At 52.0% G+C, this 57671-nt stretch carries 42 protein-coding genes (2 of these 42 cut by a window edge); 32 read left to right on the top strand and 10 right to left on the bottom strand.

The features are described from left to right. From G445_RS0106230 to G445_RS11520, 5 genes are all read right to left on the bottom strand, one after another. Positions 1–308, bottom strand: partial view of an exonuclease domain-containing protein gene (locus G445_RS0106230; protein ID WP_022866688.1) — the 5' portion only. The gene continues 403 nt to the left of window position 1, outside the view; the window shows 308 of its 711 coding nt (coding positions 1–308); the start codon lies at positions 306–308; its stop codon lies off the left edge, out of view. Between the two features lie 130 nt (positions 309–438). After that, a complete protein-coding gene (locus tag G445_RS10920; RefSeq protein ID WP_022866687.1) occupies positions 439–1332 on the bottom strand; it encodes a polysaccharide deacetylase family protein in 894 nt (297 codons plus the stop codon). 34 nt (positions 1333–1366) lie between these two features. Further along, positions 1367–1795, bottom strand: coding sequence for a GNAT family N-acetyltransferase (locus G445_RS0106220; RefSeq protein ID WP_022866686.1), 429 nt, complete (start codon positions 1793–1795; stop codon positions 1367–1369). Between the two features lie 65 nt (positions 1796–1860). Next, positions 1861–4068 (bottom strand): NAD(+) synthase, encoded by a 2208-nt coding sequence (locus G445_RS0106215; protein ID WP_022866685.1) that lies wholly within the window; start codon positions 4066–4068, stop codon positions 1861–1863. A gap of 4 nt (positions 4069–4072) precedes the next feature. Then, on the bottom strand, positions 4073–4261 hold the full coding sequence (locus G445_RS11520) for a hypothetical protein (RefSeq protein ID WP_211210512.1): 189 nt from the start codon (positions 4259–4261) through the stop codon (positions 4073–4075). A 131-nt stretch (positions 4262–4392) separates the two neighbouring features. Between G445_RS11520 and G445_RS0106205 the strand changes: the two genes are divergently transcribed. From G445_RS0106205 to G445_RS0106165, 9 genes are all read left to right on the top strand, one after another. Continuing rightward, complete coding sequence (locus G445_RS0106205; RefSeq protein ID WP_022866683.1) at positions 4393–5412, top strand: Gfo/Idh/MocA family protein; 1020 nt, start codon at positions 4393–4395, stop codon at positions 5410–5412. Positions 5413–5414: 2 nt separating this feature from the next. Then, a complete protein-coding gene (locus G445_RS0106200; RefSeq protein ID WP_022866682.1) occupies positions 5415–7115 on the top strand; it encodes a sodium:solute symporter family protein in 1701 nt (566 codons plus the stop codon). Positions 7116–7164: 49 nt separating this feature from the next. Further along, entirely contained in the window at positions 7165–7638 is a 474-nt protein-coding gene (locus tag G445_RS10915; RefSeq protein ID WP_022866681.1) for a hypothetical protein, read from the top strand. A 5-nt stretch (positions 7639–7643) separates the two neighbouring features. Next, on the top strand, positions 7644–9380 hold the full coding sequence (locus G445_RS10910) for an FAD-binding protein (RefSeq protein WP_022866680.1): 1737 nt from the start codon (positions 7644–7646) through the stop codon (positions 9378–9380). Positions 9381–9594: 214 nt separating this feature from the next. Continuing rightward, on the top strand, positions 9595–10875 hold the full coding sequence (locus G445_RS0106185) for an NRAMP family divalent metal transporter (RefSeq protein ID WP_040430785.1): 1281 nt from the start codon (positions 9595–9597) through the stop codon (positions 10873–10875). Between the two features lie 103 nt (positions 10876–10978). Beyond that, on the top strand, positions 10979–11743 hold the full coding sequence (locus G445_RS0106180) for a LamB/YcsF family protein (RefSeq protein WP_022866678.1): 765 nt from the start codon (positions 10979–10981) through the stop codon (positions 11741–11743). Positions 11744–11877: 134 nt separating this feature from the next. Continuing rightward, positions 11878–12768 carry a putative hydro-lyase gene (locus G445_RS0106175; RefSeq protein WP_245855164.1) on the top strand — a complete coding sequence of 297 codons (891 nt, stop codon included), beginning with the start codon at positions 11878–11880 and terminating at the stop codon, positions 12766–12768. A 3-nt stretch (positions 12769–12771) separates the two neighbouring features. Then, positions 12772–14631 carry a 5-oxoprolinase subunit B/C family protein gene (locus G445_RS0106170; RefSeq protein ID WP_022866676.1) on the top strand — a complete coding sequence of 620 codons (1860 nt, stop codon included), beginning with the start codon at positions 12772–12774 and terminating at the stop codon, positions 14629–14631. A gap of 29 nt (positions 14632–14660) precedes the next feature. Continuing rightward, a complete protein-coding gene (locus G445_RS0106165; protein ID WP_022866675.1) occupies positions 14661–16379 on the top strand; it encodes an acetyl/propionyl/methylcrotonyl-CoA carboxylase subunit alpha in 1719 nt (572 codons plus the stop codon). A gap of 96 nt (positions 16380–16475) precedes the next feature. Here G445_RS0106165 and G445_RS0106160 read toward each other — a convergent pair whose 3' ends face one another. Both G445_RS0106160 and pta read right to left on the bottom strand, forming a co-directional pair. Further along, on the bottom strand, positions 16476–17657 hold the full coding sequence (locus G445_RS0106160; RefSeq protein ID WP_022866674.1) for an acetate/propionate family kinase: 1182 nt from the start codon (positions 17655–17657) through the stop codon (positions 16476–16478). Between the two features lie 58 nt (positions 17658–17715). Beyond that, on the bottom strand, positions 17716–19341 hold the full coding sequence (gene pta / locus G445_RS0106155; RefSeq protein ID WP_022866673.1) for a phosphate acetyltransferase: 1626 nt from the start codon (positions 19339–19341) through the stop codon (positions 17716–17718). Positions 19342–19634: 293 nt separating this feature from the next. Between pta and guaA the strand changes: the two genes are divergently transcribed. The 4 genes from guaA to pflA all read left to right on the top strand — a co-directional run bounded on the left by guaA (position 19635) and on the right by pflA (position 24936). Beyond that, positions 19635–21224: a glutamine-hydrolyzing GMP synthase gene (gene guaA, locus G445_RS0106150; RefSeq protein ID WP_022866672.1), complete on the top strand. Its 1590-nt coding sequence runs from the start codon at positions 19635–19637 to the stop codon at positions 21222–21224. Between the two features lie 386 nt (positions 21225–21610). Beyond that, a complete protein-coding gene (locus G445_RS0106145; protein WP_022866671.1) occupies positions 21611–23716 on the top strand; it encodes a pyruvate formate lyase family protein in 2106 nt (701 codons plus the stop codon). Positions 23717–23799: 83 nt separating this feature from the next. Then, positions 23800–24051, top strand: a complete 252-nt coding sequence (gene grcA2 / locus G445_RS0106140; RefSeq protein WP_022866670.1) for an autonomous glycyl radical cofactor GrcA2 — start codon at positions 23800–23802, stop codon at positions 24049–24051. A gap of 33 nt (positions 24052–24084) precedes the next feature. Next, positions 24085–24936, top strand: coding sequence for a pyruvate formate-lyase-activating protein (pflA, locus tag G445_RS0106135; protein WP_022866669.1), 852 nt, complete (start codon positions 24085–24087; stop codon positions 24934–24936). A gap of 355 nt (positions 24937–25291) precedes the next feature. Here the strand turns inward: pflA and G445_RS0106130 are convergent, their stop codons facing one another. Beyond that, positions 25292–26194: a DUF4862 family protein gene (locus G445_RS0106130; protein WP_022866668.1), complete on the bottom strand. Its 903-nt coding sequence runs from the start codon at positions 26192–26194 to the stop codon at positions 25292–25294. 188 nt (positions 26195–26382) lie between these two features. Further along, a complete protein-coding gene (locus G445_RS0106125) occupies positions 26383–28026 on the bottom strand; it encodes a leucyl aminopeptidase family protein (protein WP_022866667.1) in 1644 nt (547 codons plus the stop codon). A gap of 241 nt (positions 28027–28267) precedes the next feature. Here G445_RS0106125 and G445_RS10050 point away from each other — a divergent pair, with 241 nt between their 5' ends. The 10 genes from G445_RS10050 to G445_RS0106070 all read left to right on the top strand — a co-directional run bounded on the left by G445_RS10050 (position 28268) and on the right by G445_RS0106070 (position 40574). Continuing rightward, positions 28268–31108 carry an ATP-dependent helicase gene (locus G445_RS10050; protein WP_022866666.1) on the top strand — a complete coding sequence of 947 codons (2841 nt, stop codon included), beginning with the start codon at positions 28268–28270 and terminating at the stop codon, positions 31106–31108. Positions 31109–31320: 212 nt separating this feature from the next. After that, the gene (locus tag G445_RS10905) at positions 31321–32466 is read left to right on the top strand and encodes a pseudouridine synthase (protein WP_084676508.1); all 1146 of its coding nucleotides are present in this window, start codon (positions 31321–31323) and stop codon (positions 32464–32466) included. A 327-nt stretch (positions 32467–32793) separates the two neighbouring features. Continuing rightward, the gene (locus G445_RS11515) at positions 32794–32997 is read left to right on the top strand and encodes a hypothetical protein (protein ID WP_156825563.1); all 204 of its coding nucleotides are present in this window, start codon (positions 32794–32796) and stop codon (positions 32995–32997) included. 54 nt (positions 32998–33051) lie between these two features. Next, entirely contained in the window at positions 33052–34071 is a 1020-nt protein-coding gene (gene trpD, locus G445_RS0106100; protein ID WP_022866662.1) for an anthranilate phosphoribosyltransferase, read from the top strand. After that, entirely contained in the window at positions 34068–34853 is a 786-nt protein-coding gene (trpC, locus tag G445_RS0106095; RefSeq protein WP_022866661.1) for an indole-3-glycerol phosphate synthase TrpC, read from the top strand. Before trpD ends, trpC begins: the two co-directional genes overlap by 4 nt. Before the next feature lie 217 nt (positions 34854–35070). After that, positions 35071–36279 carry a tryptophan synthase subunit beta gene (gene trpB, locus G445_RS0106090; protein WP_022866660.1) on the top strand — a complete coding sequence of 403 codons (1209 nt, stop codon included), beginning with the start codon at positions 35071–35073 and terminating at the stop codon, positions 36277–36279. Beyond that, positions 36272–37087, top strand: coding sequence for a tryptophan synthase subunit alpha (gene trpA, locus G445_RS0106085; protein WP_022866659.1), 816 nt, complete (start codon positions 36272–36274; stop codon positions 37085–37087). Before trpB ends, trpA begins: the two co-directional genes overlap by 8 nt. A gap of 5 nt (positions 37088–37092) precedes the next feature. After that, the gene (locus tag G445_RS0106080; protein ID WP_040430747.1) at positions 37093–38811 is read left to right on the top strand and encodes a cell division protein PerM; all 1719 of its coding nucleotides are present in this window, start codon (positions 37093–37095) and stop codon (positions 38809–38811) included. A 14-nt stretch (positions 38812–38825) separates the two neighbouring features. Further along, positions 38826–40160, top strand: a complete 1335-nt coding sequence (locus tag G445_RS0106075; protein ID WP_022866657.1) for an alpha/beta hydrolase — start codon at positions 38826–38828, stop codon at positions 40158–40160. A 9-nt stretch (positions 40161–40169) separates the two neighbouring features. Further along, on the top strand, positions 40170–40574 hold the full coding sequence (locus G445_RS0106070) for a DUF3017 domain-containing protein (protein ID WP_022866656.1): 405 nt from the start codon (positions 40170–40172) through the stop codon (positions 40572–40574). A 19-nt stretch (positions 40575–40593) separates the two neighbouring features. Here the strand turns inward: G445_RS0106070 and G445_RS0106065 are convergent, their stop codons facing one another. Continuing rightward, entirely contained in the window at positions 40594–42849 is a 2256-nt protein-coding gene (locus tag G445_RS0106065; protein ID WP_022866655.1) for a 6-phosphofructokinase, read from the bottom strand. 91 nt (positions 42850–42940) lie between these two features. Between G445_RS0106065 and pgi the strand changes: the two genes are divergently transcribed. From pgi to G445_RS0106020, 9 genes are all read left to right on the top strand, one after another. Beyond that, a complete protein-coding gene (pgi, locus tag G445_RS0106060; RefSeq protein WP_022866654.1) occupies positions 42941–44596 on the top strand; it encodes a glucose-6-phosphate isomerase in 1656 nt (551 codons plus the stop codon). Positions 44597–44698: 102 nt separating this feature from the next. Beyond that, positions 44699–45889: a FecCD family ABC transporter permease gene (locus G445_RS0106055; RefSeq protein ID WP_022866653.1), complete on the top strand. Its 1191-nt coding sequence runs from the start codon at positions 44699–44701 to the stop codon at positions 45887–45889. Continuing rightward, complete coding sequence (locus G445_RS0106050; RefSeq protein WP_022866652.1) at positions 45889–46692, top strand: ABC transporter ATP-binding protein; 804 nt, start codon at positions 45889–45891, stop codon at positions 46690–46692. Before G445_RS0106055 ends, G445_RS0106050 begins: the two co-directional genes overlap by 1 nt. Further along, positions 46689–47681: an ABC transporter substrate-binding protein gene (locus tag G445_RS0106045; protein ID WP_022866651.1), complete on the top strand. Its 993-nt coding sequence runs from the start codon at positions 46689–46691 to the stop codon at positions 47679–47681. The genes G445_RS0106050 and G445_RS0106045 overlap by 4 nt, the downstream gene beginning before the upstream one ends. A 26-nt stretch (positions 47682–47707) precedes the next feature. After that, on the top strand, positions 47708–48463 hold the full coding sequence (locus tag G445_RS0106040; RefSeq protein ID WP_022866650.1) for a class I SAM-dependent methyltransferase: 756 nt from the start codon (positions 47708–47710) through the stop codon (positions 48461–48463). Between the two features lie 164 nt (positions 48464–48627). Then, positions 48628–49452: a biotin--[acetyl-CoA-carboxylase] ligase gene (locus G445_RS10900; protein WP_022866649.1), complete on the top strand. Its 825-nt coding sequence runs from the start codon at positions 48628–48630 to the stop codon at positions 49450–49452. 188 nt (positions 49453–49640) lie between these two features. After that, the gene (locus G445_RS0106030; RefSeq protein WP_022866648.1) at positions 49641–51398 is read left to right on the top strand and encodes an ATP-binding protein; all 1758 of its coding nucleotides are present in this window, start codon (positions 49641–49643) and stop codon (positions 51396–51398) included. Positions 51399–51512: 114 nt separating this feature from the next. After that, a complete protein-coding gene (locus G445_RS0106025; protein ID WP_022866647.1) occupies positions 51513–53117 on the top strand; it encodes an acyl-CoA carboxylase subunit beta in 1605 nt (534 codons plus the stop codon). Positions 53118–53318: 201 nt separating this feature from the next. Further along, positions 53319–57671, top strand: the start of a protein-coding gene (locus G445_RS0106020) for a type I polyketide synthase (RefSeq protein ID WP_022866646.1). Its footprint extends 4653 nt past the window's final position; only the first 4353 of its 9006 coding nucleotides appear in the window; its start codon is at positions 53319–53321; its stop codon lies beyond the right edge, outside the window.

Genomic DNA, 57671 nt, shown 5'->3' with positions numbered 1-57671 from the left:
TACGACGCATTAAAAGCAACCGCAGGGAAGCCCTGAGCCATATGTTCTGCAAGAAGTGAGGCAATTTCTTCAAGAGCCTGAGGGGCAGGACGCCCCTCAGCTTGAACCATGTCCGTCGTAATATGGTGAATCCGGGAGGCCTGTTCAGGAATCGGAACCCCGGGATTAATTAACCAATACTTTTTCGTCATACTACCGTCGGGTTGTAGCAAAATAAGCGAACATGTGACAATGCGGTCACGGGTCGTATCTACACCCGTCGTTTCGGTATCAAACCCCAAAACAGGGCTATCTGTCCAATCCGTCATCTTTTGTCCTAACTGTAAAATGTTGAAACGTATTCAACAATGAAAACGTCACCTAACCTTGTTGAATCTGTGGCTCACTCCTGCGAATTATTTTTAACACACCGCAGAAAACAGTGACGAAACAACTGTATTAGGGGCGAATAATATCTCTGGAAATAATCGTTGCCCCAGGAGGAATATTTTTCCCCTCAAGAAGCTGATCTAGCGAGACAAGAATATATCCCTTACTTCGTAACCCATTAATAATTCCGGGAACAGCGTCCTTCGTAGATGGGTGAATGGAGTGCATAAGGATAATGGATCCCGGTTGAGCTTCCAAAGCCAAACGTGTTGTTTCCTCAACATTTCTGTTTTTCCAATCCAAAGTGTCGATATCCCACAACACAGAGTAGAGTTGACGTTCACGCAGAGCGCCAAGAACAACAGAATTTTGTGCACCATACGGCGGGCGGAACCACGGGGAAGAATATCCAGCGTTTTGTGTAATGAGTTGCATCACGCCGTCAATCTGGTGATGTAGCTCCGGCAGAGCAAGTTTTGTTAGCTGCGGATGATTCCACGAATGCCCAGCGAGAGATACACCAACCTTTTTTGCGGCAGCGGCAACCTCCGGGTGTGCGGAAAGATAACGTCCGAGGTAAAAGAAAGTTGCCGGAGTATTTGTGTTCGCAAGGGTCGTGAAAATATCGTGTTCAAATTTGCCCGGGCCATCATCAAAAGTAATAGCAACACACGGATCTTTTGCGCAATCAACACCTTTTACCCAGCGAATACCATTCTTTCCACGCATTGTTTGAGGGGTTCCCTCCACCTGAATGAAACCCGTTCGAATAATGTCTGTGACCGAAGGTGGGAAAGAAATAGTGATGGTGGGTTGTTTCTTTTTGCGATCTTTATCTTTATGGTGAGGAGCGGATGCTGAATCCTTATCGTGGGGAGGAGGCTCAGGGTGAGCGGTTGATATTTGAATAATAATAAAGACGCCAATAAGGAGAATGGTGATGAGGAACACCAAAAAATCCATGTAGTCACGTTTTCTTTTCATGAGAATCAAAGATTTAACCGTTGTAGCGATAAATATTTGTTTCTCGTTGCGCAAATCCGGCACTTTGGTACAAACGGTTTGCGGCAACGCGAGTGGGGCGTGAAGTTAAATCGATGGATTTCATTCCCAGTTTCTGAGCGTGAGCAACAGCTGCATCCACAAGTTGACGGCCAGCTCCTTCACCGCGGGTCTGTTCATCAACAACAACGTCTTCAATCCATGCGCGTTTTCCAGTTGGAATCGTAAATGTTACGAGGGTGAGCATCCCTAAAATGGGTCCGTTTTCTTCACGACGGTAAACGAACTGATAGACGTCTTCCTGCCCAAGATAATCTTCCGCAGCCTCCCAACTCATCCCCTTTGTGGAGGAGGAAAGTTGGGGGAGAAGCCGAGAGCAAGCGTCCACAAACTCATCAGTTACCTGGCTGTAAATTTCAATCATTATCCCATCCTTTACCTGATTAAAAATAACATATACGACAGTTGAAAAGAAAGAATCCTAAGTCCTTACCAGTCCCTATCGGTGGGTATTGTGTCCACTGCCTCAAGCCACACACTCCCGGATACATCCGAGGGCATACGCCAATCCACGCTGGGAGATAGAGAACCACCGGCAAGAAGGCGCGGGCCGTTCGGCGATGTGGAACGCTTGTATTGGCTGGTGAAGAAACGCTTGAGGAACACTTTCAGCCAGTATGTAATCTCTGCAAGAGTATATTCTCGTCGAACATCTTCCGGAATATATCGAGGCCAAGTTCCAACTTCCTTATTGCGCCACGTATGCCATGCCAAATACGCGATTTTCTCCGGCGCGTAACCCTTCAGCAGGTAGAACAGGAAGAAATCGTGCAAATCGTAAGGGCCAATTGTGTCCTGAGTGGACTGCGCCTTTCCATCCTCATCGGCAGGAATAAGCTCGGGAGAAATTTCGGTATTCACGATATTAGTGAGAACTTCACTGGTATTTTGGCCAAAATAATTACTCTCGGCAGCCCAACGGATACACTGTTGCATCGCCGTTTTCGGCAAATCAGCATTCGTATCATAATGGCTCATATGGTCACCAACACCGAAAGTACACCAGCCGAGCGCAGATTCCGATAAATCGCCGGTACCCAGCACGATTCCGCCTTCATGCCCCGCGATACGGAAGAGATAATCCGTGCGCAACCCAGCCTGCACATTTTCAAAGGTCACATCATAGACGGGCTGACCTTGCCCAAAGGGATGCCCCATATCTTCAAGCATTTGAGTTGCCGACGGACGAATATCTAACTCCCGTAGCTCAACCCCAAGTGCCTTACACAAGGCGTAAGCATTAGATTTTGTGGTATCCGTCGTACCAAAACCGGGCATAGTGTAGGCGATAATGTCGCTGTAGGGCCTCCCGCTCATGCGTAGCGCTTCAACGGATGTGAGTAGCGCTTGGGTAGAATCCAAACCGCCCGAGACGCCAAGAACAATTTTCGGGTTCCCAATGGCTTGTAAGCGTTGAAGTAGGGCGCGAGCCTGAAGCCGAAGAACCTCTTTGCACCGAGCGTCCGCATCCTCGCCCGGTCCGAAGAAAGGGTATCGAGAAAATGTACGACGAAGAACGTGTGTGGCGGGCACAGTTGCGTGTGCGGTTGCGTCGGTATAGTGCGCGGGTGAGGCGTCCTCTGATTTTTCTTCCCAATGTAAAGAGGTTGCCTGTGAATCTGCCGGAAGTTGCAGGCTAATCGTCTTGGTTTCGCACACGCTGTCGTAAACATTGGAAGAAAGCGCTTGCTGGCCTGCGGAAAGTAATCGGTCACCGAAGGCAACACTATCCTTCAATATGGACTGTTTGGTGCGATAATGTGCCAGACCCGAAATATCAATATCGCAGTAGGTTGCACTCGTAACATTGCCGTCGTTCTTAATAAGAAGCTCCCCATTCTCATAGAAGCGCGTAGAGGGGCTCCATGTGGCTGCGGTGGAAGATTCACCGGCATTTCCGTTCGTTTGAAGAATGGCGATTCCCATGGTGGCTGACAATCCCGAAATAGCGGTGCTGTGCAGGTGTGTGCCGCCGACTTCGGAAGCGAGAGCGGAAATATTAATAATCGCGTCCACATCTTTAACGGCAGCGAGCTGAGCGGGCCCAATCGGCGCGTGAATATCTTCCCCAAGTGCAACAATCCATCGCATATTCGTGACGTGTTCGGTTGTGAAAATAGTGTAGGGGGACAAGGAAGCGAGATAGGGGAAAGCTCCACCTTCCCGCATAAGAGATTCGGGTGTGTTATCGAGATCAACATATGCGTATATTTCTGCCCCAGAGGTGAAGATGCGTTTTTCGGCAACCGGCCCATATTCGGGGATATACACTTTGGGAACGCAGGCCTCAATACCACCGTCATGCATGACGACGGCACAATTGAAAAGTTGTGTTTCGTAACGTATAGGGGCGCCAACAATAACAATGCACGGAAGATCGGCTGTTTTCTTGCAAATGTACTTCACAGCCTCGTTGCTTGCATGAATAAGAGAATCCTGGAAGAACAAATCTCCAAGGCTGGCTCCTGTAACGCACAGCTCAGGAAAAACGATAATTGAGGCTCCTGCATCAGCGCATTCGCGAGCCATATCAACAATTCGTTTCGCGTTTTTTTGGGGGCGGGCTAAATCAATTTCTGGCGTACATGAAGCAATGCGGAGAAAACCATGGGTGTAAAGGGAGTAAAAATCAGCCATAGGTCTATTCTGCCACGTTGAATCCCTGGCTGAGGAGTATTTCTACAGCTTGCGAGACGTGTGGGAAGTTAGCAAGGATGTGAATCGCTGCTCGCTTTGTCCACAAGCTACTGTTGTCCTGTATCTTTCCCCAGTTTCTTTCCCGCGCGGGGTTATCCACAGCTTTACACACGTCTTTCATTGCCCTAGTCACACCCCTTATAATGACATTTCCAGCTATTACCCAGTTTTCTCTTATAGGTTGGCACCAATACAAGCCATGATAAGGTGGAAAAGTGTAGCCGAATCACATGTTTTGCTTGTGTAGCGCGGGAAGGAAAAATAGTGAAAGTTGGTCTCCTAGGAGCTGGCCGTGCGGGAAGAATGCATGCACGTATCCTTGCATCGCGCGTAGAAGAACTTGTGATAGCTGATCCGAATGATGCTCGTCGTACCCAAGTGTGTGAAGAACTGCGAAACTTTCCAGAAGGCGTGAGCACGATTGAAGCGGAATCCGTCGAAAATCTTATAAAAAATACATCCCTGGATGCGCTCGTTATTGTTAGCCCCACCGATCAACACGCCGAACAACTTGTAGAAGGCTCCCGCCTCGGAATACCCATGTTTACAGAAAAACCTGTCTCGACGTCCCTGGAGAACACCCTGAATGTTCGAGACGCCCTTCGCAAAGCTGGCGCTCGCGTCCAGGTCGGTTTCCAACGCCGTTTTGATGAGGCCTACACGCGTGCTCGCCAGGGGATAGCCTCCGGAGATATTGGCGAGTTACGGCGCGTATCCATGGGAACAATGGATCAGGCGCCCGCCGCGCGCGAATTCCTCGCGGCAAGTGGAGGCATCTATATCGACTGCCTCATTCACGATTTCGATATTTTGCGCTGGGTAACCGGGCGCGAGGTTACCGAAGTGTACGCCATGGGAACGGCGCTCGGACTTCCCGATTTCACAGATTTTGACGACGTATGTGAAACCGTGCTCAGCATGCGCATGGAGGGGGATGTTCTTGTTAACGCCCAATCCTCGCGGTTTAACGGGCAGGGATATGATGTGCGCATGGAATTACACGGCACGCAACACACCTACGCCGTCGGTTTTGACGAAAAACTTCCCATAACCTCGATGGAAACAGATGTAACGTACCCGAGTGGGGAGCCGTGGGTAGATTTTATCGCCCGTTTTGCTTCCTGTTACGAACGCGAAATGGACGCCTTCCTCGCCGCTGTGCGCGGGGAAGTGGAGATCGCGCCTACGGTGGAGGACGCCGTGGAATCCTTGCGTGTTGCCGAGGCCGCCAAGTTGTCCCTATGTGAAAATCGGCCCGTATCCCTGTCAGAGATAGCGGGCTAATAATGGATTTACGCCTGGGCGCTCACCTGTTCGATTACAGTTTCGTTGTTCTGTATCTTTTGCTCGTCCTCTGCATAGGTATGGTGACGCGTCGGAAGGTTAAAACATCCGAGGACTTTTTCCTCTCCGGGCGCTCTCTGCCCGCGTGGATTTGCGCCTTGGCGTTCCTCTCCGCAAATATTGGCGCCGTGGAGCTAATCGGTATGGCCGCCTCGGGCTCGCAATACGGTTTGCCCACGGTTCACTACTATTGGGTGGGCGCGGTGCCGGCAATGGTGTTCCTCGGCCTTGTCATGATGCCGTTCTATTACGGTTCGCGGGTAAGGAGCGTTCCCGAATATTTGCGTTTGCGTTTCGACCGACCCACGCATTTATATCAGTCCGTCATTTTTTCCATTGCGACGATACTCGTGGCAGGCATTAACCTTTTCGCGCTCGCGCTCCTCATTAATGTTTTGATTGGCCTACCACTGTGGATGAGCATTATTATTGCCGCCGGCGTTGTGTTGATTTATACGGTTGCGGGTGGTTTAACCGCGACGATGTACAACGAAGTTTTGCAGTTTTTGCTCATTGTTGCCGTGTTGGCGCCGTTAACGATTGGCGGGCTTGCACGCGTGGGTGGCGTGACAGGTTTAATAAATACGTTGAATGAAAGCCAGGTTTTGGGGCCGAACGGCTTGTCGGTGTGGGGCGGAACAGGATTGTCGAATACGACGAATCCCTACGGCAACTGGATTGCCTTGCTCCTCGGCATGGGTTTTGTGAATTCCTTCGGCTATTGGACGACGAATTTTACAGAGGTGCAGCGCGCACTGTCCGCAAAGGATATGCGTAATGCCCGCCTGACTCCGATTTTGGCGGCGATTCCTAAAATGTTGTTGCCCATTATTATTATCGTTCCGGGACTTATTGCGGCTGTTCTTGTTCCCGAGTTGCATACTGGCGAGCTGTCCCACAATGAAGCATTCCCTGCGCTCATGGCGTCCGTGTTGCCTCACGGGCTTTTAGGTTTGGCGCTTGCCGGGTTAATTGCGGCTTTTATGGCGGGTATGGCCGCGAATGTCTCTGCCTTTAATACTGTTGTTACCTACGATATTTGGGAAACGTATGTGCGTCCGAATCAAAAGGACACGTATTACATAAAAATTGGGCGTCGGCTCACTATTATTGGCGTGTTGATTGCCGTGGGAACGGCGTTCATTGCTGCACGGTTCAATAATTTGCAGGATTATACGCAGATGTTGCAGTCAATTTTCAACGCACCACTATTTGCGACGTTTATCCTTGGCATGTTCTGGAAACGTATGAGTCCTCAGGCGGGGCTATGGGGACTCATAGCGGGATCTGCCGGTGCCGGATATATTCAAATTGGCTATTCCATGGGGCATTTGAGTTTTAACTCCTCACAGGCTGCAAGTTTTACGGCATCTGGGATAGCATTTATTGCAGATGTACTTGTTTCCGTCCTTGTAACGTATATGGGTAAAGCAAAACCTCTGGAAGAACTAGATGGGCTTGTGTGGGGGCGCGTGAATATGGATATTCAAGGAGCACGCCCCGCCCCTGATTTACTTGAAGGACGTTTGAAAGAAGAACGTGAACGGTTGGTTACGGGCGAGAAGCTGTCGTGGTGGGAAAATCCACTCGTTCTTGGAATGGGCGTGCTATTTGTCTGTACGTTATTTAACATTGTTTTATAGGGAAAAAGTCCTTGTGTTGAAGTCGAGATAAAATGTTTGGAGGTGGCACATGGCAGGAAGAAGCACGGTGAGGCATGCGGATGATACCGTGCAACAACTCCCACCCTTCTCAATTTTCGACCTTCGCACCTGGATAGCTGTAATGTTCGGGGTATTCGGCGCATTGCTTGCCACCTATGGACTTTTTTGGGTAACGGACGAAGATCTTGCTAAAGCTGCGGGACTTAATTTAAATTTGTGGACGGGATTAGCGTGTCTCGTCGTCGCGCTATTCTTTGCATTCCGAACCTATATGGCTCCACAAATTATTACGGAAAGTGTAGAATGTCGTACTCTCGCACATCACCCGGAAGCAGGGCGAACTGAACGCGGAGAGGGAAACAGACGTTGCACAGGAACTGAAAAAGTTCAGAACAATCAGCAAAAAACGTCCCGCGATGACGGCAAACCACAAGGTGGAAGGTCACATAACCAGGGAGCCAATACGGCACAGGGCAACCAACGAAACGGCGAAGGTGTGTAGACATTATGGCAGTAGCTGTAGCGTATAAAATAACCGGCGATCCTCGCTTTGCACGTTTCACTCTGGAAGGAAAAATTGAGTGGTCCAATTCCCGAATGCTTATCGGGGACGACGATGTGGTTGCGCTACAAGCTGGTCGAAATCTTGCAGATAAATTACAAACCTCGCTAATAGGGCTGAATGTTGGCACCCTACGAACTTCCACCCCAGCATTGCGCAAAAATGCTTTGTCCAAAGGTCCCGATAGTTTGATGGTGTTAGCTGACGAGGAAGCCGGAGAATGGAACGGCGTGTCCACAGCGCAGGCTTTGGCCCGCATGATTCGCAGGAACGGCGAGATTAACATCGTCCTTACCGGCTCAGGCTCCAATGATGAAGGAAGCCGAATTATTCCATCCTTGGTAGGCGGGCATCTTGGATGGCCCGTTTTCCAGGAGGTATCTGATATTGATTGCGATGGGGAGGATCTCCTTCTTACTCAACATATTGAGCGAGAAACACGAGTTATTCGTATGCGTCCGCCCGTCGTGGTAGCTGTTACGTCAGATGCGGCCGCCGTGAGAATTCCTCGCATGAATGACGTCCTTTCGGCAGCGAAAAAACCCGTGGATATGCTGACGGTTTCGGATATGGAAGATTTTCATCCGTCCATTATTCGCCCGAAACGTACCCAGCGAATCCTTGAAAAACCGCGTGAACACAAGATATATGAGGGGATTTTCGGGGTTGCCCCGCTTGTCGACTATTTAGATGCTCAGGGTGTGTTGCCACGCCAAAATACCGAGGACATGCAAGAAGTATGTTTCGAGCGAGAGCCGGAAAATGGCTCGACAACGTGGTTTGTTTGTATGCGCCCTCCGTCTGTGAAAATCTTGAATCATTTACGTCGTCGCGGAAAAGTTGTGGTTATAATGTACGACGAGGGTGAAGTAAAAGGTGCCGATGAAGTTATTCGTCTGCATCTTCCCGAGAATTGCCCAGCAGAATCTTCTGCGGACACCCTCAACGATGTTATTCGTCCAGAACCAGGAGATATTGTACTGTTTAGTGCTCACCCCACAATGCGAGCCTTAGCGGGGGCGGTGGCTACTCGGCAGTCTCGGCCTATATTCTGCGATGTGCGCCAAATTAAAAAAAATACGCTGAGTGTGGGACGTTTTGGTGGGCGTCTGTACGAAACCTATAGTCTTGATGGGGTTGTCGTTGGGGTTCAAGGAAACATGGCGGAGCATATGATGCCGCCATTAACCGAGCCTTATGTGGGTGATGTGGCATCGGTTCTGGAGAGGGATGTTGATGTCCATTCACCTTACGTTATGCACATTGAGAAACGTAAACCTCTAAAGGAAACTGATTTAGTGTTACGACGAGCCTCGCGGGTTGTGGCTGCGGGGCGAGGTTGCTTGGCTGAAGGTAAAATGGAGCTTTTTAATGAGCTGGCTCACGTATTGAAAGCCGTTCGTGGAATTACTCGGCCTTTGTCCGAAGGTGAACATTCCATGCCTCGTAGCATGAGTATTGGTTTATCGGCGGCGATTATTTCCCCAGATTTGTACATTGCCGTCGGCATTTCGGGAGACTACTATCACGTTGCGGGTATTCGTGACTCTCGAATTATCGTTGCCATTAACAGCGACCCAAACGCAGATATTTTTGATGTGTGCGACGTGGGGATTGTAGGGGATGTAAGCGAGATTCTTCCCGTGTTGACTCAATCTTTACGAAATCGTTTATCTGCGTAGAGTTTGTATCGTAGCTGCAATCGTCGTTATTTTTAATGTTTTTTACGACGGATGCCTTCCGAATCTTGAAAAAATCGTAAATATTTGGTGAGTTCAGTCATAAAACTGCCATTATTTGACATAGACATTGGCAATGTAGGTAAAAATCCTTTACCATATCTTTACCAAGTAAATGGGCGTTCGTGAAGAACGCACCGTCACAGGAAGGCTGATCATGAGTACAGACGTTAGAGTCGATACTGAATCCAGCACAGCAGATAAACCAGTTAATGCAAAAGTCTTCGTTAAGAAGCGTCGTGGCCCTATTTTGGGCGCAATTTTCTTGATGGCAACAAGTGCCATTGGCCCAGGCTTTATTACACAGACAGCAACATTTACCGCACAATTCCAGGCGGCTTTCGGTTTTGCTATTCTCGTCTCGATTGTTATTGATTTCGCCGTCCAGATGAATGTGTGGCGCATTATTGTCGTCTCTGGAAAACGTGCAGGCGAACTCGCCAACTCGGCATTCCCAGGATCCGGTTATGTTCTCGCAGTTCTCATTATTATAGGTGGGCTGGCGTTCAATATTGGAAATATCGCGGGCGGTGGCCTCGGTATTAACGCCATGCTCGGTATTGATGCCAAAATAGGTGGGGCTGTTACAGGGCTTATTGCTATCGGTATTTTCCTCTGGAAGAAAGCCGGTCCGATTATGGACGCTTTCCTTGTTTTCCTCGGCGTCCTCATGATTGGTCTCATGATTTACGTGGCATTTGCCTCCCAGCCTCCGCTCGGTGAGGCGCTGAAGCAGACCGTTCTTCCTGACACAATCAGCTGGGCAACCATTACAACCATTGTTGGCGGAACTGTTGGTGGCTACATTACCTACTCGGGCGCACACCGCTTCCTCGATTCAGGTGAAGCAGGCCCGGACAACGTGAAATCCGTTCACCGCGCATCCGCAAACGGGATTTTTGTGACCGGCATTATGCGTTACGTTCTCTTCCTTGCCATTCTCGGTGTTGCCGCTTCCGGCTTTGTTATTGACACAACGAGCAAGACGGCTAACCCCGCAGCCCAGGCATTCTATCACGTTCTCGGATTCGCCGGTTTGCGTATCTTCGGTGTTATTCTGTGGGCCGCTGCGATTTCCTCGGTTATCGGCGCTGCGTACACCTCCTCGTCCTTCCTCTCCGTGTTCAGCCAGAAACTCAAGAGCGGTACGAACCTGCGCATCGCCACAGTTATCTTTATCGTGATATCCCTCGCATGCTTCCTCGTATGGGGTGCGGCGCCGGCAAGTATCCTGGTGTTCGTCGGTGGTTTGAATGGCCTTATTCTCCCCATCGGGTTAACAATCTTTATGTATATCGGCTGGTTCCGTAGCCACGATTTGCTCCACGGATACAAGTATCCGATCTGGTTGCTCATCTTCGGTACGGCCGCAACAGTGTTGACCTGGTATATGGCAATTGTTTCCATTAAACCGATTTTCGGCTTCATTGCAGGCTAAATATATGTGAGATCTGAGCTCGTCGTCCTATATTAGGACGGCGAGCTTCAGGCATAATAGAGGTTCAGGCATAATATAACGAAAGAGTAAAGAAGAGTGGACAATGTTCATTGATCTCAATTCCGACCTTGGAGAAAACAGTCCCGGGCGCATTGTTTCCGACGACGAAGCAATGCTGAGTATTGTTACGAGCGCAAATGTTGCATGTGGTTTCCATGCGGGATATGCAGAAGGCATTAAAGACACCCTGATGAAAGCCGCGAAGGCGAATGTCACAGTTGGTGCACATCCCGGATATAAGGATTTTGAAGGGTTTGGACGCCGTCCACTCGATATTCCCTCAAAACAACTCCAGGCGGATGTGGAATACCAGCTTGCTACTCTCAGCGGTTTGGCTACCCTTGCGGGAACACAACTTAGCTATGTTAAACCCCACGGCGCCCTCTACAACCAACTCGCACAGGATGAAAAGATTGCCGGTGTTGTGGCTTGCGCAATCAAAGCAATCAACCCCAACCTCGTATTCCTTGGGCTTGCCGGAACCCTAGGGTTGAACGTTGCAGAAAAAACAGGATTGACCGTTGCGGCGGAAGCCTTTGCCGATCGTGCCTATATGAGCGACGGAAGCCTGGTTCCACGAAGCCAGGAAGGCGCTGTGCTTCACGATCCACAGCTCGTCGGTCAGCGAATGTTAGATCTTGTCAACACCGGGAAACTCACGGCAATTGACGGAAGCACAGTGAACATTAATGCGGATTCCATATGCGTTCACGGCGATAGTGCAGGTGCCATTGATATGGCACGAAGCGTGCGCGCCAAGCTGGAGCACGTTGGCGTTACCATCCGGCCTTTTGTAAAGAAAGCGTAAACATATCGCCCACTAAAAGGCGGAATATTCAGGTTTTCCCCATGTTCTTTTCATAGGATGGTGTTCGCATCTCCTCGATGTTGAACTTGTGCGAGGATACGCTCCTCAAGCGCACAATATGTCTAAAGGTACACATGGCGTTACCTGATGCACTTACGCGGGTATCTACGGACAACGACGAACAACTACATAACGTTATAGAAACGCAAGAAAAGAGAAAATACATGCTACTGTACGCCACAGGAGATTTGCTGAAAGCAGGTCAACAAGCACGAGAAAATGCACGAACCGGAATAGTCAGTACCAACACGTCAGGTGTTGCAGAAGGCCTTGTCCAAGCAAACATGATTTGTGTTCCCCGCGAATGGGCATATGATGTTCTTCTCTACGCCCAGCGTAACCCCAAACCCGTTCCGCTTCTCGACGTTATTGAAGACGGCGGCTATGAATCAATTCTTGCCAAGGGAAGTGATGTGCGCACAGATATCCCCAAATACCGCGTGTGGAAAAACGGGGAACTCGTGGATGAACCAACCGATGTTCTTAACGCCTGGCGAGATGACATGGTGACTTTCCTTATCGGTTGCTCCTTCACCTTTGAAGCGGGACTAACCGCAGCACAAATTGAAATCCGCCACCAAACCGCGGGCAGGAACGTGCCCATGTACCGCACAAATATTCAATGTGCGCCAGCAGGTCGCCTTAAGGGCGAAATGGTTGTGTCCATGCGTCCCATTCCGGCAGCGCGCGTAGCCGATGCCGTAGAAATTTCCGGACGCTACCCCGCAGTTCACGGCGCGCCCGTACATATTGGGGACCCGGCAGCCCTCGGGATCAAAGATATATACGCGCCTGATTATGGGGATGCGCCCGTACAGATTCGCGACGGCGAAATTCCCGTCTTTTGGGCGTGTGGCGTTACGCCGCAGGCCGCCGTCGTCGCATCTCAACTTCCTTATGCGATTACGCACGCACCCGGATGCATGTTCGTCTCCGATGTCCTCAACGAAAGCTATGCGGTGTAATAGATGGCGATACCTGAAAATATGATAGACCCGCGAGAATTGCGGATTTTGCCGGCGGCAGATGATGTTCTTCTCGTGGAATACGCGAATCTCGACGGGGTTGTGTCCCACTTCCCAGCATTGGCAAAAGCGAATATTTGGGGGATTAAAGAACTAGTTCCGGCCGCGTCTACCATTATGGTTCACTTTGAACCCGGTTTAATTAGTCCGGAGCGTTTAGCTTCCACAATCCGTAGCATTACACCGGAAACGGAACGTAACGATAACGCCAAAACCGTGAATATCGACGTTCTCTATAATGGTGAAGATTTCGACGACGTTTGTGCGATGCTCAACTTGAGCGCAGAAGAACTTATTGCCAGGCACACCGCCAACGATTGGCAGGTCGCTTTTGTTGGATTTGCGCCGGGATTTGCCTACTGTGTGGGCAAAGATCCTATTTTTAATGTTGCACGCAGGCCAAGTCCGCGAACCCGAATTCCGGCAGGCTCTGTGGGGCTGGCAGGAGAGTTTGCGGCAGTATATCCGGGGGCTTCCCCGGGTGGCTGGCAGCTCATTGGAGTAACCGACGCGCCCATGTGGGATTTGAATCGTGAACAGCCCGGGCTTTTAGCCCCCGGCGATCATGTGAAATACCATCACGTGCGTGAGCTTCTGCACCTGAACCACGGCGTAGGAAATGACGAGGAATCTGCGGGCGAAACGCCCGGAGTCGAAACCGTCGTCCAAGAAGAAACACAATCCGGAACAGCCCCGGGGCACTCTTCCGAAGAAAATAGCACGCAAACCGATGTGGAAACCAGTGGTGAAACCAGTGCGCAAACTGGTAGCGAAACCAGTAGCGAAACCAGCAACACACCGGCAGGTGCTACAACAGGTGAAAAAACATTCGCGAAAAGCGTCCAAGAAGCCCTCGCGAAAACCGCATCCATCCTGCCTCCCTCCGAGCAGGTGCCCTCACCGTACGGATACCTGGAAGTTGTCAGTGTTGGCGGGCAACTGCTCTACCAGGATCACGGAAGGCCGGGGTTACTTGATATGGGTGTGGCAGCGTCCGGCGCGGCAGATCCGCTCTCTATGCACACCGCAAACTACAATGTGGGAAACCCAGATAAGCGAGCGGTCCTTGAAATCGCCGGTGGTGGTGTAGAGCTAAAAAGCCATATGACGGGCGTGCTGGCAATTTCCGGAGCTAAAGGGGAAGTGACCGTTACACAAGAGGACGGCTTGTATTTCTATCCGGAACACGGACATGCCTTCGCGGTTGATCCAGGGGACACCATCTCGATTGGTTGGTTTGAGCAGGGGATGCGTGCATATGTTGCCATCCGTGGCGGCATTGCGGCGAAAAGAATCCTTGGCTCACTCGCGACCGACACCCTGGCAAATGTTGGACCGGCTCCTTTAACGGTCGGAGATAAAATCTATGCCGATAACCCCTCCCTTGCAGGGGCAGTAGCCGACGCACCGCGAACCGGGACGCTTATTGAACCGGATACCGTCGTGAAACTAAGAATTACCTTGGGGCCACGTACAGATTGGTTTACCGACGAGGCAATCGCTACCCTCACCGAGCAAATCTGGACAGTATCCAATCAATCAGACCGCGTGGGGATTCGCCTTGAGGGTGAGAAATCTTTAGAGCGTTGCGTTACACGCGAGCTTCCCAGCGAAGGCGCAGTAACCGGGGCGATTCAGGTTCCCTCTAATGGGCAGCCCGTCATTTTCCTTCCGGACCATCCGCTTACGGGTGGATACCCCGTTATTGGCGCGCTTATTCGTGAAGATCTTGACGTTTCGGGGCAGTTAACGCCTGGGACGCGCATACAATTCCTTGTGGATGAGCCATTTACCGAACTATAAAATTGACCGTTTCGCACAGAAAGATACTCGTGAAAAGAATACTTATTGCTAACCGCGGCGAAATTGCGGTCCGACTTATTCGCACATGCCTCGATTCCGGTTTCACGCCGATCGCGGTGTACGCCGATCAGGATGCGGGGTCCATGCACGTGCGCCTCGCGGATGAAGCCTATGGGCTTGACGGGAACACTCCCGCAACAAGCTACCTCGATATTGACACCATTATTAACGTTGCGAAGCGGGCGAAAGCCGATGCTATCCACCCCGGTTACGGGTTCCTTTCCGAGAACGCGGCGTTTGCTCGTGCCGTTGAGGAAGCGGGAATGATTTTCATTGGTCCGACCCCCGAACAGATTGAACAGCTTGGGGATAAGGTGACGGCGCGCGCATTGGCGGCTTCCGTTGGCGCTCCGCTCGCCCCCGGTATTGATAGGCCGCTCAACAACGCGGAAGAAGCGGTGGCTATTGCCCATGAAATCGGGCTTCCTGTTGCCATTAAAGCCAGTTTTGGTGGAGGTGGGCGAGGGCTGAAAATCGTTCACAATATCGACGATGTAGCAGACGCCTTCGATGCCGCAACACATGAGGCAGATATTGCTTTCGGGCGCAGCGAAGTCTTTATTGAAAAATTCTTGGAACGTCCGCGCCACGTTGAAGTTCAAATCATTGGCGACGGCGAAGGAAACGTGCTGGTTGTGGGGGATCGCGATTGTTCCCTTCAGCGGCGTAACCAAAAACTTGTGGAAGAAGCTCCAGCGCCGAATGTTCCCGATGATGTGCGCGCAAAGATCCACCAGGCGGCGCATGATATTTGCTCGGCCGTGAAGTACCGAAATGCAGGTACCGTGGAATTCCTCTATGCCCAAGATGGGACGGTTGCGTTCTTGGAGGTGAATACGCGCCTTCAGGTGGAGCATCCCATTACGGAAGAAACAACAGGTATGGATCTTGTGATGGAACAGTTCCGTGTGGCGCAAGGCTTGGGGCTTTCCCGCCTCGATACGCCGAAGCCTACTGGGCATGCTATTGAGTTCCGCGTGAATGCGGAAGATCCAGGGCGTGGATTCCTGCCGTCCCCAGGGCATATTTCACGTATTCGCCAGCCGGGCGGTCCGTGTGTTCGCTGGGAAAACGGCGTCCAGGCCGGGGATGACGTCCAGGCTGCTTTCGACTCCATGGTTGCCAAACTTATTGTGTGGGCAGATACTCGCGAAGAGGCAGTGGCTCGTGCGGCACGCGCGATTAAAGAAACCAGTGTGGATGGTATCGCGACGGTTCTTCCCTTCATGCGTGAAGTGATTAAGCATGATGATTTCATTGGGGATGAACTGAAGGTGGATACGGGCTGGATTGAGCGTGAACTCATGCCGATTCTTGAATCCCAGCCACGTGCAAAGCTACGCAGGCGCGTTGATTTCCAACGCTTCCCGATTGAGGTGGACGGCAAGATCCTCATGTTTGGTTTGCCCGACGGTGTTGCTCTCTTCGGCGCCGGTGGCGCTGCGGCTGCGCAGAAACCGGCAGAAGATCAGACCGAACTAGAATCGCCCATTACCGGTACGCTCTATCGCCGGCTTGTTGAGGATAACTCGGTGGTTGAAGCGGGCGTTACCGTGGGTATTGGTGAAACCATGAAGATGGAAACCAATATTATTGCCCACCGCAGTGGTGTCATCCACTGGGAAGTCCAGGAAGGCGGCGCTATTACCGCCGGACGTCCTGTGGCACGCATTGTTCCTCAGAGGTAAATGGTTCCTTCAACGTTGTGGGGGTTGCTAGCACTCAGTGCCAGCAACCCCCACAACTATATAACTCAGTCTAATTAGCTATATAAACCAGTCTAATTAGCCTTCAACCAGCTCCGTTACCTGGCGTGCGATAGCAAGTTCTTCATTCGTCGGGATAATGAGAATGCGAATCTTGGAATCTTCGGTAGCAATATCGCGAGCTTCCTTAGAACGTGTGTTGTTCTTTTCTTCGTCGTACTTGACTCCGAAGGAGGCGAGACGGTTAAGAACTTCAGCGCGCATAATATTGTCGTTTTCACCAACGCCTGCGGTGAAGGTGATGCAGTCGAGGCCACCCATAGTGGCGGTGTAGGCCCCGATGTACTTGACGATACGATGTGCATACACGTCCACGGCTTCTTTGGCTTCCTTATTGCCTTCCCTGACCATTGCGTGAACATCACGAAGATCAGAGGAGCCACACAGACCCATCATTCCGGACTTGCGGTTGAAGAGGTTATCAATCTCATCAATGCTCATGCCTGCAACGCGGTAGAGATGGAATACGGCAGCGGGGTCGATATCGCCGGTGCGTCCGCCCATCACAAGGCCTTCAAGCGGGGTAAGACCCATGGAAGTTTCCACAGCGTGGCCGTTAACAACAGCGGATACTGAAGCGCCGTTACCAATGTGGAGAACAATCTGCTTGAGGTCATCGCGTCCAAGGAAAGCGGAAGCTGCCTGGGAGACGAACATGTGGGAGGTGCCGTGCGCACCATAACGGCGGATTTCGTACTTATCCGCAATCTCGCGGTTGAGGCCGTAACGTGCGGCTTCTTCCGGAAGGCTCTGGAAGAATGCTGTATCGAAAACGGCCACGTGGGGAACGTCCGGAAGGAGGCGCTTAGCAACGTTGATTCCTTCGAGAGCCGGCGGGTTGTGGAGGGGGCCGAGAGGAGCAAGCTCATCAATCCTGTTGATGGTTGCTTCGTCGAGAAGGGCTGCTTTGTTGAAGTACTTACCGCCCTGAACGACTCGGTGCCCAACGGCTTTAATGGAACCGTCGTGAAGGGACGGACCGGCGGCGTCGAAGAATTCGAGAACCTTTTCCATACCTACTTCGTGGTTGGGGATAGGGCCTTCCCATTCACGAACGTCTTCACCGTGTTCATGCTTAACATGCCCGGAGGGAAGTCCGATCTGTTCAACAAGTCCCGAAGCGAGGGATTCGCCGGAAACGGGATCGACAACCTGATATTTAATTGAGGATGAGCCGGAATTAATGACGAGAACTGCCACGAAAATACTCCTTGCTAGTGGTAGCTAATTGGTAATTGTTGAATTGTTGGGGTGAAATTTATTGTGCCTGGATAGCTGTAATAGCTACGGTGTTCACAATATCTTCCACCAAAGCACCGCGGGAAAGATCATTCACCGGCTTGTTCAAGCCCTGAAGAACTGGCCCAACCGCAACGGCTCCGGAGGAGCGCTGAACCGCTTTATATCCGATATTACCTGCATTAAGGTTCGGGAACACAAATACGGTTGCGCGTCCTGCAACTTCGGAGTTCGGCGCCTTCTTTGCCGCAACGGCTTTATCGACCGAAGCGTCATACTGAAGTGGCCCGTCGATCTTCAATCCTTCAGGAGCTTGTTCCTGTGCGATACGTGTTGCTTCGCGTACCAAATCAACATCGGGGCCTTTACCGGATTCCCCGGTTGAGTAGGAGAGCATGGCAACACGTGGTTCCACACCGAACTGCTTGGCGGTACGTGCCGAATCAATGGCAATTCCGGCAAGCTCTTCGGGTGTTGGGTTGAGGTTAACCGCGCAGTCCGCGTAGACGTAGACGCGATCGTCCATCAACATAAGGAAAGCGCCGGATACTGTTTTGGTTCCGGGCTTCATCTTAATTGTTTGGAACGACGGAACAATGGTGTTTGCCGTCGTATTATTGGCGCCGGAAACCATACCGTCCGCATCTCCCATGTACACCATCATCGTGCCGAAGTAGGAGGGATCTTGCATCTTGGCAACGGCCTGTTCGTAGGTGACGCCCTTCTTTGCGCGCAATTCTGCGAACTTTTCCGCGTATTTCTTGACGCGCTCCGGATCGTTAATGGATACGATTTCCGCCCCATCAACGTTGACGCCCAAACCGGCAGCTTGCGCCTTCACCGTTTCTTCTTCGCCGACGAGGGTAATGTCCGCAACGCCACGGGCAAGAAGCTGTGCGGTTGCGAGCAAAATACGATCATCTTCCGCTTCCGGCATGACAATACGCTTCTTATTGGAGCGGGCGCGAACAATGAGGTTTGCCTGGAAAAGCAGTGGCGTAACAACATCGGATCCCTTTTCCATAGCGCTGATCATAATATCTGCATCTTCTCCAGCGAAGACGCGGGCTTTGTTATCGGGAAGGTAAACCGTGGGGATACCTTCGTGGCGGAATTTATCGGGAAGATCATCGGCGGCATCTACAACAACAATGGCGCTGGTGTCAGCATAATTTGCCGTAAATTCTTCGACCGTTAAATCGGCAACGACTTCCACCTGGGATGCGCTTCGCATTGCACCAGATACGACGACGATGGCCGAGGTTCCAAGGTTGGCAATCGCGCGAGCCGTGCGGGTAGTCATGGCGGGGTTGAGTGGGTCACCATCGAGCAGGCCGAGAATGAGGACTGCATCAAATTCATGGGCGTAGTCGATATAGCGGTTAACTACATCATTCGTGGCCTCTTCTTCATTGGCCACGTAAGCGTTACGGGTTGTTCCCCACGCGCGGTCCTTATCGTCCATGCGGCCCACTTCGTCGAGGAGCTGGAGGTAAGGCATATCATTTTCTACCGGGTCGGTGGTAACGGCACGGAAAATACCAACTTTATCGTATGTTTTCTTTAACAGTTTGACGTAGGCACTGGCAACTGCCTGTGTGCCAGTATTTCCCTCAGCCGCGGTGAAATAAACGCTATATGTCACGGTGTAAACCTTTCCGAATCTTCATAAATCTTTGGCGCTGCACACGCATCACAGACATTTTTCATTTTCTCACAAATACGTGAAAAATGTGCGACGGGCTACATTTTAAATCCCATTCATTTACGTTGTGTGTTATGTGTACGACGAATAATTCACCCTATTCGCAAGTATTTCTTAGGTTTCTTGGTTTTACGGAAAAAAGTTGTCACTTATTGTGAGGAAATGTGGTTTCCTGTGGTTTCTTTGTGTTCTTCGCACGCGGTTCGTCGTGAAATTCTTGGACGGAAAGCGAGATGCCTAGTAAACTTGAAGGCGTGAAGAATCCTGAAGAAAACCCAGTTCTTGTTGTAGATTTTGGTGCTCAATACGCCCAACTTATTGCTCGCCGTGTTCGCGAAGCAGGTATCTACTCCGAAATTGTTCCCCACACCATGCACGCAAAGGATATGTTGGCGAAACATCCTTCCGCGATTATCCTTTCCGGAGGTCCGGCTTCCGTATATGCGCAAAATGCTCCCGGAATTGAAACAGAGATTTTCACATCCGGTGTTCCCATTCTCGGCATTTGCTACGGTTTCCAGGTGATGGCTCAAGGCCTTGGCGGGGTCGTCGGGGAAACGGGAACCAGTGAATACGGGCATACTCCGACGCAAACGCACTGCGATGCCTGCCTGTTCGATGGTGTTCCAGAAGATCAGGTCGTGTGGATGAGCCACGGAGATGCCGTGTCCAAGGCTCCTGAAGGATTCACGGTTACCGCATCTACCGCGGAAACTCCAGTGGCTGCTTTTGAAAACAGGGAACGCAAGCTTTTCGGTGTCCAGTGGCATCCGGAGGTTCGCCACTCGCAGTACGGGCAGAAGGTTTTGGAAAACTTCCTCTATGAAGGTGCCGGGCTGGAACCGAACTGGAATTCAACGTCAATTATTGAAGATCAGGTTGCCAAGATTCGTGAGCAGGTTGGGGATAGCCAGGTTATTTGTGCATTGTCTGGAGGAGTGGATTCCTCGGTTGCGGCAGCGCTCGTTCACGAAGCCGTCGGCGATCAACTCACGTGCTTCTTCATTGACCACGGTTTGTTGCGTGCGGGCGAACGCGAACAGGTTGAACAAGATTATGCGACGACGATGGGCATTAAGGTTTTCACGGTTGATGAATCCGAACGTTTCCTTGATGCGCTTGAAGGCGTGACGGAACCTGAAGAAAAACGTAAGATCATTGGACGTGAGTTTATTCGTAGTTTTGAAAGCGCACAGAGAGCGTTGATTGAACAGCTTGGAGGCAAGGACGATGTAAAATTCCTTGTCCAGGGAACCCTGTATCCGGACGTCGTCGAATCCGGTGGGGGAGAAGGCGCTTCGAATATTAAATCTCACCATAATGTTGGCGGTTTGCCCGACGATATGGAATTCGAACTTGTTGAGCCCCTGCGCACGCTCTTTAAGGACGAAGTTCGCGCTATTGGGCGTGAACTGGGCGTTCCGGAAAAGATTGTGGCACGCCAACCATTCCCGGGGCCGGGGCTTGGGATTCGTATTGTTGGTGAAGTGAGCCGTGAGAATTTGCGTGTTTTGCGTGCGGCGGATGCTGTTGTTCGTGAGGAGATGACGGCAGCGGGCTTAGACAACATTATTTGGCAGTGCCCGGTTGTTCTGCTGGCTGATGTTCGTAGTGTTGGTGTGCAGGGCGATCATCGTACATATGGGCATCCGATTGTGATTCGTCCGGTTACCTCTGAAGATGCGATGACGGCGGATTGGGGACGGATTCCCTATGATGTTCTTGCACGTATTTCAAACCATATTACGAATACTGTTCCTGAGGTGAATCGCGTGGTACTGGATGTGACGTCCAAGCCACCTGCAACGATTGAATGGGAATAAAATTTCTCACTCATGCATATTTTTCTTTTTATGCGAATATGTAGCTGAATAACAGCTGAATTAGGAACTAGGACACAGTATAAAATCATGCTGTCATGTTCCCTTTATCAAAATAAGGGGTAAAATTATGGGAGATGTTGGGCTATGTCGGAATACCTACCGCGCGTCCAGCGTTACATAATATAAGAAGGAAACTTCAACAAGTTTTGAGGTGTCGATATGGGGTTATGTAACAGAGCTTTATCGTCACGATAGGGCAGATGCAGAACCGTATGGAAGCATCGCAAGGGTGGTGAAAACTACCCACAGAAATAAAAGGAAGCCGTCTTTTTATCAAAGGGATTGCTTCACAACAACTCACATATCAAGGAGAGTTAGGCATATATATGGAGTCCACATCTACCGATAACGTAGTGGCCCAGGCCTGGACAGGTTTTACGCCGGGTCACTGGCAGGATGCAATCGATGTTCGCGATTTCATCCAGAAGAATTACACACCCTACGAAGGTGATGCATCCTTCCTTGAGGGTCCCACACAGAAAACATTGGATCTTTGGGATACCCTGGAAGAGAATTACCTCTCCAAGGAACGCAAGGTTCGTATTCTCGATGTAGATACACACACACCTGCTGATATTGATGCATTCCCTGCAGGATATATTTCCGACGAAGATGATGTCGTCGTCGGGTTGCAGACGGATTCACCGCTCAAGCGCGCTATGATGCCAAATGGTGGCTGGCGTATGGTTGAAACAGCAATTAAGGAAGCCGGCAAGGAAGTCGATCCTGAAGTAAAGAAGATCTTTACTCGCTACCGCAAGACGCATAACGATGCTGTGTTCGATATTTACACACCGCGTATTCGCGCCGCACGTTCTTCCCACATCATTACCGGTCTCCCGGATGCATATGGCCGTGGCCGTATTATTGGCGATTATCGTCGCGTTGCCCTTTATGGTGTCGATAAGCTTATCGAAGATAAGCAGAAGATGAAGGATTCTGTAGCAACCGAACACTTCAGCGAACACTGGGCACGTTACCGTGAAGAACACTCAGAACAGATTAAGGCTTTGAAGAAGCTGAAGCACCTGGGTGAAATCTACGGTTTTGATATTTCTGGTCCTGCAAAGAACTCCAAGGAAGCAGTCCAGTGGCTCTACTTCGGCTATCTTGCTTCCGTGAAAAGCCAGGATGGCGCCGCCATGTCTATTGGCCGCCTGTCCGGTTTCTTGGATATTTACTTTGAACGTGATTTCAAGAACGGTACCCTCACAGAATCTGAAGCTCAGGAACTGATCGATAACCTCGTGATGAAGCTACGTATCGTTCGCTTCCTCCGCACCATCGATTATGATCAGATCTTCTCCGGTGATCCCTACTGGGCAACCTGGTCTGATGCCGGTTTCGGTGATGATGGCCGTACCCTCGTCACCAAAACATCCTTCCGTCTGCTTCAAACCCTGCGTAACCTCGGACCTGCTCCGGAACCCAACATCACTATTTTCTGGGATCCTGAACTTCCTGAAGGCTACAAGGATTTCTGTGCAGCAATCTCTATTGAAACATCCTCCATCCAGTACGAAGCTGACAAGCAGATTCGTGGTATGTGGGGCGATGATGCCGCTATTGCTTGCTGCGTATCCCCAATGCAAATTGGTAAACAGATGCAGTTCTTCGGCGCACGTGTGAACGCTGCTAAGTCACTTCTTTACGCCATCAACGGTGGCCGTGATGAAATGACAGGCAAGCAGGTGACAGAAAAGGGTCTTTTCCATCCTGTTGAAGGCGATGGCCCCCTCGATTTCGACGAAGTATGGCAAAAGTACGAAGAAATGCTTGATTGGGTTGTCGGCACCTACGTTGAAGCCCTCAACATTATTCACTACTGCCATGATCGTTACGCATACGAATCCATTGAAATGGCACTCCACGATTCAGAAATCATTCGCACCATGGGTTGCGGTATTGCTGGTTTGTCCATCGTTGCTGATTCCCTTTCTGCAATCAAGTACGCCAAGGTATACCCAGTTCGTGATGAAACTGGTCTCGTCGTTGATTATCGTACAGAAGGTACCTTCCCGATTTACGGTAATGATGATGATCGTGCCGATGATATTGCCGCAACAGTCGTTCACACGATTATGAGCAAGATCAAGGCGATTCCGATGTATCGTGACGCTATCCCGACTCAGTCGGTTCTCACGATTACCTCGAATGTTGTTTACGGTAAGGCAACGGGTTCATTCCCGTCCGGTCACCAGAAGGGAACCCCCTTCTCCCCGGGAGCTAACCCCGAAAACGGTATGGATTCGCACGGCATGGTTGCCTCCATGCTCTCCGTAGGTAAGTTGAACTACAAGGATGCCCTCGATGGTATCTCCTTGACCAACACCATTACCCCGCAGGGTCTTGGCCGCAACAAGGACGAACAGGTGAAGAACCTGGTCGGCATTATGGATGCTGGCTTTATGGCCGAAAACGAAGACATCTAAATAAGCGCACCCGCGTTTGTGAAGATTCTTTACATAGTTTTAATAATTTTTTGATAACAACCAAACAAAAGTTAGGATAAAAAATGGATGCAAAGACCTATGAAGATCGCCTCGCATCAATGAAGGAAGCTCGCGAAGCAGATGGTGGCGTTCAGGGGCTCTACCACGCAAACATCAACGTTCTCGATCGCTCCACTCTTGAAGATGCAATCGATCATCCCGAAAAGTACCCGAACCTCACAGTTCGCGTTTCCGGTTACGCAGTGAACTTTGTCAAGCTCACCAAGGAACAGCAACTTGATGTTCTTTCCCGTACCTTCCATCACTCAGCCTAAGTTCATTTGGCAAGTGAATTACGACTAGCATCCGTGGGGGTTCAGGATTTCGAAGCCCCCACGGGTCGGTTGCACGGAGCCGGTCTTAGCGGTATCGAGGTAATAGACGATCTCGAACGCCGTGACCGGCTCCGCAAAATGCGAGAAGGAAAACTTGGTTCACTCCACTCCTGGGAACTTGTGACAGCAGTGGATGGGCCAGGAACACGACTCACGGTCTTTTTAGCTGGTTGCCCTCTTAGGTGCCAGTACTGCCATAACCCTGACACTTTCATTATGAAAGATGGTCAGCCGGTAACATCGGACGAATTAATTCGCCGAATAAAGCGGTATAGGAGAATGTTTAAAGCAACAGGTGGTGGAATCACACTTTCCGGTGGGGAAGCGATGATGCAACCGGCTTTTGTGAAACGTATTTTCCGAGGCGCTAAAGAATTGGGTGTGCATACCTGCCTCGATACCTCAGGGTTTTTAGGTAAAAATGTGGACGACGAGCTGATGGACGATATCGACCTTGTCCTTCTTGATGTTAAATCGGGAAGCGAAGAAAAATACAAGGAAGTCACGGGTCGTGAGCTCCAACCGACCATAGATTTTGGTGATCGACTGGCTGAAGCTGGCAAAGAAATCTGGGTACGCTTCGTACTCGTGCCCGGCCTCACTGACGATCCAGACAACGTTGAACGCGTTGCGCAAATCGTTAACCGCTGGAAGAATGTGGTAACCCGAGTTGAAGTTTTACCCTTCCATCAGATGGGTAAAGATAAGTGGCATTCTTTGGGATACACCTATCAACTCGAAGACGTTGTGCCTCCGTCTTTTGAGGACACAGAGAAAGCTCGAAATGTGTTCCGAAAATACGGATTAAACGCACCGACTTTCTAATTCATATCATTGTTGGAATGTGGGCTCCCTTGTGGAGTCCACATTTTTGTATAGGCAAAGGGCTATAGGACAAAATCTGGGCTATAGGACAAATCTGGAGGATTTTAGCGCGACTTTTCGTTGGTGTGGTGCGGGAAAGTTAGGTTAGCTGTTGGTTTGGGCGAATGGCTGGGTTGGGCAAAAATAGGTGGCTTTTAATGCGGCATTTTGGGTTAAGTGTCAAAATGTGTGGCATTTTCGGTGTGTCGTGTTTGTTGATTTTTTGCGAAAACGTCGGGTGTGTTGCGAGAGCAATACACCCGACGTGACGTCAAGCATGCATGTTGATATGTCAATGATTGTTGTGCTCAAAGACTTATCGTGTAGCTACTGCATAGATGGTGTGCAACATGCCGATGCGTTCTTCAATAGATGCATCCTGCGGAACACAAATTTTTGCGCCAATGTAGGATGCAGAGAATTCTCGGGCGAGATGTGCGCAACGGTTAATTTCAGTGTCGGTGAGCAAAGACGTAGGTTCGTCCTCCTTGGCAGGTAAGTGGCCGTCAATCCAAGAATAGCCGTATTGAGTTTCATCAGGCCCGGCGCCGGAGAACAAAAGACCGGCAAGTACGCCGTCTGTTCCGGCTTTTTCAATATGCGAATACGGCGCATCAACACTGCGTTCTTCAAGGCAGGAACGACCCCAATTAATGTGAATACCCAGCCCGAGTTGTTGAGCGATTGCTATTTCGTCGTCAATTTCGAGGAAGCCTTTTTCCGGTTGCTGGTTTTCACGCGGAGCGTCGCAATGTTCAATAACGATTTTGGCACCGCACCAATCCTGTGCGCTCAGTTCCGTGAGGGATGTTTTGAAAGCCTGCGCTTCGGCTACATTGCGTGGTCCGGAATGAACCTGGATGTGACGAATCACGGGGCTACCTTTAATATCCGCTAGTTTATGTACCGTGAGTCGAACATTTTCGAGGAACGCGAGGGCTGTGTGGCGTCCTTCTTCGACGGGGCTTGCCAGTCCGAAAGCGGGATTTTTCCCCATGTTTTGCATGGTGCCTGGAATGAGGGTGATAGTGTTGGCGTCCCAATGGGCGGGAAGCTGGGCTGCGAGCCACTCGGCATCCTGGGCAAGATCGCCAGGAAAAGGAATTTCAATGCCGTTAATCCACGGGGTTGCCGCGAGAGCTGTGTAATATTTTTCTTGTGCGGGTTTACCTTCCGGGAGAGAAGCATATGCGCCGACGACAAATGGTGTATCTACCATAATTTCTCCGTAACGTTGTGCTGTGTGTAAAATTTTATTCTTCGACGAAGGTATGCGCTACTTTTATCTACGAAAGTCTTGGAAAAAATACGTGCATATATGCGTGAAGAAATATGTCCACAACGGTTTTCGAGACAAGTGTTGTCCGTTTGAGTGTTGTGTGAGTGCTTGTGGTTGAGTGCTTGTGGCTAGGCTGTTTCGGCAAGCGTAAGAAGGGTGCGCAGGCCGAAGCCAGTTCCTCCCTTGCCCGTATAGCCGTGCGCTTTGCCTTCGTTAAATGACGGGCCGGCAACATCAATGTGCGCCCAGGGAGTGTCTCCTGTAAATTCCTTGAGGAATAGGCCGGCAACCAGCATTCCACCCTCGCGCGAACCCGAGTTGCGCATATCGGCTACCGGGGAATCGAGTGAGGAACGTAAATGCTGGGGAAGAGGGGCAAGAGCCATGGGCTCCCCGGCGTCTTTGGCGGCTTCAATAACGCTTGCAACTGTTGCTTCGCTCCCCATAACTGCGGCGGTACGCGAACCAAAAGCCATGATTTGCGCTCCTGTTAACGTGGCAATATCAATCACCATGTCCGGGTTCTCTTTCGTCGCGAAAACTAATCCGTCGGCGAGAACAAGGCGACCTTCCGCGTCAGTATTATTCACCTCAACTGTGGTTCCGTCGGAAATCGTGAGAATATCGTCAACGCGGGTCGCTTTTCCAGACAGCATATTTTCCGCAATACACATCCAGGCCGTGACTCGGGTGGGTAGATTAAGACGCGACGCGGCGACAACCGTCGCTAAAACTGTGGCGCTACCTGCCATATCGGATTTCATATTCACCATATTGCCGTGGACTTTAAGGCTCAGTCCGCCGGTGTCGAATGTAATGCCTTTTCCCACGAGAGCGATGTGTTTGGGCTGGGCCGCGTTGTTGGTGCCGGTATTTTCCGGGTGTGTGTGGTTTGAGGAGGTGTCTTTTGCGCCCGAATTTTCGCCGTGGGTGTGCTTTGTGCCGTCCGTTTCAATGCTGGTGTTTCCTCCGTCGGTGTTTTCGACGCCTTCCCACTCGATGCGAACAAGATACGGCGGGTGCTCGCTACCCTTACCAACCCCCAAAATTCCGCCGCAACCGACTTCTTCCAAAGCCTCCCGGTTCCACATCTGTATGCGCAAACCATATTTTTTCGCGCATTCCTCGGCAATATTCTTCAAGTCCTCGGGAACCATGTCGCCACCCGGAGTGTTCACAAGATCGCGAACCATAATTTGCGCATCGGCAAGCACTGTAGCGCGGTGCAGTGAGGCGAGCGCATCCGGGGCGCACATGCTTACATTGTGTGCGTCAGGGCTTCCCAGCGTATCGTCATGTTCCGTATTTTTATTGTGAAGCGCGGACGCAATCTTTATATGTTCGACGGTTTTCACTTCCTTGTAGCGAGTAAAACGGTATGCACCAAGAAGCGCGCCTTCCGCAAGAGCTTCAAGCTCGACCGGCGAAGTGACAGGAATATCGAGCGTAACGCTTTCACCGTGAGTGCAGGAACGAAGGACGATGCCCGCAACTTCACGAAGTTCAGCCGTGGAAAGATTTTCCGAAAGACCCACGGCAAGAACAATAGTTGAGGTTTCGGGAAGAATAATGCGGTTGAGCGCGCCCTTTTTGCCGGCGTCAGGAAGAAGTCGCAGAGCATCTACAACGAATGAACGATTATGCCCTTGAAGCACCGCGGAAAGGAGCGTTGCGTTATCGCCACAGGCTCCCACAATCAGAAGTGAGGTTGGCGGCTCGGAAGGAGACACGAGTGAAATTGATGTTGAGGAGGTGAGGGAAAAATGAGTCATGTAAGTAGGGTAGCGGATAAGTTGCGGTATATCGCGGAACTCAGCCTTGAGGGAAAGATATTTTTTTGACGAAAGACCTGCTGGAAGTGTGGGTGGCGGGTTTGGAAGTGTGGCGTAGATGTGCGTTGCTGGAAGTATTGCTGGAACTCTTGCCGAAAGTCTTGATGAAAGTGTGGTGCCGTCGTTCTTGTAGCGAACGGCGCAAAATTATGGGGGAGGGTTAGCGTAGGCTAGAGGTACTATGGCAGACAATTCACAGAACTCTTTTGAAGATGCACTTGCGCGACTCAAAAAACGCATGGAGAAAGCGCAACTTCCCAATACGCAGGTCGGATTTGGCAGTGGCGCTACACCACCTGCATCTCATTATGGTCGACGGGGGCACAGTGATGAGAACAATTGGAAGAGTAAAATCCCGTCGCACATAACCGGTGATAAAACTGGTCACAAAACTGGCGATAAAACGGGTGAAACAACTGGTAACAAAACTGGTAACAAAACTGGTGAAAATAGCTCATACCAGAGTGCACAGCCCGTGTCGCACAACGATGGTGCTCAAGTTTCGGTCGGCAAACAGCACGGGGTTGACCACGTTGCGGCAGTCCACATCCTTGAGGGACTCAACGATCAACAGCGCGAAGCGGTCATGCACGGCGAAGAGCCGCTCCTCGTCGTCGCGGGGGCGGGATCTGGGAAAACGCGAGTTCTCACATCCAGAATCGCGTACCTTATCGCAACCGGACGCGCACGTCCGCATGAAATTCTCGCTATCACCTTCACCAACAAAGCTGCGCGTGAAATGCGAGAACGCTTGTGGAGTATGCTCGGAGGCCTCGCAAAAAATATGAGGATTGCGACTTTCCACTCCGCATGCGTGCGAATCTTGCGCGAAGAACACAAAAGTGCGGGGCTGCGCTCCTCCTTCACCATTTACGATGCACAAGATGCCCAGCGTCTCATGAATATGGTGTGCCGTGAAGAAAACATTGATATTCGTAGCTACCCGGCGAAAACTCTCTACCATAAAGTATCCAACCTGAAAGACGAGCTCATTACGCCCTCAGAGCAGTCACAGCGCGCAAAGAACCAGGAAGAACAGGTGCTCGCGCAGGCATATAGCGCCTACCAAGATCGCTTGAATGCCGCGAATGCCGTCGATTTTGACGATTTGATTATGCGAACCGTACAAATGTTCCAAAATAACCCAGAACTCGCGGACTCCTACAGGATGCGATACAAATTCATCCTCGTCGACGAATATCAGGACACCAACCACGCACAATACGTTCTCGTTAAAACACTCACCGGGGACGCCTCAACCTCACATCGAGCCCAACTCACCGTGGTCGGGGATGCGGACCAATCAATTTACGCATTCCGCGGGGCGACGATACGAAATATTGAAGATTTCGAACACGATTTTACGGACGCTCGGACAGTGATGCTGGAACAAAACTACCGTTCCACACAAAATATTCTTAGCGCGGCGAACGCCGTTATTGCCAATAATTACGGGCGGCGAGCTAAAAAACTCTGGACAGATTCGGGGTCTGGCGCCAAAATCGTCGGATATGTGGCAGATGCGGAAAGTGACGAAGCGCGGTTCGTCGTCGAAGAAATAGACAATTTACGGGACGCACACGGTTACGCATATAAAGATTTTGCCGTTTTTTACCGGACCAACGCGCAATCGCGAGCCCTGGAGGACATGTTTGTCCGCACAGGAATACCGTATCGTATCATTGGTGGCACACGATTCTATGAACGGAAGGAAATTAAGGACGCCCTCGCGTATCTCCAGGCTGCAATGAACCCCGACGATACAGTGTCTATCCGCCGTGTCCTCAACGAACCCAAGCGTGGGCTGGGCGCAAAAGCAGAGGAACACGTGGCAAACCACGCCGTTAAATGGGAAATTTCCTTCGGGGCGGCACTGCAGGACGTCGCACATCCGGCAGAGCGCGGGGAAGTTACAGGGCTAACCCCTAGGGCACGCACCTCCATGTCTGCTTTTGCTACAGTGCTTGAGGAAACGCGGGCGCTCGCGGAAACCGGGGCGAGCCCGGCAGACGTTCTCGATAAGGCACTCGACGATTCCGGTTACGTCGAGGCGCTCCAAAAATCTTCGGACCCGCAAGATATGTCACGCCTGGAAAATTTGGCGGAACTCCATTCGGTTGCCATCGAATTCGGGGCGCAAAATCCCGAAGCTGATATTACGGATTGGCTTGATCAACTCAGCCTCGTCTCCGACACGGACAAATTAGAGGACACCGGGGAACAGGAGGGGGAGGTTACACTCATGACAGTCCACACCGCCAAAGGTTTGGAATTCCCGGTTGTGTTTGTGACGGGGCTTGAGGACGGCACCTTCCCGCATATCCGCAGTTTGGGTGACGAAGACGAACTCGCGGAAGAACGCCGCCTTGCCTACGTTGCGTTAACGCGCGCCCGCCAGCGACTCTACCTTTCCCGCGCAGCTACACGCTCCAGCTGGGGAGCGCCCCAAGAATTCCCGCCCTCGCGATTCCTTCAAGAAATCCCCGGGGAACTTATGGAGTGGCGTCGTGAAGAATCATCGCAAGACATATTGCGGCGATCAGCCGGTTACGGTGGGTACGATGATGGTGATGACTACGGTGAAATGTACGGGAGCTATGGTGGCTGGGGGAGCCGCGGGACACGGCGAGGATTCTCCTCAGGCTATGATTCGCAAAGCTACGGCGACAATTCGCAGAGAAGTTCACGAATGCGAGGTGGCCTGAGCGGTGAGTATTCCGAACGTGGTTCTCGATATAGGGACGACGATAACGAAGATTTTGAAATCGTTATTGGGAGTGGGCGCCGGAAAATGGTGGGGGCAAAGAAAGTCAATGCCTCGCCCGGCAATACTTCTGAGCAGGACGCCGACGGCCGGAAAGGGCTAAAGGTGGGAGATAAAGTTACCCATAAATCCTTTGGTACAGGAAAAATTGTGAGTTTCGACGGAAGTGGTAAAGGGACGGTTGCGAAAGTCGCCTTTTCTGGTGGAGCCACAAAACGGCTCATGCTACGTTTTGCCCCGTTGAAAAAAGTGGAGTAGTGGAGGCTCTCGCGAGATACGCCAGATTGGCGTGTGGTTTAACGGGTTGCGATAAAGCGACGTTGTGCTTTTTAACAGGTCACGAGAATGTAATGGTGTGCTGAAAAATTGGGTGATGGATGTGGGGATGTGGCTTGTGAAATGCACCTTGTTGCGCAAAGAGAACGAAGAGCGCACGGTTAAGTAGTGTTGATAGAACTGGACGGTAAGAAATGAAAAATGAGACGCGTCACCCAATGCGTGCGGGGATTAACGCCGTCCCGTTCACGGTGTCTGCCTGGGAGGAGGAGCTTTTCGGCCTGCCCGAAGCGCTCATTCCCGAAACTATTCGAATCGGCGAAGCTCTGCGCCAGCGTTTCGCACCGGATCTCGTCGAATGGGCGTTTCGGAACAACGCAATTGTGGATGCGTTCGGCGTACCCTACCACCCGGAAACTCGCGTAAAACCGGGCGAAAGCATCTATATTTTCCGCCCCGTGCCCGACGAACCCGAAACTTCCATACGCCTTACCGTATTGGCGGAGGGCGAAGGGTGGGTTGCCGTCGACAAACCGTGCGGGATTGCGACAACGCCGAAGGGCAGTTTTGTTGCCAGGAGTCTTGTTGTTGCGGCGCGCAGGCAGTGGCAGAACGACGATATAGTGGCTGCACATCGCCTTGATCGCTTAACGTCCGGTGTTATTTTGCTTGTGACAGATAGGGACAGGCGTGCCGCATACCAGAAATTATTTGAATCTGGGCAGGTGCGAAAAACCTATGAGGCGCTAGCGCCGATGGGGGCGGAAGGGCTTGTGAAGGTCGGGGATAGAATCAGAAGTGACATTAGGATTGTGAAACGTTCCGGAAGTTTGGCGGTAGACGTTGAAGGTGGCGAAGCGAATTCTGTTACGGATATTGAGCTGATTCGTGTTATCTCCCCGGAGGATAAATGCCAGGTGGATAGTGTAGGAAGTGCGTGTGCCGAAAAATATAGATTCCTGCATACCGCGGAAGAATATCGTCGTGAAGGCAAAAATAGGTGCGAGAGTTATGCGGATGATTCCTGTCAACATGAGTTGCACTATGTGAAAAATGAGGGTTTGTGTGAGTCCGCGAGTAATGAAGAGAGATGGGGTGTGTATAAATTAACCCCGCACACCGGGAAAATGCATCAATTGCGGGCAACTATGAACCACCTGGGCGTCCCTATTATTGGCGACCCTCTCTATCCGAAAGTTTGCGAAAATAATGCGGGGGAGCTTGAATGTGATGTTCCACTTCAACTTATTGCGCGGCAACTTGAATTTATTGATCCGTATAGTGGCACGGCGCATGGTATTACCTCAAGGCAGGCTCTTCCGATTCTTCTACCTGGCTAATATTTTGGGTTTGATTCTGAGAAATCTTATGTCCCAGTCCATTTTGTGGAGAGTAGCTCACCTCAGCAAATATGTCCTTAAAAGTTCTGCAGATTTTTCCCTATAAGCTCTGTGCATCTTTCCCTAAAAACTTTGCAAACCTTCCCCCGGATTTGAGCCGGATGGCGGGTCGCGCTCACGTTCTGAGATGGCTATTTGGTGATGAACTTTCTTGGGTTAACATAACATCATGTTGAACCGCACTGAATGGATGAACGCCGGAGTGTCCCGGCGATGGTGGCGCGCTTAATTTTGCGTAGCCAGCCCGTTCAGTGAGAGGAGATTCCCGTGAATAGCCGGGAAAAACACGGTATCGTCGTAAAAAAACACAATGTGAAAAAACAGACGCAACACAATTATTATGATGTCGTCGGCAATACCGACGATGTATTACGAAAAAATCCATATGGCACGCAATGTAGCGAAAATCGTGGCGCGTATTATGCACATACTGGAATCTGTGGACGATGGCAAAATAAGGGCATCCAGTAGAAACACCAAGAAACACAAAGAAAAACGTATAAAGAGGAAACAAAAAGGACAACTATGATTGCAGAAGCCATTATTAAAATCGTCGCCAAAGAGGACCTCACCTTCGACGAAGCATACACCGTGATGAACGAAATCATGGGCGGGGAAACAACGCCAACGCAAACCGCGGCATTCCTCGCAGCACTGTCCACAAAATCCACGCGCGCCGAAACCACCGACGAAATCGCCGGCTGCGCAACCGCCATGCGAGAACACGCACCCCACTTCGAAGTCCCCTTCGACACCCTCGAAATCGTGGGAACCGGGGGAGATAACGCGCACTCCTTCAACATGTCCACAACCTCCATGTTCGTCCTGGCTGCGGGTGGCGTGAAAGTCTCCAAGCACGGAAACCGCGCCGCGTCCTCACTGTGCGGAACCGCGGACTGCCTGGAAGCGCTCGGCGTCAATATCCACCAGGATCCAGAAAAATGCCGGGAACTCCTCGACACCGTGGGTATGTGCTTCATGTTCGCTCAGCTCTACCACACCTCCATGAAATTCGTTGGCCCGATCCGCAAGGAACTCGGTTTCCGTACCGTTTTCAATATTCTCGGCCCCCTCACGAATCCCATCCGCCCCGAATTCCAGTTGCTTGGGGTGTACGACGAATACCTCGTTGAACCGCTCGCTCACGTATTGCATAATCTTGGCGTTAAGCGCGGTCTCGTCGTCTATGGGCAAGATAAACTTGATGAAATTTCAATCTCCGCACCCACAACCGTGTGCGAAGTGAACAACGGAAAATACCGTACCTTCAATATTTCCCCCGAAGTTTTCGGATTCGATCGTGCCACCCCGAAAGATATGCTCGGCGGGGCGCCCGAACTTAATGCGAAAATTTTGCGTGATATTTTGTCCGGTAAAGACAAGGGACCCAAACGCGACGCGGTTCTGCTTAATTCGGCTGCTGGGCTATACTTGGGCGGTAAAGCGTCCAGCATTGCGGCTGGCGTAGAAAAAGCGGCAGAACTTATTGACAGTGGCGCCGCATACGCAAAAATTGACGAATTTGTGGAGGCATCCAACCGATGACGATTCTTGACACCATCGCCGATTATGCGCGAATCCGCGTGGCGGAGGCGAAAAAACAGGTTCCGCTTGAGCAGATGCGCGAGCGCGCCAAGGCATTGGACGCGAACACCGGTTTCCCCTTCGAACAAGCGCTTCGCGGGCAGGACATCACCTTCATCTGCGAAGTGAAAAAAGCATCGCCCTCCAGAGGCATTATCGCGGAGGATTTCCCCTACCTGCAGATCGCCAAAGATTACGAAGCTGCCGGCGCCAACGCAATCAGCGTCCTGACCGAACCGAAATGGTTCAAAGGGGATGGCTCCTACCTTCAAGAAATCGCGAACACGGTATCGATCCCGTGTATTCGTAAGGATTTTATCGTCGACGAATACCAAATTTATGAGGCGAAAACGCTTGGTGCCAGCGCAATTCTTCTCATTGTGTCCCTGCTCGATACACCTACATTGAGACGCTACCGCGAACTTGCGGAAAGTTTGGGGATGAGCGCACTTGTGGAAACACATGACGACGGGGAAGTTGCCAGCGCAATTGAAGCAGGTGCCACGATTATTGGTGTGAATAACCGCAACCTTAAAGATTTCACGGTTGATTTCAGTAATTCTGCAAGGTTGCGGCCCCTGGTTCCGCAAGGCACAATTTTTGTGGCAGAATCCGGGGTGGAAACGCCCGAGGATATTAACGAGTTGCGTAAGGCCGGCACGGACGCGGTTCTTATTGGCGAAACGCTGATGCGCGCAACCGATAAAAAACAGGCTCTTGACCATTTGAAAACAGGGTGTTGAGCACGTTGAGTCAAATGTTGAGCGCATGAAATCAGGTGTTGAGCACGTGGAGTCAGGTGTTGCGTACATCGAACCAGGTGTTGCGTACATCGAACCAGGTGTTGCGTACATCGAACCAGGTGTTCAACACATCAATCAGGCGTCGAGCACGCGATAACAGATAACAAAAATAGAACCAGATAGCAAGCTTTGGAACATTTCAAGGTAAGGATATGTGATGCCGAAAGCATACGAGACAGACATGAAAGCTGGCCGTTTTGGTGTACATGGTGGCCAGTACATTCCCGAAACACTCATGAATGCCATTATCGAACTCGATAATGCGTACACACACTATAAAAACGATCCAGAGTTCCAGGCGGAACTCAGCGAGTTGTTTAACAACTATGCGGGTCGCCCATCCCGCCTCTATTTTGCTGACCGCATGACACAAGATCTGGGTGGAGCGAAAATCTACCTGAAGCGTGAAGATTTGAACCACACGGGCGCCCACAAAATCAACAACGTGCTCGGCCAGGCACTTTTGGCGAAAAAAATGGGTAAAACCCGTTTGATTGCCGAAACGGGGGCCGGCCAGCATGGCGTAGCAACAGCAACCGCAGCCGCACTTTTCGGCATGGAATGCGTGGTGTTTATGGGCAAAGAAGATACCGAACGCCAAGCCCTTAATGTGTACCGCATGCGCCTGCTGGGTAGCGAAGTTATTCCCGTAAATAGCGGGACGGCAACCTTGAAGGACGCCACATCGGAAGCGTTCCGCGAATGGACAAGCCGTATTGACGATACGCATTACTGTATCGGTTCCGTCATGGGCCCGCACCCGTTCCCCACCATGGTTCGCGATTTCCAAGCCGTAATCTCTCAAGAAATTAAAGAACAAATCCAGGAGCGCGAAGGCAGACTTCCCGACGAAGTTATTGCCTGCGTGGGTGGTGGCTCAAACGCTGCGGGAACCTTCTATCATTTTATTGACGATCAAGAAGTCGGCTTGATTGGCGCAGAAGCAGCCGGCCGCGGAGTTGAAACCGCAGATACGGCGGCAACGATCGCCACAGGGCGCGAGGGTATTTTCCACGGCATGAAATCATATTTCTGCCAGGATGAATTCGGCCAGATTGCGCCAGTCTACTCGATTTCCGCCGGCCTGGATTATCCGGGAATCGGCCCCGAACACGCCTATCTTCACGATATTGGCAGGGTGCGTTACGTACCCATTACCGATGATGAAGCCGTAGATGCCTTCGAATATCTTTCTCGCATGGAAGGCATTATTCCGGCTATTGAATCAGCGCACGCCCTGGCATACGCCATGAAAATCGCGCCAACTATGGACAAAGACAAAATAATCGTCGTCACGCTATCTGGGCGTGGTGATAAAGATGTTGCCGCTATTGCACGTTACCGCGGGGAGGATATTCATGAATAAGACACCACTACAGTACGGAGAACGCCAGGTTCCCATAGCGCAAGGATTCGCGAACGGCAAAGCTTTCATTCCCTTTATTACCGCGGGCGATCCCGATCTGGAAACAACCGCCAACGTTGTGCGAAGTGCCGTGAACGCAGGGGCAACACTAATCGAATTCGGTATTCCTTTCTCCGACCCTATGGCGGAAGGCCCGGTTATTCAAGTAGCGTCAGAACGCTCACTCAAAGCCGGCACCACCACTGATAAAATTTTTGATATGGTGAGCGGTTTGCGTGACGAACTTGACGTTCCTTTCGCCTTTATGACGTATGCGAACCTCGTTTTTAGCTACGGTATTAAAAAATTCGGGCGCCGATGCCGAGATGCAGGCGTTTCCGGCCTTATCTTGCCCGATGTTCCCTTCGAGGAAAAAACAGAATTTGAATCCCCCCTCCTCGAATTCGGTGTAGAACTTATTCCGCTTATTGCACCATCCTCGGAAGACCGCATCGCCACCATAGCGCAAAGCGCACGCGGTTTCGTGTATCTTGTTTCCTCACTTGGGGTAACGGGAGAACGCAGCGAAATAACGACGGATCTTGCGTCTATCGTCGACATTATCCGTAAAAATACTCATGTTCCCGTCGCGGTTGGTTTCGGTATTTCCGCTCCGGAACAGGCCAAAACCATGGCATCTATTTCTGACGGAGCAATTGTGGGTAGCGCCATCGTTCGCCTTATCCACGAAAGTGGTGCCGAAAAAGCCCCACAAGCGGTGAAAGAGTATGTTGCTTCCATGACGCGCGACCTTCAGACGCTAGAATAGGTCGCGTGCTTACATATTCACGTCGTGTTACAGTCGGGTTGGCTGTGCTCCAACCGTTGCTTTTGAGCTGGTTAATTTGCGCCCTCTTCACCCTCTGCATATATGTCGTGACCTCATCTTCGCCTTTCCTGGGCGATTTCCAATGGATGGATGCCGTTCGCCTTGGCGGTTCGCTGTGGCTACTCGCGTTGGGGACTCCCATTATTAGCACGAATCTCACCGTGAGCCTCATGCCGATTGTGCTCACTGTGCTCATTGCTTTGTGGACGGTCCGTTTCTTGCGCACAGTATTGATTGAGGATTGGTACGACGTTCTTGTTGCTGCCGGTACTGGTGGTGCGCTCTGTGCCTTCATGACGGTTTTGAGCCTGCCAAACTCGTCCCTGCTTTATGCATGTATTAGTGGCGTGGCGTTCTCCGCCCTTTGCGCACAGTTTGCGTGGGTTTCAACGCCTCCTATCCCGTTCCGTCACCATTTTCATGCGGCGTGGCTTTTCCTCAGGCCTTTTCTTGCCATCATTTTTGGCGCGGGAACGATTGTGCTCATCGTCGCTATTATTGCTGGTTTTCCGCGAATTTTAGCGATAAATTCGGCGTATCATTCCGGACTTGCAGGAAGTATTTTCTTCTTCATTGTTCAACTGTTTTTCCTTCCCGTCGGCATTGTGTGGGGCACCTCGTGGCTTGTGGGGACAGGTTTCAGTGTGGGCACAGGAACGAATTTTTCTATTTTCGGTTCGGTGAGCGCCCCTATTCCGGGTATCCCGATTTTTGGCGCTTTACCACAACCTCAATCGCATCCGTGGTTCCTTGTTCTTGTGTTACCTCTGATGTCATTTCTTTTGGCGCTTTTGTATTTGCGTAAAGCGCTACGACGTGACGGCGCTGGGGGTAAACATGACGAACGCAATTCCGTGCATAAGCGAGGAATCGCCATGCCAGATTCTTCAACTTCCCGGAAGAATTCTTCAGCACAATCCGTGGTGGATTCCTCTGATTCTTCTCACGGCGTTTCCTCCTCTTCCACCCCAATAAGTGACGACGAAAAACGTGGCATTCGCGCATTCTTCGGAATATATTCCGATAAACGCTACCGTTTACCCCGATTTGGCTTGCCGAAAATCCCCAATATTCGTAGAAAAGAACGTCTAGCTAAGGTTCCCTCACCGTATCCTCTTCCTACATGGGGTAAAGAACTGTGGATACTTCTTGTTTTTGTAGCGGTAGAGATTTTCGTTATTGTGTCACTGCTTTCGGCGTTAACCTCAGGTGGTTTTGGCCCGGTTCGCATGCAAGAAATAGGGACACAACCGCCACTATTGAGTGCTGGAATTCTTCTTGTTATTCTTGTCCCTGTTATCTTGACGTTTGTTATCAACCGTCTGTGGCACAGGAGACGTATTAAGGTGCGTGCGGTAGATGATGATGCATCTGTGCCGACATCTGCTCAGCCACCCGTTCCACGTTCCAGGACACAAAAATGTGTCGAACTTTTCCGTCGTACATTATTTAAGAAAAAAACCGTGAGGGATACGGAACCCCAGGATGTTTCCGCACAAGATATAGAGTTAAACGAAGCAGAACGTAACGAATCGAGTGGGGGATCGCGTGAGGAATCGAATGGGGGCTCACGCGAAGGATCGAGCGAGGGCTCACGCGACGAATCGGGCAACGAAATTGTGAACAAAGTCCGCGATAATTCACCTAAAGAACCAGGCAACTAGGAGAAATAAAGCCAATGTTAAAACCGAATTCTATTTACACGGCACTCCTTATTGTGGCGATTATGTGTGTCGTTGTGTTCTTCACTGGACGCGGGCTTGCGTCGTCGCGCAAAAAGGCAATCGTTGCATCCGTGGTTTCTCTTCTGATTCTGCCCCTTCTTGGGGTGACCGTTATTGGGGTGATGGCGAATCGCAACCTTGGATACGCAAGCGATTGGGCGAGCGTCTACCACATGATTCAAGGTGGCGGGGTAAAAACAGATGTGAAACCCGTCGAGCAAAAAATTCCAAAATATACGGTGAAACCGAAACCTATTGCGAAACCCAGTGGCGAGGAATGGAAAATTACGACGGAACCGTCCACGTACGGAACGGTTCTCACTCGTTTTAAAGGGCCGAAGTCGGGGATTAACCAAAGGGTGTGGATATGGGTTCCCAAGGATTACAACCCCGAAAAAACCTATAAAGCTATGGTGATGTTGCAGGGGTATCCTTCCCATACGGAAAAGATTCCTCGGCATCTTGATTTCGACCACGCCATTCCTAAGATTGCGCCCGATACCATTGTTGCGGTGCCGGATTTGGCTATTGATTCACGGCCGCCGAACTGTGTTGATTTTGAAGGACAGCCCGCAATCGGCACCTATATTACGCAAGATGTTGTGGGAATGTTGCGTGCCAATTATTCCGTATCAAGCAACCGTGAAGATTGGGTGATTGCCGGGGCAAGTTACGGTGGGTGGTGTGCGCCAGTTCTCGGACTGCAACACCCGCAAACCTTCGCATCCATTATTTCCTTCTCCGGTTTCGATAAGCCCGACGTGGGGTTAGCGAAAACAACGCCGGAGCTGAAAAAACAGTTCACGGTGACGAATATGATGCGGAAATCAACCTGGCCACAAGCGATTTTCATTACGGGAACGAAGTCGGATCCTGCCTCCACCAGTTTCGCGAAAGAAGCGGCAACTATTAAGAAGCCTAATATTCACATGAACTTCAAGATCGACGAAAAAGGTGCCCACACGTGGGATGTGTGGGGAAGGCAGTTCCCTGATGCCCTGAAATGGTGGTCCAGTGGGCGCGCCGCACACATCGACCAGGTGGAACAGGAATATTCCTTCCTCACCACGCCTACATTCGTGATTATTTGCTTTGCCCTCTATAGCTTGGGCGTGGGTGTTGTGGTGTGGCGCGGGGCGCGCATGAAAACCTGGGCTCGGTACCTAAGCGTTATCGGTGTTGTGGTGTGGGGCATTATTGCGATACTCTTCCTCGCTAACCTCTCCACATATACCGTAACGAGTTTCTCGAATCTCTATGGTTTCTTTAACCTCTTCAAACCGCTGTAGGTGAATATTATGAAGAACGACGACGGCTTCGAACCTGAGGCAACTCGGCACGAGGAACAGATGGACGTTGTGGCGGAAGTGGCGAAAGTGGCGGATATAGCGGATGCGGCGGATACTGCGAATACAGCTGATGTAGTGGATGTGGCTAAACCACGATTTTCGCGAGTCTGGGTGTATTGGCTGTGTGCGTTGTGGATGGTATGCATTGTTGCCCTCGCCTATGTTACTAACGCAAAAATGGCTATTCAGGTGTTTGCGTTGAGCTTCAGCATCCTGGGGTTGGCGCGTTTACTGTTACCCACGGGCACTTTGCCTTCGGTGCGTTCGCGTTGGATTGACGTGGCGACGCTGTGGTTTTTTGCTGCGTGCCTGTGGGGGTTTTCCTGGATTGCGGACGCACCGGCCGTGATTTAATTGTTACATTAACTTTTACCTAGTTTTTGCGGTACATCTTCAAATCCTCAAGTGGCTCGTTGTAGCCCTTCTGACCCATGACATAAAGAACAGGGAGAGTGGTTAGCCACCACGGATCTTGTGGAAGCCCGGTTTCCGGATCTATTTGTTCATCCATATGGAGAATCGGATGAGACACCACATGGCCATTATGCATACCGAGATAGCGAATCGAGCTACGCCCGCTCTTCAACTGTTCCTTAATCTCGTCAACAGCATTCGCCGCCATAGAAATAGCAAGAGTTCGATCGTAGGACGTTGGCATGCCACCCTGCTGCATATGCCCAATAATTGCGGTACGTGCCGTGTACTTCCCGCGGCCTTCCTCCTCGAAAACGCGACGCATGAGGTCAGCCGTGTAATACTGGGAAGCCTGCTCGTTACGAATCGCCAAATACAGGCTACGATCGCCGGTAAAGCACCAGTTCATGCGCTCCGTCTCGAACTTGAGCATATCCAAGGAAACACCAACCTCGGACAAATACACCTGCTCGGCACCCGTGGATAGGGCACTCATCATCGCAAGGTACCCACACTTACGTCCCATTACCTCAACAACGAAGGTGCGGCGGCTAGCCGAAGCGCTACGCCGAATTTTGTCAATAGCTTCGACGTTCGTATTCAACGCGGTATCCGCGCCAATCGTCAAATCACTGCCCGGCAAATTGTTGTCAATCGTCGTCGGAACACAAATAAAGGGAATGTTGAAGGAGGGGAAACGGTTACGTTCCGACGCCATCGCCCAAGCGGTATCATAACCAGCCTTACCGCCAATCATAATAATCGCGTCGATACCGTTAGCCTCAATAGCGCGAGCCAAAGCAAAATACTGGTCAATCGTAGGAACCTTGCGATCCGTCCCGAGCTCCGCGCCACCCCGGCTTGCCCAACCGTCAACGTCACGCCACTCGAGCGGACGAACGTGGTTCTCAATAAGCCCGACGAAACCGTTTTCCACACCAAGCATTTCAAAACCGGCGCTAATACCGAAACGAACAGCAGCGCGAGCAGCCGGATTCATGCCCGGAGCAAGTCCGCCCGCATGCATCACCGCAACACGAGGTTTGCGTCCTAAATCGTCGTTAATAACGGGAACAGGGGAAGAAATCGTGGAGAAAAGAGTCAACATGCGATGGAAATTCGGGCCACGGCTACCGGCGGCAGCCTCGTACTCACCCGACTCCATATAGTCAACAACCTTTTGAGTATTCGCAACCGTTTCCACCAGCGGAAGGCGAACAAGATGATTCTCACGCAAACCAATAATGCAGGAATCTTCACCCGGCTTGGAGCGAATAATTTCCAAGGCGGCCGTGTAACCCAACAGGGTGGACATCCAGCGGTCAAAAGCTGAAGGTGTGCCACCGCGCTGAACGTGACCGAGAGCCGTAATACGCGCCTTGTCGCCAAGTTTCTCAAAAATAATCTGCTGAATACGCTGAGAGGTGATACGCTCCCCGTGGCGATCCTTGCACCCTTCGGCGACGACGATGAGGGAATCTCGGCGTCCAGATTCGCGGCCCTTGCGAATCTGGTTACACATATGCTCTTCCCAGCCCTCAACCGGCGGAATTTCAGGAATAATCACATAATCGCAACCACCGGCAATTGCGCCCATGAGGGCAAGATACCCGCAACGTCTTCCCATCACCTCAACAATGAAGGTGCGCTGATGGGATGTAGCCGTGGAGGTTAAAGCATCGATTGCGTCCACAATACGGGCAAGAGCGGAGTTGGTTCCCACCGTCATATCCGTGCCCACAAGATCGTTATCAATCGAGCCAACAACGCCCGCAATACGCAACTCGGGATGCTTATCGGCAACAGTCTGGTCAAGTTCGCCGGCTTCAACGAGTTCCTTCAGCAAATCTGCCCATTCGGAACGCAAAATATCAGCACCTGTGAGCGAGCCGTCCCCGCCAACAACAACAAGGCGATCAATTCCAGCACGAGCAAGATTGCCGGCTGCCGTGCGTCGCCCCTCGCGCTCGCGGAATTCAGATGAACGGGCCGAGCCGATAACAGTTCCGCCCTGGTCGAGAATGGAGGAGGCGTCGGACCACGTCACCTTGCGAATATAGTCTCCGCCGGCAATGGCTCCGTGCCAACCTTCGAGAATAGCGTAAGGCTGAGCGCCTTCCTGGAGAGCGGTTCGGATAACCGCGCGAACCACAGCGTTCATACCGGGAGCGTCGCCACCCGAGGTGAGCACTGCGATTGAGGTTTTGTCAGACATAAATCCCCCTTTTTTGTGCTATTTACATTTTGTCAGATTTTTACGGTTATGATGTATATGTCGGTCATTTACTTCAAAGATGAGGAAAGATATGTCGAAACCAATTGATCCCACAACAACAGCCGCATGGAACCGTTTGCGTGAGCTACATAACGGTTTTTCAGCCAATTTCCGTGAAGATTTCGCTCAAGACCCGCAGCGCGCCGGGCGTTTTAGCTTCACGGCAGGTGATTTGTTTGTCGATTTATCAAAGGCTTATATTAACGACGACGTAAAAGCAGCGCTCGTCGAGTTGGCAAAGGAAACAAATATTGCTGGGCGTCGTGAAGCAATGTACCGTGGCGACCACATTAACGTTACTGAAGATCGCGCGGTGCTCCACACAGCTCTTCGTCGTCCTAAGGATGATTCGCTTACCGTCGACGGGCAGGACGTTATCGCAGACGTTCACGATGTTCTGGAACGTATGTACGCTTTTGCGAACAAAGTCCGCAGTGGGCAATGGAAGGGCGTGACGGGTAAACCGCTCACAACCGTTGTCAATATTGGTATTGGTGGTTCGGATTTGGGTCCTGTGATGGCGTATGAAGCATTGAAGCCGTACGTGAAGGATGGAATCGAATGCCGTTTTATCTCCAACATTGATCCGACGGACGTGGGGGAGACCCTTCGCGGTGTTGATCCCGAAACCGTGTTGTTCATTGTTGCCTCTAAGACGTTCACAACTCTTGAGACGATTACGAATGCGAAGATGGCTCGCGCCTGGTTCCTCAACCAGCTGAAGGATCGCGGTATTGCGGATGCAGGCGCGGTTGCCAAGCATTTCGTTGCCGTGTCTACAAATCTGGAAAAGGTTGCCGAATTCGGTATTGAACCATCTAATGCTTTCGGTTTCTGGGATTGGGTTGGTGGCCGTTACTCGGTAGATAGCGCGGTGGGGCTGTCCTTGGCGCTTGCTATTGGCCCGGATAATTTCGCTGATTTCCTGGCTGGTTTCCACACAATCGATGAGCATTTCGCTACAGTTGCTCCGGAAGAAAACGTTCCGTTGCTGATGGGCTTGCTCAACGTGTGGTACGTGAACTTCTTCGGCGCGGCAACCCACGCTGTTTTGCCGTATTCTCAGTACCTGCATCGTTTCGCTGCCTATCTTCAGCAGCTCACCATGGAATCTAACGGTAAGCGTGTGCGCTGGGATGGCACAGAGGTAACAACCGCTACCGGTGAAGTGTTCTGGGGCGAACCGGGAACAAACGGCCAGCACGCCTTCTATCAGCTGATCCACCAGGGCACCCAGCTCATTCCCGCTGATTTCATTGCTTTTGCCAACCCCACCTACGCCTTGAAGGATGGCGATCAGGATCAGCACGAACTCTTCCTCGGCAACTTCTTCGCCCAAACAAAGGCGCTTGCCTTCGGTAAGACGGCCGACGAGGTTCGTGCGGAAGGTACGCCTGAGGAGATTGTGAGCGCTCGCGTATTCCCCGGCAATAAGCCCACCACTTCGATTATGGCGCCGTCTTTGACGCCGAGCGTTTTGGGTCAGCTCATTGCGCTGTATGAACACATTACCTTCGTTCAAGGTATCGTGTGGGGCATCGATTCCTTCGACCAGTGGGGTGTTGAACTTGGTAAGCAGATGGCGAAGGATCTCACTCTTGCTATTGCAGGGGATGCAGATGCTTTGGCAGCTCAAGATCCGTCAACACGCATGCTCGTCGAGTACTACCACAAGAACCGTTCCTAGTTGTAGGGGCGACGGCGCTGGCGCAATGCCGTTAGCACGGAGTTCATAGGGGAGGGGCCACTGGGTCCCTCCCTTTTTTGCCCTATGGTTTGTAGCTAGAATATGTCCTACATTTTTTCGGGAATCCGCGAAATATCACGTTTTGAGCACATGCCGCCCGTCACTGAAAAGCCCATTTCTTTGCATGTTCAAAGGTTCGATGCAATAATTGAGGAAATTCATTGGGGAATCAACCTTCCGGGAGGTAGCGTGGCCGGCTATAAGCAAAGAACACGGCTTATGCGGGCAAAAATAGTGGCGCTCGCGGTGGCACTTATCGTCGCGATTCCCTTCATGGTGATCGTCGGCGCAGCGCAAATACCTATTTCAACCGTTTTCGGCGTCATCCTCAGCCACGTACCCGGCCTGCCCATTGATATCACCTGGCACACCACGGTGGATGCCATCATCTGGGATAACCGCCTGCCAAGAATCCTCGCATCCATAGCCGTAGGCGCCATTTTGGCTGTGGCAGGCGTTGTTCTTCAAGCCCTGGTGCGCAACCCCCTTGCCGAACCCTACGTTCTTGGCCTCAGCTCCGGGGCGGGCACAGGCGCGGCAGTTGCCGTTATCATCCTCAACCTCAGCTCAGTATTCGGAGTAGGAATCTGTGCGTTTATCGGCGCAACACTCTGCACATTTTTCGTCCTCAGCGTCGCCGGAAAAATCCGCAGCCCACTCATGCTCGTTTTAGCCGGCCTGGCAGCAAGTTTCGGCTTTTCTTCCCTCACCAACTTCCTCATCTTCTCCGCTTCCAACCCGGAAACAGCCCGCTCCGTCAACTTTTGGATGCTCGGCTCCCTGGCGGGCACATCATGGATGAACGCCATCGTTCTCCTCATTGTGGCAGCCATTTATGCGCTGGGGATTATTCTCGTCGCCCCCGTATTGGATGCCCTAGCGAACGGGGATTCTTCCGCGTTGTCCGTCGGGATTAACCCGGGCAGGGCGCGCATTCTCCTGCTGGTGCCCACATCGGCTGCCGTGGCCATCGCCGTATCCATGACGGGCGGCATTGGGTTTGTGGGCCTTATCGTTCCCCATGCCATGCGGGCGCTGATCGGAACAGGGCATAGGATTCTCGCCGTGTCCGCAACGCTTGCCGGGGCGCTATTTCTCATGCTGGTGGATACCATGGGCCGTGTTATTTTCGCCCCCGCGGAACTTCCCATCGGCGTGATTACGGGAATGATTGGCGCACCATTCATCCTGTTCATTATTTTCCGCAACAAGAAACAGTTAGGGATAGGGTAGTGGCATACACAGGTGTGGAACACAAATTAACCGGTAGCAATATTCGCGTGAACCTGGGCGGAAACCGGATTGTTCGCGACATCAATATTCAGGCCGGTGCCGGCGATATCGTGGGCATTATCGGCCCGAACGGCTGCGGAAAATCCACGCTTCTCCGCGCACTCTACGCGGCCCTACCCGCGGACGGCACAGTGTGCATTGACGGGCAAGAAATCCACACCCTTAGCCGCAAACGCATAGCGCAATATATTTCCGTCGTCGAACAACAAGACGAATCACCCATGCCCACCACCGTGCGAACCCTGGTAGCCCTCGGGCTGCTGCCTCACGGATCTTTCACGCGCCTCACCACCGAGGAGGACGACCAAAGCGTGATGGACGCCCTGGACTACGTGGATTGTGCACATCTGGCGGATCGATTCACCTCCCAGCTATCAGGCGGGGAATATCAGCGGGTGAAAATCGCGAAAACCATTGTCCAAAACACGCCTTACCTGTTCCTCGATGAGCCCACCAACCACCTCGATTTACGCTACCAACACCAGTTGCTCAACCTCGTCAAAAATTTGCAGAAAACAACACTCATAGTTCTTCACGACGTTAACCTTGCTGCCCGCTATTGCGATCGGATCGTTCTCATCAACGACGGCCGTATTGTGGCGGAAGGAAGCCCGTGGGAGCTTCTCACGCCAGAGCATTTAGAACCGATCTACCACATGTCCATCACGCGGATAGAACGGGAAGGCTTGCCCTATCTGTTCTTTGATCCGCAACTCACTAACCAAGAAATGGGGAAGCCATGAAAAAACGTTTAGGTGCAGCCATTGCGGCCTGTGCGCTCCTGTTCGGGGCGTGCGGGCAAAGCGCGGCACAGAAACAGAAAGCGGCTGAAGAAAAACCAGCAAGCAGCCACTATCCTGTGCAGGTGGAAACCTGCGGGGAAACCATCACTTTTGAGAAAGCCCCCGAACGCATCATCATGATGCAGGGCACGAATTATTCCATCCTTGATGCCCTGGGCGTGAACGATAAAATCGTTGCCCGCGTTGGCGAAGTTGATTTGAATGGCGCCAATGACGAGATGCAAAAGCGCATCGACGCCATCCAAAAACTGGGCTCCAGCCAAACCGAATCCGGTGGGGCAATGCTATCCACAGAAGCCGTGTTGGAACAGAAAGCCGATCTCGTCGTCGGATATACGAAGAATGGTGCCGTGGATAAGGATGCGCTGAAAGCCGCGGGCGTGAACCTGTACGTTCCCGATTCCTTCTGCGAAAACTATTCTGTATCCAAGGCAAGTTTCGATCTTGTCGATAAGGAAGTGGATAAGATGGCCAAGATTTTCAACATGGAAAACAAGGCCCAGGGAATCAAAGATGAGGCAGCCAAGCGCCTGAAGAATATTACATCACCCGTCGCCAAGGGTACGACGGTAGCCGGCCTGTGGGTATACACCGCAAAGGGTGAACTGGGTGCTTATGGAACATCTTCCATGGCACAACCCATTTTCGAAGCAAACGGCCTGAAGAATGTGTTCGACGATCAAGAAAAGCGCGTCCAGGTAGTACAGATCGAAAAACTGTTGGAAAAGGATCCGGAATGGATTGTTGTGCTAGGCTACGCTTCCCAAAAAGATGCGCTGTTGGCCAGTGTGAAATCCTTCCCAGGTGCTGATAAACTCCAGGCCGTGAAGAACGATAAGTTAGTGTTCCTGCCCTTCGTACTGACCGATCCACCCAACCTGTTGTCCGTTGATGGGGCAATCCAACTCAGCAAAACCCTCGCCAAATAGGCCTATAGCCACGGAGAAAGGCATACATGACACCCCAAAAAATGCTTGATGAATGGCATAAGCAGCAAACAGCTTTCATTGAATTGCGTGATTTACGCACGCGCTTCCTGGTAGATATTGTGGAATATCACCGCCAGCGCCTTGGCCGCCCGCTCACCATTGTAGATGTGGGCTGCGGGCCGGGAAGCCTAGGAACCGCGATCTTGGAACGCGTACCCGATTCGCGCGTCTACGGCTTGGATAGGGATCCGCTGCTACTTCGCCTGGGGCGGGAAACAAATAAGCACGGGGAAAACTTCACCTTCCTGGACGTGGATATTACTTCGGAAGATTTAGCCGCACAGCTTCCCGTACAGCAGATAGATGTCACGGTATCTGCAACCGCCCTGCACTGGTTAATGCCCCAGGATTTAGTGCAGTTATATCAGGCGGTGGGCAAGCTAACAGTAGATGGCGGGCTGTTCATGAACGCCGATCACTTAGATTACGACGGCCGCACCCAAACATTCCTCGACGAATATTCGCAGCAATACAAGACGGCGTACCTGAAAGATTCCCACGCTAAAGGCGCCATGAGTTGGCAGGCCTGGTGGGAAGAAATGAAGGCGCTTCCCGGCTGGGAGAAAGAACGCGATGAATGGGAAAAACGCTGGGAAGGCAGGGAAACTGCGCCCCACGTGAGTGAAGATTTCCACTTCGAAGCACTTCGTGCAGCAGGTTTTGGCCAAACGGGAACCGTGTACCAATGGCTGGAAGATCGGCTGATCCTCGCCGTTAAATAACATCATTGTGATATATCGTACAAGATAAGGAGGCCAAGTAACTACAAACTTACGCGCTAGTAGGTTACGATAGCGTATGTTACGGAAACGTAGGTTGCTATCAATTTTCACATCTTTAACATCTAGCGCATTTTTGGTTTGAGAAGCCAGCCGGGAAGGAAAATATGCAGGATATCCGGGAAGCTGCCGATACATTCGGCAACTGTGGGCGCCTCACCCGTATCCTCCACGCGGAAAACACAACATCAACACAAGATGATCTTGCTCGGCTATGGCACAACAACGAAATTCTGTCCGGAACCGCCCTCATCGCTGATTCTCAAAGCGCTGGGCGCGGCCGGGTGGGGCGCTCATGGTTTTCCACCCCGGAAGGCTCTCTTCTCATTTCCATCCTCCTCGAATTTCCAGCCACCATGCGTAACAACCTTGGCTGGGTCACCCTCACAGGGGCGCTCGCAGCACAGCGCGCACTCCAAACGCTCGCAATCGACACACAGATTTCTTGGCCTAATGACATCGTCGTCCAAGCGCCAACAACACGGAAAATCGCCGGAATTATTGGAGAATTCATTGGCGAACGCGACGGAAAACTCGCCGTCGTCCTTGGAATGGGACTCAATATAACACTGGCAGATAACGAGCTTCCCACACCAACATCCGCATCCTTAGCAACAGCCGGGTATTGCACACCCAGCAGGGACAAAATTGCTGCGCGATACATTTTTGAACTTTTCCAGCTCTGCGATCGCCTTGCGCACGCCCTAGGAAACGCTGAAACCGCAGGGTTGCTTGCAGAACTCAACGCCAAGTGCGAAACCCTCAAACCCAACGTCACAGTTAATCGCCCACGCGCCAACCCCGTCGTCGGAACGGGGAAACGAGTGTTAGCGGATGGTTCCCTCGAAGTGGAAACTGAAACGGGAACAGTTGTGATTACAACCGGGGAAGTGTCCATGCTCGACGAAACGACGGCGAACACACAGGGGTAGCAGTAGGGATTGGCATGGGACGCAACGTTTACCGCAATGCAGATCGCCAGAACACAAAGTAACCAAACGCAAAGTGACGACAACATAGAGAAGTTAGAACACAGCGAAACAGAACGAAAAGTAAACAGAACACAAAGTAACTACAACGCAGAGTAACCAGAACTTCCGCAGAGAACAGAAAGAACAGTATGATTTCAAAAATTCTTGTAGCAAACCGTTCGGAAATCGCCCTTCGCGTTATCCGCACCGCACACGATATGGGCATCAAAGCTGTTGCCGTATATGCGGACGCCGATAGGGAAGCCGAATTCGTGGAACAGGCGGACTCCGCCTACGCCCTAAACGGCACCACCTACGCGGAAACCTACATGAATATTGACAAACTCATGGAAATTGCGAAACGCGCCCACGTGGATGCCGTCCACCCAGGCTACGGATTCCTCTCCGAAATTCCCGAATTCGCAACCGCCGTGATCGAAGCCGGAATGGCGTGGATTGGCCCAAGCCCCTCCGTGCTGAACCGCCTCGGAGACAAAATCCAGGCACGCCGCCTCGCAGAATCCGTACACGTCTCCCCGGTACCCGGAATTTCCGACCCGGTAGAAGGACACGAAGGAATCGACGCATTCGTGGCACGTTTCGGATACCCGATTGTCACCAAAAAAGCCGACGGCGGTGGCGGACGCGGAATTACCGTTCACAATAACGACGAGGATCTCGACGTTTTCTTCGCGGCGCACGCAAACGACGCCAGCGGATACTTCGTGGAACGCTTCATCCGTACAGCACGGCATATCGAAACACAATCCGCACGCGATTCGCACGGAAACTTCGCCGTCGTATCCACACGTGATTGTTCCGTGCAGCGTCGCAACCAAAAACTTATTGAAGAAGCACCCGCGCCGGCGCTCCCCGGTAACTCCGAAGAAATCATTACCCGCTGGAGCCAGCGCCTTTTTGAAGCCGTCGATTATGTAGGGCTAGGAACCTGCGAATTCCTTGTAGAACCTGATGGGCGGGTCAACTTCCTGGAAGTCAACCCGCGCCTGCAAGTTGAGCACACCATTTCCGAAGAAGTCACAGGGATTGACCTCGTACGCGAACAAATCCGCATTGCGCAAGGTGAAAACCTCAGCAGTATTCCGGCTCCGCGCGCACACTCCTTCGAATTCCGCATCACCTGCGAAGATCCAGCCAACGGACTCATTCCCTCAACCGGCGAAATTACACAAATCCGCTGGCCACTCGGGCACGGGGTACGCATCGAATCAGGAATCGAAGAAGGCGATGTTGTGACATCAAACTTCGACCCCATGCTCGCCAAACTCATTGTGACGGCACCGGATCGTGAGCAAGCAATTGCGAGAAGCCGACGCGCACTCAAAGAAATGAGCATCAAGGGTGTAGCCACACCCGCGAACCTCTACTGCGATGTTATCTCCCTCGATGCTTTCGCTGTTCACCCGCCCTCAACACGCTGGTTTGAGGATACCATCCTTCCCGAATATGTTGGGCAAGGAAACCCGCAGGTGGCCACAGAACCCAAAGAAGCAGAAATCCGCCACAGTTTCGTTATTGAAGTAGACGGCCGGCGCATGAGGCTCTCACTGCCCACAGCCCTTGTATCTACAGGCGAAAAAGCCACGCGCAAGGCACTACAACCCCGCCGCGGACAAGCCACAAACCGGGCAAACCAAGCAACACAGGAACTCACCGACGCAACAGGAATGGTGAACTCACCCATTCAGGCAATCGTCGTCCGAGTTGTTGTAAATATTGGTGACACAGTAGAAGAAGGCGACCTTCTCCTCGTCCTCGAATCCATGAAAATGGAAAGCTACGTCTACGCACCCCACGCGGGAACCGTGACGGATATTGAAGTGGAAGCCGGAGCCAACGTGGCTACATACCAGCCCCTCGTAAGGATCGCGCCCGAACAAAAATAGGGTCCTCAATCGTCGTACAACATACGCAAACACGACACGAATATAGAGACAACGTCAAGAGAAATAGAAAAGCGCGACAGACGCGCACACCTTGTGAAAAGTTAGGAGGAGGCTATGTCACTAACAGATTTGCGTTCGGCACACGAATGGCAAACCCTGGATCATAGCGCCCACGTGGTAGACCGTGCCAAATTCATGGACTACCAGAACGCAATTTCGGCAAAAGCCGAAGAACGCGCAACCGCGCGCCAACACAAACTGGAGAAAAACACGGCACGCGAACGCATCGCCATGCTCCTCGACCCGGACACCTTCACGGAAATCGGGCATTTCGCGGGCGGAAATATTGCGAAAGGGTTCGGCGGTGCAGCCGTGGTGACGGGAATCGGGCGAATTAATGACCAACCCGTTGCCGTCTATGCGCAAGATTTCGCCGTTTCGGGCGGAACCCTCGGTGAGGCCGAAGGTAACAAAATCATTAACCTGATGAGCAAGGCGCTCGAACTGCGCATCCCTATCGTCTCCCTCCTCGATTCAGGCGGGGCACGCATCCAAGACGGCGTGGTGGCGCTCTCCCAATACGGGCGAATCTTCAAGAAAACCATTGAAGCCTCCGGAATTATTCCGCAGATTTCCGTGATTCTCGGGCCGTGTGCCGGGGGAGCGGTGTATGGGCCGGCGCTCACAGACTTTATTGTCATGACAAAAGACCATGCGCACATGTTCGTTACCGGCCCCGACGTTGTTAAAGCAACCACTGGTGAGGACGTCAGTTTCGACGATTTGGGTGGCGCAAAACTCCATAATTTCCAGTCCGGCGTGGCACACTATCTTGCCTCGGACGAAGAGGACGCCCTAGATTATGCACGCACGCTCCTCACTTATTTGCCCGCGAACAATACGGCCCCTATCCCCGAATGGGATTATGTTGAAACAGAGGAGGATCGCGCGTGCGCGCAGGCCCTCTCAGATTTGGTTCCCGCATCCTCCAAACAGCCCTACGATATGCTCGAAGTGATTCGTCATATTGTGGATTACGGCGAATTTGTGCAGGTTCAGGAACTTTTCAGCCCCAGCATTATTGTTGGTTTTGCCGCCCTGGACGGCCAATCCGTGGGTATTGTTGCCAACCAGCCACTTGCTGATGCTGGCACCCTGGATGTGGATGCGTCGGAAAAAGCTGGACGGTTCGTCCAGTTCTGCGATGCTTTCCGCGTCCCCGTTGTCACCCTCGTGGATGTACCCGGATACCGTCCGGGAACCGCTCAGGAACAGGCAGGAATTATTCGCCGAGGCGCCAAGCTCATTTGGTCCTATGCAAACGCGACGACGCCACTGGTAACCGTTGTGTTGCGTAAGGCCTATGGTGGCGCCTATATCGTGATGGGATCAAAGTCCCTGGGTGGCGATATGAATTTTGCGTGGCCGGGGGCGGAAATAGCCGTATTGGGTGCCGATGGCGCAGTCGCCATTACTGGACGTCGTGCGCTGAAGGAAGCCGCTGCGAAGGGCGAAGATGTTGAAGCCTTGCGCAAAAAGCTCTCTGAAGAATACACACGCGATAACGTCAACCCCTTCCTCAGCGTTGAACGCGGGGAACTTGATGGCATTATCGCACCAGAGGATACGCGCCGTATTCTTGTGGAATCCTTGCGCATGTTGCGCACGAAGAAATCCCTGTTCGACGGCGAGCGCCGCCACGGCAACATCCCCATGTAAGAAATATCCGCGTTTAACCCCAGGTTTAACACCATGTTTAACACCGTGTTAAAGACCAGCTTAAACACCAGGTAGAACACCAGGTAGAACACGCTACAGCGCGTTGTGCCTAACCGTTATGTATTACACGATGTAACCAATTTCCCAGCGCAACCGCGCTTGAATATACCAGCGCAAGTGCGCACAAAGAGAAAGAAATACATGTCCACTGTTTATGAATCGCTTCGAAATGGCGCTCCATGGATTGTCCAGTTTGCCGGACAGGGCACTCCGTGGCGCAACGAATTGAACCGCGTGACGGAAAACTCCCGCCTCATGGCAGAATTAAGCGAATTGGATGACGCTGCAGAAAATATTCTCAGCGCCGTTCTTCCCGAACTCACCGTTGTGAGCGCAGGACGCTTGGATTTGTTGGGCAGGCGCGGACCGGCATCACAAGGCATCGCACCACATACTTCTGTGCCCGGAATTCTTCTCGCACAATACGGTGCGTTCCTTGATCTTGACGCCACCCCAACGAAAGCCATCGGGCATTCCCAGGGTGTTCTCGCAGCGTTCATGGTCAACGCCAAAGATGCCGATAAGCCAGCAGTATTGGCTCTCGCCCGCCTTATTGGCGCGGCCGCATCCAAGGTGTCCACCGCCGGCGGTTACGGTGCCGATGGGGAAGCAACCCCGATGCTCGCAGTGCGTGGCGTTCCCACAGATGTTCTTTCCGAACTCGTTGCACAGTTCGATGATGCGGATTTGTCCATTATTAATTCCCGCGACGCATCCGTTTTGTCCGGACGTCCCGCAGAATTGCGTAGCCTCCTCAAAGAAATCGACAATGTTGCTGAACGTTCCCAAGCTGCCCGCGTGGCAAAGAAAACAGGTGGTGAACCGCTCAACCCCGTCGCAGAATTCCTCGCGGTGGACGCACCCTTCCATTCACATCTTCTCGAACCAGCCGTGCAGCTCGTCGAAAAGTGGGCAGACAAAGCTGGCCTCAACGTTGCACAAATTGACAAACTCACCCGCGCCGTACTCACCCACCACCTCAACTGGGTTGAAGAATTCGACGAAGCGGTTAACGATATCCAAGCTCAAGAAAAAACGGGACCGCATTTCGTTGTCGATATGGGGCCGGGCGTCAACCTCAAGAAAATCACGCTCGAAAACCTCGCCGGCAGTGCGGTAACGTATGTTGCCGCCGGAACCGCGACCTCACGTGATGATCTCATCACCGGTAGCGCACATGTTACCGCCACCAGCAACTGGGAAGATTACGCACCCAAACTGTTGAAGATTAACGGTGAAACCGTTCTCGATACGGCTTTCACACGCCTCACCGGACGCAGCCCCATCCTTTTGGGTGGTATGACACCAACAACCGTTGATGGCGAAATCGTTGCGGCTGCGGCGAACGCCGGGTATTGGACAGAACTTGCCGGTGGCGGCCAGGTTTCTGAAGACGTCTTGAACGAAAACCTTGCAACCTTAAGGAAAAATCTCGAACCGGGCCGTGTTGCACAGTTCAACACCATGTTCTTGGATCGTTACCTGTGGGATCTGCAATTCGGTACACGCCGCCTTGTATCCCGCGCTCGCGGGGCTGGCGCACCACTCGATGGTGTAGTTATTTCCGCCGGTATTCCCGAAAAGGAAGAAGCACTCGAACTGATTGAACGCCTGCGTGGCGAAGGCTTCCCCTATATTGCCTTCAAGCCAGGTACCGTGGCACAAATCCGTCAGTTGGTGGATATTGCCAAGGATTGCCCGGGTGCTCCCATTATTGCCCAGGTGGAAGACGGCCACGCTGGTGGTCACCACAGCTGGGAAAACTTGGAAGATCTACTCCTGGCAACCTATGAAGAACTGCGTGAAGCTGGCATTGTCATCACCGCTGGTGGTGGCCTGGGCCTTCCCGAACGCGCAGCATCCTTCCTCACCGGTGAATGGAGCGAACAGTTCGGCCTTCGCCGCATGCCCGTCGATGGCGTAGTTATTGGTACCTCCGTCATGACGGCCAAGGAAGCCAAAACCAACCCTGATGTGAAGCAGTTGCTCAAGGATGCCACCGGTGTGGATCCTGAAGATAACGGCGGTTGGGTAGCAGTAGGCGAAGTTCGCGGTGGAATCACCTCCTCCCTCTCCTCCCTGCACGCTGATATGTACAATGTGGAAAACAGTGCCGCCAAGGCAGCACGCCTCCTCATTGAAGTGGATGGCAACCCGGAAGAAATCCAGGCCCGTCGCGATGAAATCATTGAAGCGATCAACAAAACCGCTAAGCCCTACTTCGGTGATGTCACCTCCATGACATACGCGGAAGTATTGGCACGCTACATTGAACTCACCACCCCATGGTCCGACGAAACCACACAAACCCGTTTCTGGGAAATGTTGCAACGTTTCGAAGCCCGCCTCAGCGATGCTGAAGATGGCGAAATCCCAACCCTGTTCCCAACCGAACAGGATGCGTGTGTGGATCCACAAGCAGCTTTCGATACCTTCCTCAAGGCATACCCGAATGCTGAAGAACAGCTTGTTCAGCCACAAGATGATGCCTGGTTTGTTGCCCTGGCATCCAAGTACCCCAAGCCTGTACCCTTCGTTCCCGTTATTAACGAACAGGTATTCCGTTTCTGGGGTTCCGATTCCCTGTGGCAATCCCACAACCCGCGCTACACTGCCGATCAGGTACGTATTATTCCCGGTCCCACATCCCTTCAGGACATCACCACAGTTGATGAACCGGTTGCCGATATTCTCGGCCGCTACGAAGTGGAAGCCGTTAAACGTGTCAAGGGCACGCCGAAGGAAGGCTACTCCCGTACAGCAGCCAACCGTGATGAATTCATCCGCCAGGCACCCTTCGTTGTATGGCACGGCCACTTGGCTGCCAACCCGGCACACCTCATCCCAGAATCCGAAATCCGTGAAACCAAGGACGGCCTGGAAATCTTCGTGCCCCTCGATACAACATGGGATGGCACCAACGCTTCCCAGCACGTCGTCCCATCCATGCGTGTTCCCCTGATCATGCCAGAATCGGTACACACCGGTGGTCTTCCCGTCGTGGATGATAACCGCCTGGTGGATGCCATGCGTGAAGTTTTGGCGAACATGTCCGGTGTGGGCACAACAACTATTGGTGGCACGCCAATCACCAAGCAGCCAGAAATGATCGACGGCGTAGCAACCCTCACCTTCGATGTATCCCCAGAAATCGGGGCACTGCACTCAGGTATTACCGCTCCTGGCGATCGCACCCCAGTTTCTGTGCCTTCCGCATTGCTCGGTTCCTGCTGGCCCACCATTTACTCCGCCATGGGTAGTGGGGAAGCCGCAGGTTACCCCATCATTGAAGGCCTCCTCTCCGGTGTTCACCTTGATCACAGCGAAAAGATCAACGCACCGATGGAAGATATCCTCAATGCTGGCCAGCTCACGGCACGCTCCTGGGTTGATAGCGTCAAGGAATCCTCCGCAGGCCGCGTCCTTGCTATTAAAACCGACGTGTCCATGAAGGATGAACACGGTGAAGAAACCGTTGTCCTGGAATTCCAGGAACGTTTCGCTATGCGTGGCCGTGCAACAACCACCGCTCTGCCTGATGAACCGGTAGCACGCGGCGGCCAAGATGTAGACGTTATTGATACGCCACGGTCCGTCCTGCACCGCGTTGAAGTAACCGCACCATCGGATATGACGGCATTCGCTATCGTTTCCGGCGATTTCAACCCGATCCACGTATCCAAGCGTGCAGCAATCGTTGCCGGCATGGAAGAACCCCTGGTTCACGGAATGTGGCTGTGTGCCGCATCCCAGCACGCCGTATCCGATGCCCTTCCTGGCCGTCCGCCGCTCCACATCACCGGCTGGACGTACCGCATGTTCGGCATGGTCGATTTGAACGAAGTCGTCGAAATTACTGTGGAACGCGTTGGCCGTATCCGCGGTGGTGGGGCGGCACTGGAAGTAACCTGCCGTATTGATGGCGAGATTGTTTCCCAGGCAAGCGCCACGATTTCTGCGCCCGCAACAGCCTACGTCTATCCCGGACAGGGTATCCAGGCGAAGGGTATGGCGCTCGATGAACGTGCAGAATCCGCAGCAGCCCGCGATGTATGGGAACGCGCCGATAAGCACACCCGTGCGCACCTTGGCTTCTCCATTCTTGCCCTGGTACGCGATAACCCCACAGAACTGCATGTTAGCGGGGAAGCATTCCGCCACCCAGAAGGCGTTCTCAACCTCACCCAGTTCACCCAGGTAGCCCTGGCAACAGTGGCAATGGCCCAAACAGCCCGCCTGCGTGAACAGGGCGCACTGGTGAAGGGTGCCTACTTCGCAGGCCACTCCCTGGGCGAATACAATGCACTATCTACCTACGCACAAGTATTCAGCCTGGAAGATGTTCTCAGCATTGTGTACCGTCGTGGAACAACCATGCACCACTTGGTACCACGCGATTCCGCTGGCCGTTCCAACTACCGCATGGGTGCACTTCGCCCCAACCAGTTCGGTGTTGGTGATGATACTGTCCGCGAATACGTGGAAAGCGTTGCC

Origin of the sequence: Actinotignum urinale DSM 15805 (genome assembly GCF_000420445.1) — a bacterium.
Lineage (GTDB): Bacteria > Actinomycetota > Actinomycetes > Actinomycetales > Actinomycetaceae > Actinotignum > Actinotignum urinale.
This window is presented reverse-complemented; position numbering and strand designations above follow the sequence as displayed.

What these genes read in the sequence shown, in the direction of transcription:
- G445_RS10050 (WP_022866666.1), top strand. Translation starts at nt 28,268, where the DNA reads ATGGCAGACAATTCACAGAACTCTTTTGAAGATGCACTTGCGCGACTC.
- G445_RS10900 (WP_022866649.1), top strand. Translation starts at nt 48,628, where the DNA reads ATGCAGGATATCCGGGAAGCTGCCGATACATTCGGCAACTGTGGGCGC.
- G445_RS10910 (WP_022866680.1), top strand. Translation starts at nt 7,644, where the DNA reads ATGGCAGTAGCTGTAGCGTATAAAATAACCGGCGATCCTCGCTTTGCA.
- G445_RS10920 (WP_022866687.1), bottom strand. Translation starts at nt 1,332, where the DNA reads ATGGATTTTTTGGTGTTCCTCATCACCATTCTCCTTATTGGCGTCTTT.
- guaA (WP_022866672.1), top strand. Translation starts at nt 19,635, where the DNA reads ATGCCTAGTAAACTTGAAGGCGTGAAGAATCCTGAAGAAAACCCAGTT.
- G445_RS0106170 (WP_022866676.1), top strand. Translation starts at nt 12,772, where the DNA reads ATGGCGATACCTGAAAATATGATAGACCCGCGAGAATTGCGGATTTTG.
- G445_RS0106145 (WP_022866671.1), top strand. Translation starts at nt 21,611, where the DNA reads ATGGAGTCCACATCTACCGATAACGTAGTGGCCCAGGCCTGGACAGGT.
- G445_RS0106200 (WP_022866682.1), top strand. Translation starts at nt 5,415, where the DNA reads ATGGATTTACGCCTGGGCGCTCACCTGTTCGATTACAGTTTCGTTGTT.
- trpD (WP_022866662.1), top strand. Translation starts at nt 33,052, where the DNA reads ATGATTGCAGAAGCCATTATTAAAATCGTCGCCAAAGAGGACCTCACC.
- G445_RS0106030 (WP_022866648.1), top strand. Translation starts at nt 49,641, where the DNA reads ATGATTTCAAAAATTCTTGTAGCAAACCGTTCGGAAATCGCCCTTCGC.
- G445_RS0106125 (WP_022866667.1), bottom strand. Translation starts at nt 28,026, where the DNA reads ATGACTCATTTTTCCCTCACCTCCTCAACATCAATTTCACTCGTGTCT.
- G445_RS0106185 (WP_040430785.1), top strand. Translation starts at nt 9,595, where the DNA reads ATGAGTACAGACGTTAGAGTCGATACTGAATCCAGCACAGCAGATAAA.
- trpA (WP_022866659.1), top strand. Translation starts at nt 36,272, where the DNA reads ATGAATAAGACACCACTACAGTACGGAGAACGCCAGGTTCCCATAGCG.
- trpB (WP_022866660.1), top strand. Translation starts at nt 35,071, where the DNA reads ATGCCGAAAGCATACGAGACAGACATGAAAGCTGGCCGTTTTGGTGTA.
- G445_RS0106070 (WP_022866656.1), top strand. Translation starts at nt 40,170, where the DNA reads ATGAAGAACGACGACGGCTTCGAACCTGAGGCAACTCGGCACGAGGAA.
- G445_RS10905 (WP_084676508.1), top strand. Translation starts at nt 31,321, where the DNA reads ATGAAAAATGAGACGCGTCACCCAATGCGTGCGGGGATTAACGCCGTC.
- G445_RS0106075 (WP_022866657.1), top strand. Translation starts at nt 38,826, where the DNA reads ATGTTAAAACCGAATTCTATTTACACGGCACTCCTTATTGTGGCGATT.
- G445_RS0106025 (WP_022866647.1), top strand. Translation starts at nt 51,513, where the DNA reads ATGTCACTAACAGATTTGCGTTCGGCACACGAATGGCAAACCCTGGAT.
- trpC (WP_022866661.1), top strand. Translation starts at nt 34,068, where the DNA reads ATGACGATTCTTGACACCATCGCCGATTATGCGCGAATCCGCGTGGCG.
- G445_RS0106215 (WP_022866685.1), bottom strand. Translation starts at nt 4,068, where the DNA reads ATGGCTGATTTTTACTCCCTTTACACCCATGGTTTTCTCCGCATTGCT.
- G445_RS0106220 (WP_022866686.1), bottom strand. Translation starts at nt 1,795, where the DNA reads ATGATTGAAATTTACAGCCAGGTAACTGATGAGTTTGTGGACGCTTGC.
- G445_RS0106065 (WP_022866655.1), bottom strand. Translation starts at nt 42,849, where the DNA reads ATGTCTGACAAAACCTCAATCGCAGTGCTCACCTCGGGTGGCGACGCT.
- G445_RS0106130 (WP_022866668.1), bottom strand. Translation starts at nt 26,194, where the DNA reads ATGGTAGATACACCATTTGTCGTCGGCGCATATGCTTCTCTCCCGGAA.
- grcA2 (WP_022866670.1), top strand. Translation starts at nt 23,800, where the DNA reads ATGGATGCAAAGACCTATGAAGATCGCCTCGCATCAATGAAGGAAGCT.
- G445_RS10915 (WP_022866681.1), top strand. Translation starts at nt 7,165, where the DNA reads ATGGCAGGAAGAAGCACGGTGAGGCATGCGGATGATACCGTGCAACAA.
- G445_RS0106055 (WP_022866653.1), top strand. Translation starts at nt 44,699, where the DNA reads ATGTCCTACATTTTTTCGGGAATCCGCGAAATATCACGTTTTGAGCAC.
- G445_RS0106175 (WP_245855164.1), top strand. Translation starts at nt 11,878, where the DNA reads ATGGCGTTACCTGATGCACTTACGCGGGTATCTACGGACAACGACGAA.
- G445_RS0106180 (WP_022866678.1), top strand. Translation starts at nt 10,979, where the DNA reads ATGTTCATTGATCTCAATTCCGACCTTGGAGAAAACAGTCCCGGGCGC.
- G445_RS0106040 (WP_022866650.1), top strand. Translation starts at nt 47,708, where the DNA reads ATGACACCCCAAAAAATGCTTGATGAATGGCATAAGCAGCAAACAGCT.
- pgi (WP_022866654.1), top strand. Translation starts at nt 42,941, where the DNA reads ATGTCGAAACCAATTGATCCCACAACAACAGCCGCATGGAACCGTTTG.
- G445_RS0106045 (WP_022866651.1), top strand. Translation starts at nt 46,689, where the DNA reads ATGAAAAAACGTTTAGGTGCAGCCATTGCGGCCTGTGCGCTCCTGTTC.